54 protein-coding genes and 1 riboswitch (1 of these 55 only partly in view) are annotated in these 57,671 nt (G+C 40.3%); of the genes, 9 read left to right on the forward strand and 45 right to left on the reverse strand.

Features of this window, described 5'->3' with window-relative positions; genetic code table 11:
• Positions 1 to 17 precede the first annotated feature (17 nt).
• Entirely contained in the window at positions 18 to 995 is a 978-nt protein-coding gene (locus tag IRY55_RS09820) for a diaminopimelate dehydrogenase (protein ID WP_194563146.1), read from the reverse strand.
• A 141-nt stretch (positions 996 to 1,136) separates the two neighbouring features.
• Here IRY55_RS09820 and IRY55_RS09825 point away from each other — a divergent pair, with 141 nt between their 5' ends.
• The 3 genes from IRY55_RS09825 to IRY55_RS09835 all read left to right on the forward strand — a co-directional run bounded on the left by IRY55_RS09825 (position 1,137) and on the right by IRY55_RS09835 (position 3,596).
• The gene (locus IRY55_RS09825; RefSeq protein WP_194563147.1) at positions 1,137 to 2,294 is read left to right on the forward strand and encodes an MFS transporter; all 1,158 of its coding nucleotides are present in this window, start codon (positions 1,137 to 1,139) and stop codon (positions 2,292 to 2,294) included.
• A 30-nt stretch (positions 2,295 to 2,324) separates the two neighbouring features.
• Positions 2,325 to 2,368, forward strand: a riboswitch (PreQ1 riboswitch).
• 77 nt (positions 2,369 to 2,445) lie between these two features.
• On the forward strand, positions 2,446 to 2,943 hold the full coding sequence (gene queF / locus IRY55_RS09830; protein WP_194563148.1) for a preQ(1) synthase: 498 nt from the start codon (positions 2,446 to 2,448) through the stop codon (positions 2,941 to 2,943).
• Between the two features lie 8 nt (positions 2,944 to 2,951).
• On the forward strand, positions 2,952 to 3,596 hold the full coding sequence (locus tag IRY55_RS09835) for a queuosine precursor transporter (RefSeq protein ID WP_194563149.1): 645 nt from the start codon (positions 2,952 to 2,954) through the stop codon (positions 3,594 to 3,596).
• A gap of 59 nt (positions 3,597 to 3,655) precedes the next feature.
• On the opposite strand, the gene IRY55_RS09840 is transcribed toward IRY55_RS09835, so the two are convergent.
• The 3 genes from IRY55_RS09840 to pssA form a co-directional block, all read right to left on the reverse strand.
• Entirely contained in the window at positions 3,656 to 3,871 is a 216-nt protein-coding gene (locus IRY55_RS09840; protein WP_194563150.1) for a hypothetical protein, read from the reverse strand.
• Positions 3,868 to 5,655, reverse strand: coding sequence for a DNA helicase RecQ (recQ, locus tag IRY55_RS09845; protein WP_194563151.1), 1,788 nt, complete (start codon positions 5,653 to 5,655; stop codon positions 3,868 to 3,870). Before recQ ends, IRY55_RS09840 begins: the two co-directional genes overlap by 4 nt.
• Positions 5,656 to 5,740: 85 nt before the next feature.
• On the reverse strand, positions 5,741 to 6,274 hold the full coding sequence (gene pssA / locus IRY55_RS09850) for a CDP-diacylglycerol--serine O-phosphatidyltransferase (protein ID WP_194563152.1): 534 nt from the start codon (positions 6,272 to 6,274) through the stop codon (positions 5,741 to 5,743).
• Positions 6,275 to 6,308: 34 nt separating this feature from the next.
• On the opposite strand from pssA, the gene IRY55_RS09855 reads away from it, so the two are divergent.
• The 4 genes from IRY55_RS09855 (at position 6,309) to IRY55_RS09870 (ending at position 9,097) form a co-directional block, all read left to right on the forward strand.
• Positions 6,309 to 7,085, forward strand: a complete 777-nt coding sequence (locus IRY55_RS09855; RefSeq protein WP_194563153.1) for a phosphatidylserine decarboxylase — start codon at positions 6,309 to 6,311, stop codon at positions 7,083 to 7,085.
• Between the two features lie 18 nt (positions 7,086 to 7,103).
• The gene (locus IRY55_RS09860) at positions 7,104 to 7,616 is read left to right on the forward strand and encodes a DedA family protein (protein ID WP_194563154.1); all 513 of its coding nucleotides are present in this window, start codon (positions 7,104 to 7,106) and stop codon (positions 7,614 to 7,616) included.
• Positions 7,609 to 8,370 carry a TatD family hydrolase gene (locus IRY55_RS09865; protein WP_194563155.1) on the forward strand — a complete coding sequence of 254 codons (762 nt, stop codon included), beginning with the start codon at positions 7,609 to 7,611 and terminating at the stop codon, positions 8,368 to 8,370. Before IRY55_RS09860 ends, IRY55_RS09865 begins: the two co-directional genes overlap by 8 nt.
• Before the next feature lie 94 nt (positions 8,371 to 8,464).
• The gene (locus IRY55_RS09870) at positions 8,465 to 9,097 is read left to right on the forward strand and encodes a membrane lipoprotein lipid attachment site-containing protein (RefSeq protein ID WP_194563156.1); all 633 of its coding nucleotides are present in this window, start codon (positions 8,465 to 8,467) and stop codon (positions 9,095 to 9,097) included.
• Between the two features lie 33 nt (positions 9,098 to 9,130).
• Here the strand turns inward: IRY55_RS09870 and IRY55_RS09875 are convergent, their stop codons facing one another.
• The 8 genes from IRY55_RS09875 to IRY55_RS09910 all read right to left on the reverse strand — a co-directional run bounded on the left by IRY55_RS09875 (position 9,131) and on the right by IRY55_RS09910 (position 18,340).
• Positions 9,131 to 9,832, reverse strand: coding sequence for an ABC transporter ATP-binding protein (locus IRY55_RS09875; RefSeq protein WP_194563157.1), 702 nt, complete (start codon positions 9,830 to 9,832; stop codon positions 9,131 to 9,133).
• The gene (locus IRY55_RS09880) at positions 9,829 to 10,653 is read right to left on the reverse strand and encodes an ABC transporter permease (protein ID WP_194563158.1); all 825 of its coding nucleotides are present in this window, start codon (positions 10,651 to 10,653) and stop codon (positions 9,829 to 9,831) included. The genes IRY55_RS09875 and IRY55_RS09880 overlap by 4 nt, the downstream gene beginning before the upstream one ends.
• Positions 10,650 to 11,120, reverse strand: a complete 471-nt coding sequence (locus tag IRY55_RS09885) for a nitrous oxide reductase accessory protein NosL (protein ID WP_194563159.1) — start codon at positions 11,118 to 11,120, stop codon at positions 10,650 to 10,652. The genes IRY55_RS09880 and IRY55_RS09885 overlap by 4 nt, the downstream gene beginning before the upstream one ends.
• Positions 11,120 to 12,316 (reverse strand): right-handed parallel beta-helix repeat-containing protein, encoded by a 1,197-nt coding sequence (locus tag IRY55_RS09890; RefSeq protein WP_194563160.1) that lies wholly within the window; start codon positions 12,314 to 12,316, stop codon positions 11,120 to 11,122. The genes IRY55_RS09885 and IRY55_RS09890 overlap by 1 nt, the downstream gene beginning before the upstream one ends.
• Positions 12,317 to 12,485: 169 nt before the next feature.
• Positions 12,486 to 14,213, reverse strand: a complete 1,728-nt coding sequence (gene cydC, locus IRY55_RS09895) for a thiol reductant ABC exporter subunit CydC (RefSeq protein ID WP_194563161.1) — start codon at positions 14,211 to 14,213, stop codon at positions 12,486 to 12,488.
• Positions 14,210 to 15,925 carry a thiol reductant ABC exporter subunit CydD gene (cydD, locus tag IRY55_RS09900; protein WP_194563162.1) on the reverse strand — a complete coding sequence of 572 codons (1,716 nt, stop codon included), beginning with the start codon at positions 15,923 to 15,925 and terminating at the stop codon, positions 14,210 to 14,212. The genes cydC and cydD overlap by 4 nt, the downstream gene beginning before the upstream one ends.
• Positions 15,925 to 16,950: a cytochrome d ubiquinol oxidase subunit II gene (gene cydB / locus IRY55_RS09905; protein WP_194563163.1), complete on the reverse strand. Its 1,026-nt coding sequence runs from the start codon at positions 16,948 to 16,950 to the stop codon at positions 15,925 to 15,927. The genes cydD and cydB overlap by 1 nt, the downstream gene beginning before the upstream one ends.
• Positions 16,937 to 18,340: a cytochrome ubiquinol oxidase subunit I gene (locus IRY55_RS09910; RefSeq protein ID WP_194563285.1), complete on the reverse strand. Its 1,404-nt coding sequence runs from the start codon at positions 18,338 to 18,340 to the stop codon at positions 16,937 to 16,939. The genes cydB and IRY55_RS09910 overlap by 14 nt, the downstream gene beginning before the upstream one ends.
• Positions 18,341 to 18,742: 402 nt before the next feature.
• Here IRY55_RS09910 and IRY55_RS09915 point away from each other — a divergent pair, with 402 nt between their 5' ends.
• Positions 18,743 to 20,230 (forward strand): catalase, encoded by a 1,488-nt coding sequence (locus IRY55_RS09915; protein WP_194563164.1) that lies wholly within the window; start codon positions 18,743 to 18,745, stop codon positions 20,228 to 20,230.
• A 48-nt stretch (positions 20,231 to 20,278) separates the two neighbouring features.
• Here the strand turns inward: IRY55_RS09915 and IRY55_RS09920 are convergent, their stop codons facing one another.
• From IRY55_RS09920 to trhO, 3 genes are all read right to left on the reverse strand, one after another.
• The gene (locus IRY55_RS09920; protein WP_194563165.1) at positions 20,279 to 21,586 is read right to left on the reverse strand and encodes a globin-coupled sensor protein; all 1,308 of its coding nucleotides are present in this window, start codon (positions 21,584 to 21,586) and stop codon (positions 20,279 to 20,281) included.
• A gap of 1 nt (position 21,587) precedes the next feature.
• Positions 21,588 to 22,418 carry a DUF368 domain-containing protein gene (locus IRY55_RS09925; protein ID WP_194563166.1) on the reverse strand — a complete coding sequence of 277 codons (831 nt, stop codon included), beginning with the start codon at positions 22,416 to 22,418 and terminating at the stop codon, positions 21,588 to 21,590.
• A gap of 144 nt (positions 22,419 to 22,562) precedes the next feature.
• Positions 22,563 to 23,531 (reverse strand): oxygen-dependent tRNA uridine(34) hydroxylase TrhO, encoded by a 969-nt coding sequence (trhO, locus tag IRY55_RS09930; protein ID WP_194563167.1) that lies wholly within the window; start codon positions 23,529 to 23,531, stop codon positions 22,563 to 22,565.
• Between the two features lie 254 nt (positions 23,532 to 23,785).
• Between trhO and IRY55_RS09935 the strand changes: the two genes are divergently transcribed.
• A complete protein-coding gene (locus IRY55_RS09935) occupies positions 23,786 to 25,228 on the forward strand; it encodes a polysaccharide deacetylase family protein (RefSeq protein ID WP_194563168.1) in 1,443 nt (480 codons plus the stop codon).
• 63 nt (positions 25,229 to 25,291) lie between these two features.
• Here IRY55_RS09935 and IRY55_RS09940 read toward each other — a convergent pair whose 3' ends face one another.
• From IRY55_RS09940 to IRY55_RS10085, 30 genes are all read right to left on the reverse strand, one after another.
• The gene (locus tag IRY55_RS09940; RefSeq protein WP_194563169.1) at positions 25,292 to 26,284 is read right to left on the reverse strand and encodes an NAD(P)/FAD-dependent oxidoreductase; all 993 of its coding nucleotides are present in this window, start codon (positions 26,282 to 26,284) and stop codon (positions 25,292 to 25,294) included.
• Between the two features lie 82 nt (positions 26,285 to 26,366).
• Positions 26,367 to 26,642, reverse strand: a complete 276-nt coding sequence (locus tag IRY55_RS09945; protein ID WP_194563170.1) for a DUF6509 family protein — start codon at positions 26,640 to 26,642, stop codon at positions 26,367 to 26,369.
• A 30-nt stretch (positions 26,643 to 26,672) separates the two neighbouring features.
• Positions 26,673 to 29,207: a cation-translocating P-type ATPase gene (locus tag IRY55_RS09950; RefSeq protein WP_235961121.1), complete on the reverse strand. Its 2,535-nt coding sequence runs from the start codon at positions 29,205 to 29,207 to the stop codon at positions 26,673 to 26,675.
• 109 nt (positions 29,208 to 29,316) lie between these two features.
• Positions 29,317 to 30,297 carry a zinc-binding dehydrogenase gene (locus IRY55_RS09955; protein WP_194563172.1) on the reverse strand — a complete coding sequence of 327 codons (981 nt, stop codon included), beginning with the start codon at positions 30,295 to 30,297 and terminating at the stop codon, positions 29,317 to 29,319.
• 87 nt (positions 30,298 to 30,384) lie between these two features.
• Positions 30,385 to 30,867 carry a helix-turn-helix domain-containing protein gene (locus IRY55_RS09960; protein WP_194563173.1) on the reverse strand — a complete coding sequence of 161 codons (483 nt, stop codon included), beginning with the start codon at positions 30,865 to 30,867 and terminating at the stop codon, positions 30,385 to 30,387.
• Positions 30,868 to 30,883: 16 nt separating this feature from the next.
• Positions 30,884 to 31,378: a dUTP diphosphatase gene (locus IRY55_RS09965; RefSeq protein WP_194563174.1), complete on the reverse strand. Its 495-nt coding sequence runs from the start codon at positions 31,376 to 31,378 to the stop codon at positions 30,884 to 30,886.
• Positions 31,379 to 31,654 (reverse strand): DUF1294 domain-containing protein, encoded by a 276-nt coding sequence (locus IRY55_RS09970; protein WP_194563175.1) that lies wholly within the window; start codon positions 31,652 to 31,654, stop codon positions 31,379 to 31,381.
• 57 nt (positions 31,655 to 31,711) lie between these two features.
• Positions 31,712 to 32,071 (reverse strand): 50S ribosomal protein L20, encoded by a 360-nt coding sequence (gene rplT / locus IRY55_RS09975; RefSeq protein ID WP_194563176.1) that lies wholly within the window; start codon positions 32,069 to 32,071, stop codon positions 31,712 to 31,714.
• A gap of 59 nt (positions 32,072 to 32,130) precedes the next feature.
• A complete protein-coding gene (rpmI, locus tag IRY55_RS09980; RefSeq protein ID WP_194563177.1) occupies positions 32,131 to 32,328 on the reverse strand; it encodes a 50S ribosomal protein L35 in 198 nt (65 codons plus the stop codon).
• A gap of 33 nt (positions 32,329 to 32,361) precedes the next feature.
• Positions 32,362 to 32,868 (reverse strand): translation initiation factor IF-3, encoded by a 507-nt coding sequence (gene infC / locus IRY55_RS09985; RefSeq protein ID WP_194563178.1) that lies wholly within the window; start codon positions 32,866 to 32,868, stop codon positions 32,362 to 32,364.
• Positions 32,869 to 33,189: 321 nt separating this feature from the next.
• Entirely contained in the window at positions 33,190 to 35,154 is a 1,965-nt protein-coding gene (gene thrS / locus IRY55_RS09990) for a threonine--tRNA ligase (RefSeq protein ID WP_194563179.1), read from the reverse strand.
• A 327-nt stretch (positions 35,155 to 35,481) separates the two neighbouring features.
• Positions 35,482 to 36,432 carry a primosomal protein DnaI gene (gene dnaI / locus IRY55_RS09995; protein WP_194563180.1) on the reverse strand — a complete coding sequence of 317 codons (951 nt, stop codon included), beginning with the start codon at positions 36,430 to 36,432 and terminating at the stop codon, positions 35,482 to 35,484.
• Positions 36,419 to 37,804, reverse strand: a complete 1,386-nt coding sequence (locus IRY55_RS13595; RefSeq protein ID WP_194563181.1) for a replication initiation and membrane attachment family protein — start codon at positions 37,802 to 37,804, stop codon at positions 36,419 to 36,421. Before IRY55_RS13595 ends, dnaI begins: the two co-directional genes overlap by 14 nt.
• Positions 37,805 to 37,811: 7 nt before the next feature.
• Positions 37,812 to 38,270 carry a transcriptional regulator NrdR gene (gene nrdR / locus IRY55_RS10005; RefSeq protein ID WP_194563182.1) on the reverse strand — a complete coding sequence of 153 codons (459 nt, stop codon included), beginning with the start codon at positions 38,268 to 38,270 and terminating at the stop codon, positions 37,812 to 37,814.
• A gap of 169 nt (positions 38,271 to 38,439) precedes the next feature.
• Entirely contained in the window at positions 38,440 to 39,462 is a 1,023-nt protein-coding gene (locus IRY55_RS10010; RefSeq protein ID WP_194563183.1) for a glyceraldehyde-3-phosphate dehydrogenase, read from the reverse strand.
• Between the two features lie 144 nt (positions 39,463 to 39,606).
• On the reverse strand, positions 39,607 to 40,206 hold the full coding sequence (gene coaE / locus IRY55_RS10015) for a dephospho-CoA kinase (protein ID WP_194563184.1): 600 nt from the start codon (positions 40,204 to 40,206) through the stop codon (positions 39,607 to 39,609).
• Positions 40,207 to 40,214: 8 nt separating this feature from the next.
• A complete protein-coding gene (gene mutM / locus IRY55_RS10020; protein WP_194563185.1) occupies positions 40,215 to 41,087 on the reverse strand; it encodes a bifunctional DNA-formamidopyrimidine glycosylase/DNA-(apurinic or apyrimidinic site) lyase in 873 nt (290 codons plus the stop codon).
• Positions 41,088 to 41,090: 3 nt separating this feature from the next.
• Entirely contained in the window at positions 41,091 to 43,727 is a 2,637-nt protein-coding gene (gene polA / locus IRY55_RS10025) for a DNA polymerase I (RefSeq protein WP_194563186.1), read from the reverse strand.
• Between the two features lie 88 nt (positions 43,728 to 43,815).
• Positions 43,816 to 45,252, reverse strand: coding sequence for a two-component system histidine kinase PnpS (gene pnpS, locus IRY55_RS10030; RefSeq protein ID WP_194563187.1), 1,437 nt, complete (start codon positions 45,250 to 45,252; stop codon positions 43,816 to 43,818).
• Positions 45,252 to 45,956 carry a response regulator transcription factor gene (locus tag IRY55_RS10035; RefSeq protein ID WP_194563188.1) on the reverse strand — a complete coding sequence of 235 codons (705 nt, stop codon included), beginning with the start codon at positions 45,954 to 45,956 and terminating at the stop codon, positions 45,252 to 45,254. Before IRY55_RS10035 ends, pnpS begins: the two co-directional genes overlap by 1 nt.
• 230 nt (positions 45,957 to 46,186) lie before the next feature.
• On the reverse strand, positions 46,187 to 47,125 hold the full coding sequence (mdh, locus tag IRY55_RS10040) for a malate dehydrogenase (RefSeq protein WP_194563189.1): 939 nt from the start codon (positions 47,123 to 47,125) through the stop codon (positions 46,187 to 46,189).
• A gap of 166 nt (positions 47,126 to 47,291) precedes the next feature.
• Complete coding sequence (gene icd, locus IRY55_RS10045) at positions 47,292 to 48,560, reverse strand: NADP-dependent isocitrate dehydrogenase (RefSeq protein ID WP_194563190.1); 1,269 nt, start codon at positions 48,558 to 48,560, stop codon at positions 47,292 to 47,294.
• Between the two features lie 66 nt (positions 48,561 to 48,626).
• Positions 48,627 to 49,742, reverse strand: a complete 1,116-nt coding sequence (gene citZ / locus IRY55_RS10050) for a citrate synthase (RefSeq protein WP_194563191.1) — start codon at positions 49,740 to 49,742, stop codon at positions 48,627 to 48,629.
• A 255-nt stretch (positions 49,743 to 49,997) separates the two neighbouring features.
• Positions 49,998 to 50,402, reverse strand: coding sequence for an FxsA family protein (locus tag IRY55_RS10055; protein ID WP_194563192.1), 405 nt, complete (start codon positions 50,400 to 50,402; stop codon positions 49,998 to 50,000).
• Between the two features lie 67 nt (positions 50,403 to 50,469).
• A complete protein-coding gene (gene pyk / locus IRY55_RS10060; protein ID WP_194563193.1) occupies positions 50,470 to 52,230 on the reverse strand; it encodes a pyruvate kinase in 1,761 nt (586 codons plus the stop codon).
• 76 nt (positions 52,231 to 52,306) lie between these two features.
• A complete protein-coding gene (gene pfkA / locus IRY55_RS10065; protein WP_194563194.1) occupies positions 52,307 to 53,266 on the reverse strand; it encodes a 6-phosphofructokinase in 960 nt (319 codons plus the stop codon).
• A gap of 18 nt (positions 53,267 to 53,284) precedes the next feature.
• On the reverse strand, positions 53,285 to 54,235 hold the full coding sequence (locus tag IRY55_RS10070; protein ID WP_194563195.1) for an acetyl-CoA carboxylase carboxyltransferase subunit alpha: 951 nt from the start codon (positions 54,233 to 54,235) through the stop codon (positions 53,285 to 53,287).
• Positions 54,232 to 55,089, reverse strand: a complete 858-nt coding sequence (gene accD / locus IRY55_RS10075) for an acetyl-CoA carboxylase, carboxyltransferase subunit beta (RefSeq protein WP_194563286.1) — start codon at positions 55,087 to 55,089, stop codon at positions 54,232 to 54,234. Before accD ends, IRY55_RS10070 begins: the two co-directional genes overlap by 4 nt.
• 4 nt (positions 55,090 to 55,093) lie before the next feature.
• Positions 55,094 to 55,744, reverse strand: coding sequence for a FadR/GntR family transcriptional regulator (locus tag IRY55_RS10080; RefSeq protein ID WP_194563196.1), 651 nt, complete (start codon positions 55,742 to 55,744; stop codon positions 55,094 to 55,096).
• A 127-nt stretch (positions 55,745 to 55,871) separates the two neighbouring features.
• A protein-coding gene (locus IRY55_RS10085; protein ID WP_194563197.1) for a DNA polymerase III subunit alpha crosses the window boundary here: on the reverse strand, positions 55,872 to 57,671 show its 3' portion. It continues 1,176 nt past the right edge of the window; 1,800 of the gene's 2,976 nt are visible here — the last part of the coding sequence; its start codon lies beyond the right edge, outside the window; it ends in the stop codon at positions 55,872 to 55,874.

Below are 57,671 nucleotides of genomic sequence, written 5' to 3' on the forward strand. Positions count from 1 at the left end.
TTCGAGAAACGAAACAATTACAAGTATTGTTTACGTAATTGCTCATTCGTTTTCGGGTGAATGTATTTCGGTGCGATGTCAAATGGCGTTTGTGCTCCGACAACTCCCTCTTTTGCGAGACGTGCTGCTGCGCGCGCATAAGCGACGAGCACACTCGATGTAAATTCTGGATTGGAATCTAATTTTAAAGAAAATTCCATCGTCTGATTCGTTCCTTCTCCTGTTTGTCCACTGCGAATGACAAAACCACCATGTGGCATCGCTTGATGATCACGTGCGAGCTCTTCTTCTGTAATGAAATGAACAGTCGTGTCATACGGTTCGAAGTAGTTCGGCATCGTAACGATTGCTTGCTCTACTTCTTTTGCATCTGCTCCTTCTTCTAACACGACATAACATTCACGTACGTGCTTTTCTTTCGTCTCCAGTTCTTCTTTCGAGCCAGAACGTGCTTTTTCCATCGCGACTTCTGATGGAATCGTATATTGAACGCCGCCTTTTACACCGTCTACACGACGAACAGCGTCCGAATGTCCTTGACTCAATCCTTTCCCCCAAAAAGTGTCTGTTTTCCCGTCTGGAATAATCGCTTCCATCATGATGCGGTTCAAGGAGAATAAACCTGGGTCCCATCCTGTTGAAATGATCGCGACTTGTTTTCCTTTTTGAGCTGCTTCATCTACTTTTGCGAAATGGTCAGGAATGTTCGCATGTGTATCAAAACTATCGACAACGGCGAAATGCTCCGCAAGTTCCGGTGTTTGTTGCGGTAAATCATCTTTCGAGCCTCCACATAAGACGAGGACATCGATTTTTTCTTTAAAATCTAAAATTGTATTTAATGCATATACGTTCGTTTCCGCATATACTGTTTCTACCGTCTCCGGTGCGCGTCGTGAAAATACACCGACAAGTTCTAAATCTTCAGTCTTTTGAATCGCGTATTCGACACCGCGTCCTAAATTTCCATATCCGACAATACCTACTTGAATCATTTTCCATCTCTCCTTTGTGACCATTTGTTTTATTTTAACGTTCTTTTTTATTTTTTGCTAACTTTTCATTTTTGTCCATGTTGAATTCATGTTAGAGTTGTACAATGAAAAGAGGATGGACTTTTTGTGAAGGAGTGCCTTATGCGAATTTTTATTTATTTCATTGTGTTTTTCTCATTTTTTGATTTATTTACCCAATTGCCGATCATGACGCCGATGGGACAAGCGTTAGGCGCAACAGGATTTGTCCTCGGACTCGTCGTCGGAATTTACTCGTTTTCTAACTTGTTTGGAAATGTGATCAGTGGATTTTTAACCGACAAATACGGACCGTTTTACGTTCTCGTCGCCGGTTTATTAAGTTCTGCCGTCGCGCTTTTCTTATATACGACAGTCGACTATACGATCACATTAATTAGCGTTCGTTTGTTACACGGTTTTACAGAAGGTTTAATCGTTCCTGCAGCATTTACTTTTATTGCTAATCGCAGCGAAGAAAATAAACGGGGGCGAAACGTTGCAATCTCTGGTGCCTTTGTCGGTCTTGCTGCGATTATCGGACCCGCATTCGGAGGCATTGTCTCAAGTATTAAAAGCCCCGCTTACGTAATGGGAATTAACGGAGCGATTATGCTTTTATTAGGGGGCATCGCCTTTATTTTGCTCCGCAAAGAAATTGTGAAGAAAAAAGAAAAGCCGGTCATTCACGAAGGTGAAGTGAAAGCACTTTTCCAAAACCCTTTCGTACTTCGATCTTTTGCAGGTGCGTTTTTCCTCATGTTTTCTCAAGGTGTACTCGCACTATTACTACCTTTAAAAGTGAACCAACCGGGAGATTCAACAAATATGAGCGCCTTTTTGTTTAGCACGTTCGGATTCGTCGCTGTTTTGATTTTTTTATTACCGACAAATCGCATTTTTGATCGTGTGCGCCCAATTATTACATTTACAATTGGATTATCTCTTATGGCTGTCAGCATGCTTCTTCTCGGCTTATTTGAAGAAACGTGGATTTTATATAGCACGATGGCGATTTACGGTACGGGATTTGCCCTTTTATTCCCATCGATTAATTCCTTACTTATCGACAGCACAGGGGAACAGGTTCGGGGAAAAGCGTATGGATATTTTTACGGATTTTTCTCAATTGGCGTATTCGTCGGCTCTAGCATCATTGGAGCATTAAATGTTTCCATCAACACTGGATTCATCATTACGAGTATTATTTTATTCATCGTTTCCGGTTATGTCGGTTCCAAAATGAAACGAGGATTTGACAACTCGTCATTCTTATATTAAAGTAATGACCTGAATAACATATCCCTATTAGTAGGAGAGGTTCATAGCGACCCTCTATAAAAAACTATGGAATACGCATTTTCACGCGCTACTTCTATAGTAGCGCGTTTTTTGTGTTTTCCTTCAGGGACAATTTGAGGAGGAATGCAACATGGCAGGAAGAACAGATTGCCAAATGCCGGATGTCACTTTACTCGGAAGTGAAAATACGGACTATTTATTTGAATATTCACCGGGTGTATTAGAAGCGATTGATAATTTGCATACGGAGCGAGATTACTTCGTGAAGTTTAATTGTCCAGAGTTCACATCGCTCTGTCCGAAGACGAATCAACCGGATTTTGCGACATTGTATTTAAGTTTTATTCCGGATAAAAAATTAGTCGAAAGTAAGTCATTGAAGCTTTATTTATTTAGTTTCCGTAATCATGGAGATTTCCACGAAGACGTCATTAACATTATCGTCAATGATTTAATTGAATTGTTAGACCCACGCTACATTGAATTGTGGGGGAAGTTTACACCACGTGGCGGCTTATCGATCGATCCGTATGTAAACTACGGAAAACCAGGTACAAAATATGAAAAAATGGCGGAACAACGATTGCTCTATCACGATTTACACCCTGAGCCAATCGACAACCGATAAATCAAGTGATGTTACAATATTTAACTGGAATTTTCGTCGGATTGTTACTATTATCTAATGTCATCGCCGTCAAATTAATTGCGATTGGCGATTGGGTCGTCTTACCAGCAGCGGTCATCATTTACGTCTTTACGTATCCAATTTTAGATGTCATTACAGAAACATACGGAAAGAAATATGCACGTCGCACCGTATTTGCTGGGCTCATCGCTCAAGTGTTCGCGCTCGGATTCATTTGGATTGCAATACGTTTTCCGGCCGCTTCTTTTTATGAAAATCAACAAGCATTTGAGCTTATTTTTGCTGGAAGCTTTCGTGTCACATTAGCGAGTTTAATCGCTTATGCAGTCAGCGAAAATATCGATGTCATCATTTTTGACCGCTTGAAAAAACGCCACGGTACTAAAAAGCTATGGTTGCGCAACAACGCGTCAACGATGGTAAGTCAATTTGCGGATACGGCCATTTTTATTTTAATTGCATTTACAGGAACGATGCCGATACAAGCATTACTCGCGATGATCGTATCACAATACATTTTTAAATTTATCGTCGCTATTTTAGATACACCGATCGTGTACGGACTCGTGTACGTCGTACGCAATATTCGTAAAAAAGAAGACGAACGAGACATCGCGATGTACAACGCTTAAATATTAAAATAAAACACCCGAAATAGGAGTGTACGACTCCATTTTCGGGTGTTTTTTATTTACATACCGCCAAGTTCTCTCCGTACTTGAACGGCAAATACAATTTCTTCGCGTTCTTTTTTATCGGTCGAAGCGTCATGCATGCGCAACAAAGCGCTCGTTTCATAAGAAGCGTACTTTTCAATGATGCGCAGTTCCGCTTCATCTCGTTCACGAATACGTCGATCGACAGAATCATCCCACTTTTTCTTCATCCTCTTCCACCAACTCGTCAACGAACTCTCTCCTTTTTCTCTTCTTCGATATAGTGACAAATGCATTGTAAAAATTCTGCACCGTATTTTTCAAGTTTCACTTGCCCGACCCCACTTACTTGAAGTAATTCATCCTCCGTTTTCGGGCGTAAATGGACCATTTCTTTTAATGTTTTGTCTGAAAAAACAACAAATGGAGGTACCTCTTCACGATCTGCAATAGCACGGCGCAATACGCGTAACTGTTCAAACAATTCATCTGTTTCGACAATTTGTTCGACACGTTTCGTCTCTTTTTTCAAAATTTGTTGTTCGCCTGTCAGCACAGTCCGTCCTATTTCCGTCACGTATAAAATGGGAAATTGACCGTTTTCAACGCCGATACAACCTTCCGCAATTAAAAATTCAATGAAAGCCGTCACTTCTTTAATCGAATGACCTTTTAATAAACCGTATGTCGACAGTTTTTCAAATTGAAATTCGAGCACTTTTCGATTGCGTGAACCGGTTAATACTTGCGCGACGAGCGTCTTTCCGAAACGTTGCCCCATCCGTACAATACAACTCAATACTTTTTGAGCTTCTACCGTGACATCAATCCGTTCACGCGTATCCGTACAATTGTAACAACGTCCACACAAGTCGGCTTCTTTCTCTCCGAAGTACGTTAAAATATACGACTGGAAACATTGCTCCGTATGACAGTAGTCAATCATTTGTTGTAATTTCTCAAGCTCCATCGGCATTCGTTCAGTATCAGTACCTTGTTCGATAATGAATCGTTGCGTCATGACATCTTGAGAAGAAAATAATAATAAACATTCGCTCGGAAGACCGTCGCGCCCTGCACGACCCGCTTCTTGATAGTAACTTTCCATACTTGCTGGCATTTGATAATGAATGACGTAGCGAATATTCGATTTATCAATTCCCATACCGAATGCATTCGTTGCGACCATCACTGATACTTCATCATTTAAAAATTGCTCTTGTGCTCGCTCACGCGCTTCATCCGTCATACCCCCGTGATATTTCGCTACATCGATGTGCGCACGTTCTAACATCGCGGTTAAAGCGTCCGCTGCTTTTCGAGTCGCCGTATAAATAATGCCTGCTTCCGTTACGTTTTTTTGAACGTAACTTTTCACATACGTATCGCGCGCTACTCCTTTGACGACACCGAATGTTAAATTGTCTCGCGCAAACCCTGTCAATGTCAATTGATCTTCAGGCACGTCGAGCGCACGACTAATATCCGCTCGCACTTCAGGTGTCGCAGTAGCCGTTAACGCAAGCACAGGTGGTCGCGTTTCAAAATGATTGAAAATCGTATGGATATTGCGATAACTCGGACGGAAATCGTGACCCCATTCCGATATACAATGCGCTTCATCAATCGCTATGAAGGATATCGTCATGCGTTCTAACACGCGTAAAAAAGATGTTGACTGCAATCGTTCTGGCGCAATATACAATAAATCGTACTCTCCACGCTCCGCTAAATATAAAATATCTCGATATTCTTCATCAGCCAGTGTGCTATTTATGTATGCTGCTTTCACATCTAATTGATGGAGCGCGTCCACTTGATCTTTCATCAATGAAATTAAAGGGGAGATAACGAGCGTCGTTCCCTCTAATACGAGAGCAGGTACTTGATAACAGAGAGATTTCCCGCCTCCTGTAGGCATGACACAAATATGTGACGCTCCTTCTAAAATCGCTTCAATCACTTTACGTTGTCCTTCTCGAAAAGTGGCGAAACCAAATACTTCTTGCAACACTTGTTGGGCTCTTTCACTCATCTTTAAAAACTCCTTCCACAACAAAAAAGAAGACGCCCAAACGTCTCCTTTCAGTATACGCAATGTACGCTCCTTTGTGCAAAGCTTACATTTTTGCAATGCGGAATGAACTAATCATCGCAAGCCCCATCACAAGCAATAAAATAATATAAAATTGTACGGGCATATAAGGTATAATGAAATAGCTTGTCGCAACGAACACACCTGCGACTGTAATCGGTAAGCCATAAAAAGCACCATCAAATGTTTGCACATTGTAACGTGCAAGACGGATTGCTCCTGCTAAAATATAGAAGATAACCATTCCAATGCCAAGCCATAATGTATCGCCTAATACTGATTGGTAAATTAAAAAGGCAGGTGCTACACCAAAAGAAATAAGATCACTTAAAGAGTCAAGCTCTTTCCCAAAATCGGACTCTGTATGAAAGCGTCTTGCAGCTGCCCCGTCAAAACGGTCACACATCGCTGCAATAATAATAAAAATGACTGCAATTGATGGATGTCCCTTAAATAAGAAAATAAGAGATAAAATACCGAAACTCAAATTAATTAATGTTAAAATATTTGCAAGTTGTTCTTTTAATTTACAATAATAATGGTGACGGATCGAAAACATACGATTCCCCCCTTTCTTAATGGAGATGATATTTATGAAACAAAAATTATTTCAATCATTTGTTCGACTAACAGGTAACGAAAAGATATCTCATTTTTTGCAAGGATTCACATCCTCACCCCTCAGCAAACCGCTCATTCGTCCTTTCCAAAAAATATACAGTATTACAGACGCCGAAATGGTACGACCGGTTGCATCATATGAGACATTAAATGAATTCTTTACACGTTCAATCGATATGAATTTACGGCCAATCGATCAACATTCCAATGCAATTGTTTCCCCTGTCGATGCCGATTTAACTGCTGCGGGTCCTTTACATGAAGGTACGCAATTTACGATTAAAGGAAAAACATATTCGATCGATGAGGTATTCGGTTCAAAAAAAATCGCATCTTCTTATGAAAATGGATACTATTATATTTTTTATTTATCGCCTCAACACTATCACCATTTTCATCATCCTATTGATGGTACGATTAGAAATCGTTATGCATTAGGCTCTACTTCTTATCCTGTCAACCAATTAGGTCTTACTTACGGAGAAGAACCTTTCCATACCAACTATCGTCTTATTACTGAGTTGGATACAAACTATGGGAATATAGCAATTGTGAAGGTTGGCGCTTTGAATGTCAATAGTGTACAGCTTTATTGTGCAAATGAACATGTAGAAAAAGGAAAAGATTTTGGCCACTTCTCCTTCGGTTCAACCGTCGTCTTATTCCTTTCACATCAACCATCATTCGAATCGACCGTTGATGTCGGAAGTGCAGTACATGTCGGTGAAAAAGTAGGACAATGGCTTTAACTAAATGAGGAATGCATCTTGGAAAATTTAGAACTATTCATATTACACTTCGGTTATTTCGCAGTTTTCACTTTTTTAGCCCTCGGCATTTTTGGGCTGCCGATGCCTGATGAAGTCGTCGTCACCTCTGTCGGCTTCTTCACATCAAATGGTACACTCCACTACTCCATCGCCTTACCGATTACAATTCTCGGTGTTTTCATCGGAACGTTGCTCACCTTTTATATCGGGAAATGGATTGGGAAACCACTTTTAAGAAAAGGCGGGCGTTGGATTGGCATTAAAGATCAATCGATTCGAACGACGGAAGGTTGGATTAAAAAACACGGTCCCATCACCGTCCTTTTCGGTTTCTTCATCCCTGGTATGCGTCACATCATTTGTTACATTTCAGGAATGGGTGGGATGAAAACGAAAACCTATCTCCTTTACGTTTTAATTGGAGCTTCGGTTTCAACGATTATTTATTTAACGATTGGATACTATATCGGAATACCTTTCTTACATCCCGGAGGTGAAGTGATTGATTGATAGTCATATCCATTTTGATCAATTATCTACTAATATGGTGAAACAATTACTGCAACAGCAGCTCACTTCCCATTTCATCGCTGTTTCAACAGATTGGGAAAGTGCACGTCGAACGTTAAATCTTTCAAAACAACACACTCAAATTATTCCAGCAGTCGGTTGGCACCCTGAACAACTGCTTCCGACACTGAATGAATGTGCCGACTTTTTACAATGGAGCGAGCAAAACATCACCCATTTTCAAGCGATTGGAGAAGTCGGCTTACCTTATTACACACGTCTCGAAAACCCTCTTCTCCCGATCGAACCTTACATGGAATGGTTTGAACAATGGATCATCCTTGCAAAACGCTACGATTTACCACTTAACTTACATATCGTACACGATGATGTGCCACACGCTCTCGATCTACTCGAAAAACATTCCATCGTAAAAGCCCATTTCCATTGGTATAAAGGTCCAAATAACGCAACAGAACGACTTTTGCAAAATGGATATTACATTTCCATCACACCTGACATTATGTATAAAGAACGCACACAACATTTAGTAAAGAAAGTACCCCTTGAGCAAATGATGATTGAATCAGATGCTCCATATCCTTTAGAAGGACCGTTCGCACAACGAGATAATGATGGTACTTTTTTACACTCAACTGTGAAGAAAATGAGCGAATCACTTCATATACCCGAGGGTGTATTAAAGAAAAAGTTGACACAAACGACGAAAAAACTATACTCACTCACTTTTTAATCTTTTTTCACTTTCTTGAAAAATATCACATAATGTTCACAACCTCTCTCTATACTTAGCGATAGTTTCGAAAACAAAAGGGAGGCAATATACAATGAAAAAATGGTTATTTTTACTCGTTGCCATGTTTGCTTTAGCAGCGTGTTCAAATGAAGGGGAAGAAAAGCCGAAAGAAGATGCACAAACTGAAGTTGAAAATGGAGAACAAGCAAAAGAACATGCTAATCATGTTCACGCTGAACCAGATGAACATACAGAATGTGCTTATTGTAATATGAAAGTATATATGGAAAATGAAGAGATGGGTGAATTCTCAGCTCAAGCGACAACAGCAGACGGAGAAGTATTATTCTTTGACGATGCAGGTTGTCTTGTGAATTTTGAAAACGATAACGAAGATGTAAAGTTAACAGAACGTCTCGTGCGTGATTTCGATACGAAAGAATGGGTTGCTTTAGAAGATGCACATATCGCACATGCGGATATCGCAACACCGATGAAATACGGTAACGCATTTTTCAATAACGAAGAAGGTTTCAATAAATTTTTAGAATCAGCAACAGACGCTAAAAAATCATCCGTCGATGAAATTAAAGAAGTTGCTTTCGCTCGTGCTGCTAAGAAAAAAGAAATGGGTGGCGGACATGACCATGGCGATCACGGAGACCACGATATGGACCACGGTGACCATGACATGGAAGATGAAGACGAACATAAAAACCATTAATCGATACAAAAAGAGAGAAGATGACAAACTTTGTCAACTTCTCTCTTTTTTATACTGTTCAAATAAATAATCATCTAATGAAGAATACCGTTCAAGTAAAGGAGCGACCGACTTATCGATAAATAGCTGTCCTTCTCGTAAAAAGACGAGGCGGTCGGCCATTTTTTCAACGATTGGAAGTAAATGCGTCGTAAATAAAATCGTTCGGCCTTTCGCATGCTCTTCCATAATCACTTTTTGCATTTCGGCTACCCAATACGGATCTAATCCGTTCGTCGGCTCATCTAAAATTAAAATAGGAGCGTCACTTAATAAACTTTGAGCAAAAGCGAGACGCTGATGCATCCCTTTCGAAAATGTTTTCACTTTTTGAGCTTTCACTTCTTGTAAACCGACGATATCGAGCACTTCCTCTACACGCGATACCGGAGCTCCTTGCATATTTGCCATCATCGTTATATTTTCTTCTGCCGTCAGTTCTGCCGGAAAGATTAAATCATCTGGCATGTACGTAAACTGTCGTTTGTATGCTGCTTCTTCTACTGCATAACCATTTAAATGAATCGTTCCTGTTGTCGGCGTATGAATCGTCGTCAATGCTTTTAATAACGTACTTTTCCCCGCACCATTACCTCCACATAATGCGACACACTCTCCTGCTGAAATCGTTAACGATAATGGAGATAACGCTTCTTTTTTTCCATACGTTTTGGAAACTTGTTCAATCGTAATCATAAATGATTTCCTTTCTTCACGAGACGAATCGAATCGAGTAATGGCACAAGAATCCATGCTAGACTTGCGATGACAAATGCTATGATGCCAAATAGAGATGTTGCCCAAATTGTAAAATCATACATCGATGGACCAAAAAACGTACCACTTTCTAACGCTAAAATAGAACCAACTCTTACAATTTCAACAGGATTAAAAAAGACAGAAACTGTTAATACCATCACAATTTGAGTCGACGGCAGTAAAAAAGTAAGAGCGATAATGAGAAATTCATAAAATAAAACGAAAAATGCCCAGCTGAATAAACTGACACCGATTGCATGCAATCGACTTTTCATCCGATAACCGACCCATAAACTGAACGATAAAAATAAAGTGATTAACAATAGTGCGATTAAATAAAAGGCGACGGCTAACCCTAGCCGCACGGGCATTAAAAATGACAAGACGACCAAAGCGATCCCGTACCCGAGCGTCAACATGACCGCAAGTGGCAAAAATAGTCCGAGCCATTTGCCAATGACGAGCGCTGTCGGCGAAATCGGATACGTGCGATAAAGAAGTAACTGTCCGTCTTCCTTCTCTCCCGCTACGAGCATACTCCCAATTAAAATTGTCATGAGTGGCAAAATAAATAAAGAAACGTTTAATAAAGAAGCCATCTGTCTTGTAAATCCATCATATTGTGCCGTGCTCGTCGCATTCGTCATAAAAATTGAAATGAATGCGAGAGAGACGAATAATAGAAATAAAAGGAGGAGCCAACGACTGCGAAACGCCCGTTTCATTTCATAACGAGCGATCATCCAACTTGCGCTCAATGATTATGACCTCCACTATGCGCTTCTGTAAAATGCGTGATCACTTCATCGAATGTGAGACGTTCTCCATCCCCATTCTTTTCCATGTAAGCGAGCAATTGCGCTTCTTCTTCAAATGAGACAACCCCGTACATCATCGGTGTCCAATAGTCTTCATTTAAAATGTATAAAGCATCTTCGGCTGCAATCCACTCGTCTTTTTCATTATCTTTCACATACATTTGGAGCGGCTCTTCTTCTGTTTCGTTTAAGAAGTCTACCATACAGCCAATATCATCGAATTTTTCAACCGTACCGTCTGGCATAATTGCTTCTGTCGCGAATGGTATTGCTGTGATGCTCATATTACAAATATCACATACATCGATATCCGGATTAATATCAACAGGCTCTGTCGATACTTCTCCGGAACACGCTCCTAATACGAATAACAAACTAAAAAAAAGTAAGCCTACACATTTTTTCATCATTGCTCTCCCTTTCTTCTAACGAGCGGTTGTTCATCTGTCACTACTTTTCCGCGATTAAACATACGCTCCACTGTATTCCATAAATTAAATGCGGGACTTTCAAAGTAAAATTGCAAATGCGGATGTTTTACCATCCAATCGGTTGTCGTTGAATTTGTTTCATAGGGTAATTGTCCGACCCCATTTCCTGTCAGATCAAATCCTTTATAATCGTCCCAATAATTGCGTTCTAACTGAACCGCTTCTCCACTCAATTTCGTCTGAACGATATTGGCAAGCCAGTCATTTTCAGTAATTTGAATCGATTCGTTTTTTCCTTTCGAACTGAGACCGACGTAATTTCCTGCAATCGTATTATCGACGACCTCAATATCACGCGAGCTTTGAATATCGATTCCATTATGATTGTTCGAAATCGTATTATGTTCAATACGCATCGATTCCATATCATAAATTAAAATACCATAACCACGGTACGTTAATTGATGTGTCAGCTCATTATTTATTAACTGAATATGATTGGAATTCATCGCCATCACACCATTGACATTTTCAGTGAGCGTATTGTGATGTGCTTCTGCATTTGATGAAAACATGAAATGAATACCGTAGCGAGAATGTTTCACTACATTATGTTCGATTTTCGTATCAAATGCTTCGTCGACATAAATACCATCTTGTACAGCATTGATATTATTATTTATCACGATCGCTTGCTTCGTATTTAATAAATGAATACCATTCCCACGCTTTGAATAATGAACGGGAAAACTCATCATTTTATTATGACTTAACGTATGACCAAAACCACCTCGAATAAAAATACCACGTTGCACATCTTCCAATCGAACGCGGTCAATCAATACTTCGTTTGCTTGTTGAATTAATATTCCAGCATCTTCTAATTGCTGACCAGATTGCCGAATCGTAACATTTTTAATCTGCACTCGATCCGACTCAATCGTCAGCACATTCCCTTCGAAATTACCTTGAATGATAACATCTCCTTCTCCTTCAATCGTTAAAGGATGGGTGATTACAGCAGGCCCATAATATGTCCCTTCTTGTAGTGTAATCGTATCATAAGGCGAAGTAGCGTCAATAATTGTTTGAAGTAGTGTTTCCTTAGCTGAAACAGAATCTTCATAAAATAGGATAATAAAAAATATAATATAGACTAAAATTTTCTTCATAACTCACTTCCCCTTCCCACCTTTTTATCACTCATTGATGAAGTTTTTGTGAATATTTTATGGACATAGAAAACTGTTATCAATGGTACGTTACTATACAATGAGTGAGAAATCAAAATGTTTTATAACAAAAAAGACTCACTCTACATTTGAGAGTAAGTCTTCTTATTTATAAAGCACGATCTAATTCATAAAGACGACGGTAGCGAGCGTTCGTTTCATACAATTGCTCATGACTACCAATCATATCGATTTTTCCTTCGTCCATAAAAATAATCGTATCCATCTGTTCGATTGCAGTTAAATGGTGGGTAATGTAAATGACCGTTTGTTGCTGTAAGTTTTCCAACATCGTATGAACGAGGTCGCGTTCCGTTTCAGGGTCGAGTCCGACAGTCGGTTCGTCGAGTACGACGATCGGGTCATTTTTCAACAAAATTCGCGATAATGCGATACGTTGACGTTCTCCTCCTGAAAAACGTTGGCCACTCTCTTCCATTTGCGTATGCAAGCCATTTTCTAATGTCGCTAAATAAGCGCGCAATCCGACATGTTCGACGACGTGTTCAATCTCTTCCTCGGTCGCATCCGCTCGCCCGAGACGAATATTATTTAGCACTGACGTCGCAAACAAATACGGTTTTTGATTCAAGACGCTCGCCACTTCAAAAATATCGTCTCCGAATTGATGCGCTTCGTATTGATCGATACGAACATGCCCTTCAGTCGGAATGAACTGGCCGAGTAAGAGCTGTAATAAAGTCGACTTTCCTGCTCCACTCTTCCCTAAAATCGCCACTTTTTCACCATGACGAATCGTTAAATCAATCTGTTCTACCGCAGGACCTTCACTCCCAGGATAGCGAAATGTCACGTTTTCAAACGAAATGACAGGTTGTTTAATCGCTGCGATATCGATTTGAGCCGGTATCGGTTCATTCATCGTTTCTTCAATCTTTTCAATTCGTTGTAAAGACTGTTCATACACGGGAATGCGTTCAACAGCGTGAGATATTGGAATGATTGCTTCCATAATCGGCATGATCGCTAATGTAAATGCCGCGATATAGGTCGGTGCGATTAACCCATCGGCCGCTGCGTTTCCTGCCCAAAAACCGACAATGATGACGAGTACACCTGTGAATATTTGCAATTGCATCGTGCGCGTCTGATTCCATTCATCTAATTTTCGCTCCGCATCTACACTACTTGCTGCATCTGTTAAAAATCCATCAACAAATTGCTTTTTACGACCGCTAATGATCCAATCAGAAATTCCAAACAAAGCATCTGTCAATGTGTCATACAATTGCCCATGCAATGTTTTCGCACGCGTTTGATGTTTTTTAAATAAGTAAAGCGAGATAAGTGGATAAACGAATGCGACAACACTCATCGCAACAAGCATAAAGAACGCAAATAATGGATCAACCGTTAATAAAGAACCGATTGCAAAGACGAGCATCATCAATCCAATTAATGTAGGGAAAATCGTTCGAATGTACACATCTTGTAAATGCTCAATATCGTCCGCTAATGTTCCAAGTAAATCGCCGGTCTTGAAACGTTCTCGAATGAATAGCGCTTGCGATTCTAAAGCGCGATACAGTTTCACACGCATATCGGCAAGTATTTTCAACACCGCGTTATGGCCGAGTAGTCGTTCGACGTAACGAAAGACAGAACGTGAAATCCCGAATGTTCGCACCATGACGATTGGAATATAAACGAGTAAAATTGTCTCTGGACGTTCGCTCGTTCTCGAAATTAAATATCCCGAAGTAAAGGTTAAAAGAGCGGCTGACAACAAGGCGAGAAAACCGAAAAAGACCGTCCAACCCATCGCTGCCTTATACTTTCGAACGTACGGTAAAATGTACTGTTGTGTATAATTCATGCCGCTCCTCCTTTCTGAGATGCTAGGAGCATCTCGCGAAACTTACCTTCTGTTTGTGACAATTGTTCATACGTGCCAAATTGAACGAGTTCTCCATGGTCTAATACGAGAATGCGATCCATATTTTTCATCCAGTGCATGCGATGCGTTGCAAAAAAGACGAGATGATTTTCGAGTAAGGGAACGATGATTTCTTTAATATCGTGTTCCGTCTCAATATCTAAATGCGCGGTCGGTTCGTCGAACAACATGATATCACTTTGGCGTAAAAGGGTACGGGCCAATGCGATTCTTTGTTCTTCTCCTCCACTTAACGCGCGTCCCCCTTGACCGATTTTCTCTTCAAATTGATTTGGGAAACTTTGAATCAATTCATATAAACCAACTGTTTTTGCAGCTTGTACAACTTGTTCAAACGGTGCATCTGGTTCATAAAATCGTAAATTATTTAAAACAGAAGTACTAAATATTGTCGGATGTTGCGGAATGTAAGCGAGTCGTTCGTGCCACTCCGCATTATTCAATGTTGAAAAAGATTGATTATTTATTTGAACTTGACCTTCTTCGAATGTCGTAAACCCTGCAAGTAATCGGATCAATGTCGATTTTCCAGAACCTGAAAGGCCGACAATCCCTATTTTATCTTGATGTCCGACGGTAAAGTGGAGGTCGTTCAATAACAGTTGTCCTTCATCTCCATATTTCGAGACCCCTCGAAATGCAAATGTACCTTCTTCCTCAATGCGCATCGGTTCGGTACTTTTTTCTGGCGCTTTCATCGCGAGTACTTTCCGAATTTCTTCTCCCGCATCTTTTCCATCCGTCGTCGCATGGAAATCGTTTCCGAGTTCACGGACAGGCAAAAAATAGTCTGGAGCTAAAATGAGGACGAGCAAAGCAGGCTCTAATAGAATCGTTCCGTTAATTAATTTCATCCCTAGTTCTACTGCAATTAAGGCGACAGATAAACTCGAGAAGAAATCGAGTGCGAATGAAGACATGAAAGCATACTTTAATGCTCGATTTGTCGCAATTCGATATTTATTACTAACGGTTTCAATCGCTCTTTCATGGGAGCGACTTCGTCCAAGAAACTTCAATGTAACAAGTCCACGCAATGAATCGACAAAATGGCGAGATAATAAACGATACGAGTCCATTTGTTCATCCACTTTTTTCTGAGATACGAGTCCGATTAAAATTAAAAAGACAATTAAAATCGGCATGACGATAATTAATGTGACGCCACTTAAAACATCTTGAGTTAATATAAAAACGACTAAAATCATTGGAATAAGTGCCATCGATAAAAAACGTGGAATGAATAGCTCCACATATTTCCGATATTTTGGAATTCCTTCCAATGCGAGCGTAATGAGATTTCCTGAGCCGTGTGTTCCGATAATGTCCGGACCAATTTCAAATGTTTTTTCAATCAGTCGACCACGTTCATACTCGCTCACGCGAATTGCGAAACGATATGAAATCCGCTCTTTTGCCCATTGCAACAGTTGGCGAAAAAGATGTGCAACGAAAAATAGCACAAATGACTCCATGTAAACGCTGAATGGTTCACCGTGGAACATTTGTGTAATCGCTTTTGCCAAATATATTGCTTGGGTAATAATTGCGACCGCTTGGGCTACAGTGAGTAGCCCAACGATCGCCATTATTTTTTTACTTCCTTCATATTGAAGCAAGTGTTTGTCCATTAATGTTCCGCCTGTTCCACTTTTTTACGAGTGATGCGTTGACGGAAAATATAGTACGTCCACGCTGTATAAGCAAGCACGATCGGAACCATCGTTGCCGCAACATATGTCATTAACTTCAATGAATAATCTCCTGAAGCTGCATCATGAATACTTAAATTGTAAATCGGATCAATAGAGCTAACGAGCACGTTCGGGTATAATCCGACAAAATAACTCGCTGTTATTAAAATAAATGTTAAACCTGTCATAATGAACGCCCAGCCTTCACGTTGTTTCATCATGAATGGGAAGGCAAGCAATAATGTGACAATTGCTGCAATGATAACGTACGTGAATGGTGCGTTACCACCCGCCATAATCCCACTGTCTGATGTTAAGAACATCGCTGCATAGGCAATTAAAACGACGAGTGTTGCGATGAAGATTTTTTTCGCTTGCCCGAATGCACGTGCACGAATATCGTCTTCTGTTTTCAAGCCGATAAAGAATAACCCATGCAAGTACGAAAGCAAGACGAATAAAATTCCGCCAATGACAGACGTCACGTTCACGATATCCCCGAAGAAGTTCGCATTAACATGCATCCCTTCACCGAGCGGTAATCCTTGAACTAAACTTGTAAAGAATACTCCGAATAGAAACGGTGGTAAAATACTGCCTGTAAATAGAGCCCAGTCCCATGTGTAACGCCATTTTTGTGTGTCCCCTTTTTCACGGAACTCAAACGATACACCACGGACAATGAGTGCGAGTAATAAAAGCACAAATGCCATATAGTACCCACTAAAGACCGATGCATACCAATGAGGGAATGCAGCAAACATCGCTCCCCCTGCTGTAATTAACCATACTTCGTTCGCATCCCATACAGGACCGATCGTACGAATTAATACGCGTCGTTCCGTTTCATCTTTCGCTAAAAATCGAGTACTCATACCAACACCAAAGTCAAATCCTTCTAAAAAGAAGAACCCGATAAACAAAACACCTACTAATATGAACCATAACTCACTTAATGCCATGTTCCGCGCCTCCTGTCTCAAATGGATCTGTCGCTGAAACGTCTACTTCTTTCGGCTTCTCTGGTCCACGTTTAATCACTTTCACGAATAAGACGACCATCACAATTCCTAAAATTGTGTAAATTGTTGAGAACGCGATGAGAGAGAATAAAATCTGCCCTGCCGAAACGTTCGGTGATACGGCTGTTGCTGTTTCCATTAAACCATTGACAACCCATGGTTGACGTCCAATTTCAGACATGATCCAACCGAATGAGTTTGAAATGTAAGGGATAAAGATTGACAAGACGAGCAGTTTTAAGAACCATGTTTTCTGTGCTAATGTTTCACGGAAGTTATACCATAATCCTAATGCTGCCACTAAAATTAACACACCGCCTGTTCCCGCCATAATACGGAAACTCCAGAAAACAGTTTTAACAGGTGGAATGTAATTGCCTTCCCCGTGCTGTTGAACCATTTTATCCTGTAATGTGTTCATTCCTTCTACTTTACCTGTAAATTTATTGTACGCTAAATAGCTAAGTAAGTATGGAATATCGATACGATTCGTACTTTCTTTATTTTCAGTATCGATACTTGCGTACAATGTCCACGCTGCTGGGTCTCCACTATCTTCCCAGAGTCCTTCTGCCGCTGCCATTTTCATCGGCTGTGCATGCATTAAATATTGCGCTTGTGAGTGACCTGTAAAAGCAATCGCAAGTGCTGCGATCATTCCGATGACTAATGAAACATTCATTGAGTGACGTGCGAGCTCTTGGTGACGACCTTTCATCATATACCATGCACTGACACCTGCAATGAAGAATGCACCTGTCGCGAAACTTGCAAAAATCGTATGCGGGAATGCAACCCATAACTTTTCATTCAATAATACAGCTGCAATATCATTCATCTCTGCCCGGCCATTTTGCAATACGTAACCGACTGGGTTTTGCATAAACGAGTTCGCTGCTAAAATCCAAAATGCTGAAAGAGCTGTACCGATTGAAACCATCCAAATGGAGAATAAATGAACGCGTTTTGATACTTTGTTCCAACCGAAAATCCAAATTCCGATAAATGTTGACTCTAAGAAGAACGCAAGTAACGCTTCAATTGCTAAAGGCGCTCCAAAGATGTCCCCTACGAAACGTGAATATTCGGACCAGTTCATCCCGAATTGGAATTCTTGAATAATCCCTGTAACAACTCCGACTGCGAAGTTAATTAGGAAGAATATCATCCAGAACTTCGTCATCTTTAAATAAATGTCTTTCTTTTTCACAACATACATCGTTTGCATGATCGCAATAATAAATGCGAGTCCGATTGATAGCGGAACGAAGATGAAGTGGAATAGTGTCGTCGACGCAAATTGTAACCTTGCTAACATCACTTCTTCCATCATTGTAAAACACTCCTCTCGGTGATTTTAAAATTTTTCCGATTTCGATGTTGCTGTTCACCATACTCCTATTGTATAAGATTATTGTTTTTCTTTCGTGAACAAACTGTTGCCATATTGTTACAAACTAACGAACGAAAGCCCTTTCATATGCATTCTTGTAATAATTCAGACACAGTTCAATAGTCTGCCATACTTTACCCTTATATTTGAAGTTTAATCTTCTTTACGTAAAGGTATTTAGAACGTAGAGACTACATTATTTATAAAACTTTCTCATTCCTTATATTAGAATTTATATCTTTTTATAATGATTCTAAACAAAACACTTGTGAAATGAAAAAGAAGTTGTTATGATGTAATCGAATGGTGTGAACCAAATCATATTGGGAGGTATTTTAAATGAGAAATAAAGAAAGAAATTCTCAACAACAATTAACAACAGCAGCAGGAGCTCCAGTAGTTGATAACGAAAATTCAATGACAGCAGGCCCGCGTGGACCTGTACTTTTACAAGATGTGTGGTTAATTGAAAAATTAGCTCATTTCCATCGTGAAGTGATTCCTGAGCGTCGTATGCATGCTAAAGGTGGCGGTGCATACGGTACATTCCGTGTAACAAATGATATTACGGAATATACGAAAGCGTCTATCTTCTCTGAAATCGGGAAAGAAACACCGATGTTCGCTCGTTTTTCTACAGTAGCTGGTGAACGTGGTGCCGCAGATGCTGAACGTGACATTCGCGGATTTGCAATGAAATTTTATACAGAAGAAGGAAATTGGGATTTAGTCGGGAATAATACACCAGTATTCTTCTTCCGTGATGCAATGCATTTCCCTGACTTAAACCACGCGATTAAACGTGATCCACGTACAGGTTTACGTAGCGCGACGAATAACTGGGATTTTTGGACGAGCCTACCAGAAGCACTCCACCAAATTACGATTACGATGAGTGATCGTGGTATTCCGAAGTCATTCCGTCATATGCACGGTTTCGGTAGTCATACGTATAGTTTTATCAATGCACAAGGTGTACGTCACTGGGTGAAATTCCACTTCCATACACAACAAGGTATCGAAAACTTATCAGACGCAGAAGCAGCTGAAAAAGTAGGTCATGACCGCGAAACGCATATCCGTGACTTATACGACTCAATTGAAGAAGGTAATTTCCCAAAATGGAAAATGTACATTCAAGTGATGACAGAAGAACAAGCACGCAATCATCCTTACAATCCATTCGATTTAACAAAGGTGTGGTATAAAGGAGATTTCCCATTAATCGAAGTTGGCGAATTCGAATTAAACCGAAATCCAGCAAATAACTTCGCTGAAGTAGAGCAAGCAGCATTCACTCCAGCAGCAGTTGTACCGGGAATTAGCTTCTCTCCAGACAAAATGTTACAAGCTCGTCTCTTCTCTTATGGTGATGCGCAACGATATCGTCTCGGTGTGAACCATCACCAAATTCCTGTCAACGCACCACAATGTCCATTCCATAGCTATCACCGCGATGGTGCGATGCGAACAGATGGCAACTTAGGTGCAACGAAAACATATCAGCCGAATAGTTATGGTGAATGGCAAGATCAACCATCTTACAAGGACCCAGCACTTCGCTTAGATGGCGATGCGGACATTTACGATTTCCGTGAAGATGATGATGATTATTACACACAACCTGGTAAATTATTTAATTTAATGAACGATGAACAAAAAGAGGCGCTCTTCGGCAATACCGCTCGCAATATGGGCGATGCCCCAGACTTCATTAAATATCGCCACATCCGTAACTGTCACCATGCAGATCCTGCTTACGGTGAAGGTGTTGCAAAAGCGATGCATTTAACAGTAGAAGACGCGTTTAAAGAAGAACGCAAATAATATAAAAACGCAAAACGACCGCCATCGTTTTGCGTTTTTTCATACTTTTTACATATGTTCCACGGATTGAATTAAACTGTCTGATGATTTAGCCAACATATTAACAGCACTCGTCAATTCATTTAAAATATTTGAGATTGTCGCAATTTCTTCATTGGACTGTTCACTTTGCTGTTTAATCCCTGTCATCGAATGAACAATTTCACCGAAGACTCCCGATACTTGCATCGAATTGTTCGCACTTGTATGAATCAAGCGATACATCGCATCGATGGAACGCTTCATCTCTTCGGTACGACTGTCCATATCTTGAATAAGGCCAGTAACATTTCCGATTGCTTTTTTCGTTTCTTCTGATAAATTACGCACTTCGCTCGCAACAACCGCAAAACCCGCACCGTGGTCGCCTGCGCGCGCTGCTTCAATTGCCGCATTCAATGCTAATAAATTCGTTTGATCTGCAATCGAAGTGACAAGACTAACGATTGAGCGAATTTGATCTGAAGCTTCTCTCAATTCATCCATCTTCTTCGTTAATTCATCCATTTGATTCGTCGTCGCATTCATTTCTTGCGTTTGTTGCGTCATTAATTGATTACCGCTTACTGAGCTTTCTTCCGTCTCTACAACGAGTTCGAAGTTTTTCTCTGTAAAGCTTTTAATCGTTGTCGCTTGATGCGCTAATTGCTCAATGGCTGAACTCGTTTCTTGACTGATCGCTGCCAATTCTTCAACTGTACCAAGAACTGTCTGTTTAATCATTTCTTTTTCTTCTAAATCTTTTTCGCGTAATTTTAAAATTTCTTCATCATACGCTTCCGTCACCAATTGCTGTTCAAAATTTAACACTTTATTGAACGCAATAATGACATCTGTCTTTACTCGCGCTGGCATTTCTAATTGATGGACAAAATTGACGAATTCTTCGAATAAACTAGAAAATGAGCCGATGTACCATTTCGTTTCTAATTGAATATGGACATGAGCTTTCGCAATTCGAATACGTTGTTGAAAATAGGCTTCATCAATTTTCCCTTTAAATATTTCACCTAAATGGGCATGAAGTGTACCTTTTAATCGTTCAACAGTGCTATGTTCTTGGATGAGCGCGCTCAACTCAGGAATCTTTTCTAAGCCACTGTAAAAAGCTTCTGCCGTCACTTGCAATAGTTCATCTGAATAAGGCTTCAAAAGTTGCAACACTGCTAAATCTCGCTCTGTTAAACGAGCGAGTTGTAATTGTTTCTGTAAAGTTGGGTCCGGTAGACGAATCCACACATTTCGGAGTTCATTTTGAATTAATTCATCTGTCGTTCTTATATCATTTTCTTGTTTCTTTCTGAAAATAAAGCTCAAATTATAGCGCCTCCTTCTGTTCTTCCATTTCTCCTACTTCATTGAATATATTCGCGACAATCAAACCTGTCACAAATGCCACAATACTCATGACAAGAGGGGTCCCACTTTCAGGGAGTCCTGGATAAATAACAAAAACAGATCCGACAATCAATCCTAAAATAACAGAAAATGTTAGGACACGATGGTGATGTAAAATATAAGTAATCGCTTTACTGCTGACAATAAATCCTAAAGCGACACCTAGGCCGACCACGATAATAATCGGAATATTGAATGTCGATAAGGCATTCGTTGCCGTATGATAAGCTCCAAGCAATAATAAAATAAAAGAACCGCTAATTCCAGGCAATAACATAGCCATGCTCGCTAACCAGCCAGCAAAAAATAAAAATACAGCTTTTCCGACTGTCAGCTTCGTAATGACCGACGTATCCGGAACGATAAATGCTGTAAAAGCAAGTAAAATTGCCACAATCGTTAATACGATGAAATGGCCAAAAGTGAAATCCGTCTTCACTTTCGCTTGTTTTGCAATAAAAGGAATGACTCCAATAATCAGTCCTAAAAAGAAATACATCGTCGGCGTTTCATATTTCGTCAATAAAAAATCAATGACGCGACTGAATCCTAAAAGCGCAATTCCTATACCGATCCCTAAAGGAACGAGAAATGGTAACTGTTGCTTCCACTCTTTACTAAAAAATTTGCTTAGAGATTCTAAAAAGCGATCATAGATTCCTAAAATAAAAGCGATCGTCCCACCACTCACACCTGGAATTAAATCACTAATTCCCATAAGTAGTCCACGATATATATTTTTCCATTCCATCATGCAATCCTCCAAATAATCAATCTTGTTTATTATACCATTGATTTCATCAATGGTATGAGCTTTTCACAATTTAGTAATCGTTCTATCACAAATTAGACGAAAAAAAACTGTTTGAGTTCCATTCCTCAAACAGTTTTAACATTAACTTGCAACGACCGCACGATGCTCTTCTAATTGCTTCAAACGCTCAGCTACTTGTTCTTCTGTCATTTCATGTTCTTCTACATAGCGATTGCGAGGGTGTGTCATACAATCATCCGTACAACCACGCATATGAAGATGTTCATTTTCTTCTGAACATAAAATTTGCTCATTACACTCTGGATTCGCACAGTTAACATAACGTTCACATGGTGTACCATCAAAATGGTCTTTTCCTACGACTGTAGGATTTACACGGTTAACTGGTACGACGAGACGCTCATCGAAGACGTAACATTGTCCATCCCATAATCGCCCTTGCACTTCAGGGTCTTTACCGTATGTAACAATGCCACCATGTAAATGGTTCACATTATCGAAGCCTTCACGAAGCATCCACCCAGTAAATTTCTCACAGCGAATACCACCTGTACAGTAGGCGAGAACTTGTTTACCTTCAAAGATTTCACGGTTCTCTTTAATCCACTGTGGCAATTCACGGAATGTACGAATATCTGGACGTACCGCTCCGCGGAAATGACCAACATCATATTCATAGTCATTACGCGCATCAATGACAACTGTATTCTCTTCTTGCATTTTTGCATAAAATTCTGTCGGTTCAAGATAACGACCTGTAATTTCATTTGGATTAATATCGTCTTCTAAACTTAAGTTAACGATTTGTTCACGTGGACGCACGTGCATTTTCTTAAATGCATGCCCATCTTCATAATCCATCTTGAAAACAGTATCTGCAAAACGCGGATCTTTACGAAGTTCTTCCATATAAGCATCCGTCTGCTCAATCGTTCCTGAACATGTTCCGTTAATACCTTCTTTTCCTACTAAAATGCGGCCTTTCAGACCAATTTTTTTACAAAATGCTAAATGCTCCTCAGCAAATGCTACTGGGTCTTCTACTTGTGTGTATTTATAAAAAAGCAAAACGCGATATTGCTTATCCATCGATACAACCTACTTTCTATTTTTATAATGACTTTCGTTTAATTAGTTTCTCTTTTCGATTATACTAATGAAGGACATTGTATCATAATTCGAATTATGAAAAAAGGTTGAAGCGCTAGTTTGTTTTATTTTTCCATAGTCGGGTAAAGATTGCGCAAGGGAAAGTTTTTTCTTTTTGTGCAAACTATTTTAGTCGTTCTGACGTCTAAATAGCTGTAAATCATTTAAACTTTAGAAGCAAGGAGACGTTCAACATGTATCGATCACAAAGAAAAAAATCAAAGGGTAAGTTATTCGGCTTACTCGCACTCATTCTCATCCTCGTAGCAGGTGGTGGGTATGGTACCTACTATGCGTACGCCAATGAAATGGGACCATTTGCGGAAAAAAATGTAGATGCCAGCCAATTGGAAACCGAAACAACGACAGAAACGATGGAAGACTTAGACGGTTTAACTGTTGAAAAGAAAACTGAGACATTTAAAAGCGATCGCTATCCGTTTAAAGTGACTTACATCGAAACTCCTTTTGATGATGTGAACAAAACGACACAACAATTTATTAATGAACAAAAGCAAGCATATGTTGATCGCGTAGTCGAGACGCGATTGCAAGACAAAGAAGCAAAGGGTCAATTTGCTATGGATGTAGAAGTTGTCCAAGGGACAGACGGTCACGTCGCTTTCGTATTCCTTGAAGATACAAAGATTGAAAGCACAAAAACTCCTTATGAATTGCAACAGTTAAAAGCATTCCGTGCACTACAAAATGACGAATATGCTGGTTTATTCCCTATGGAATCACTTTTCGTTCAAAACGATGAACACTTAGTTACTCTTCAAGAAACTGTAGCAAATGCTCTACAAAATGACGAAATGTATCAAGATCATTTACGTGATGATTTTGATGAGAAGATGAAAGCGATGACGTGGAAAGATTTCGATAACTTCGCATTTACAGGCGATAATATCATTTTCTATTTCGATGAAGACCACTTTACAAAGTCTAATGAAGCAGGCGCAAATGCTGTTTCCATTCGTCTCCGTGATTTAAATGAAATGTTGACAGAAGACTATCAATCAACACAGCTCGATCCTTCTAAAAAATATGTCGCGATGACGTTTGATGACGGTCCAGATAAAAAAGTGACACCGATGGTTCTCGATATTTTAGACAAGTATAAAGCACCTGCAACATTTTATATGCTTGGAAATCGTGTGGAAATGGCACCAGATCTTGCAAAAGAAGTATTAGAACGTGGGCATGAACTCGGGAATCACTCTTATAGTCACCCACTGCTTCCTAATTTAGCAACGGATAAAGTGAAATATGAAGTGCAGCATACAAATGAATTAATCCAACAAGCAACAGGTGAAGGTCCGAAAACATTCCGTCCACCCTATGGAGGTGTGAACGATAAAGTTCGTGCACAACTCGGTGGTTTACCTGTTATCTTATGGGAAGTCGATACTTTAGACTGGCAACACCGTAATCCTGATAAATTATTAGCGATTACGAAAGCACAAGTCCATGATCGTGCGGTTATTTTAATGCATGATATTCACCAACCGACTGCGGACGGCTTAGATGCTGTCATGAAGTACTTACAAGATGAAGGGTACGAATTCATTACTGTGACACAAATGCTTGAATTAAAAGAACTTGATGAACAACTAAAAGCAGAAAAAGCTGCTTAAACTAAAAAAAGAGACGTATGAAATCAAATGGATTTCATACGTCTCTTTTATGCATTCTTTATTTTATTCATCTTGTTTAAAAACACTTGTACTATGTTTCGGTTGAACGCGTGCTTTCGGATCGACCATCGTTTTAATATGACTGATCGCAATCGGTGCTTCACCGAATCCGACAGCGATTAATTTTACTTTTCCGTCATAAGAAGCGACATCGCCTGCTGCGAAAATACCTTCAACATTCGTCGCCATGTGACGATCGACAATTATACTGTTTCGATCCATTTCTAGACCCCAGTCTTTCAACGGCCCGAGAGAAGATATATTTCCATAGTTCACAACGACATGGTCGAGGTCCATATGTTCTTCTTCTCCTTCTTTATTAGCGAGAACGACAGTATCTACTTTACCTTCGAGACCTTTAATTGCCTTCACTTGACGAGATGTTTTCACTTCGACCGTAGACTCCATTAATTGATTCACACTCGTCTCGTGTGCTGTGAAGCGCTCACGGCGGTGAACGAGTGTCACTTTCTCTGCTACTTCTTCTAACATAAGGGCCCAGTCTACTGCAGAGTCTCCCCCACCACAAACGAGAACGTTTTTGCCAGCGAATACTTGCAAATCTTTAATGCCGTAATGCAATGTCTCACCTTCAAAGTGAACTTCTTCTTCGATTCCGATCTTACGTGGTTGGAATGCTCCGATTCCAGCTGTAATTAAAATTGTACGCGTTAAATATTCGCCGCGATTCGTCTTTAATACGAAATGGTCCTCTTTTTTCTCATAAGACTCGACTGCTTCTTCTAAATAAATATTCGGCTTCGCAAATTGTGCTTGTTCTACTAGGTTTGCGACTAAGTCTTTCGCCAAAATTTTCGGGAAGCCCCCGACATCATAAATATATTTATCTGGATATAACTCGATTAATTGTCCTCCAAGTTGGGGTAAACTATCAATTAAATTGACACTCATCTCGCGCATTCCTGCATAAAATGTCGCGAATAAGCCTGTCGGTCCTGCTCCGATAATCGTGACGTCTACAATTTCCTTACTCATTATATCTACACTCCTATGTCTATTATCATTGAGAAACATTCTTAACACTTCCATTATGAAGCATTTTTAGCTATTTCGCACTTTATTTGTTTTGAGCATAATGCTCATAAAGAGCTTGTAATTCATCTTCATCAAGTTCATATTGTAAAATTGCTCCGTCTGCTGTCTCGTAAATAAAGTGAGCTAAAATAGCTTGCTCGTCCACATGAATGAGTAAACGAACGCCGATTCCATCTGCACGGTATAATTCATCTTCCTCATCTTCAAAACGCACGACGAAATGAACTTCCTCTCGAACTCCAGCTAAAATTCCCGTAGGGTCTTCGATGCGTTCGATTTCTTTTAATTGAATTTCCACAATCGTTCCTCCTCATTCTTTATCCATCATTCATTGTACACGATTTTTAGCACGACGTCGTTTCAATTTTAGCATTTCATTAAAGAAAATTGGAATGATACTCAGGCCAAAAACGGTGAGCCATTCTGCCATTGTTAAAGCATGAAGATGAAAGACATTAGCGAGTGGTCCGACTGTAACGAGTATTACTTGTAACATCAATCCGAATCCGAAAGCATACAATAAATAACGATTACTCCACAGCTGCTTTGAAAAAATCGTATCCGTCATTGAGCGAACGTTAAATGCATGGAATAACTGCGCAAAGCTCAATGTTAAAAATGCCATCGTCTGAGCTACCATCAATCCGTGAGCAGATAAGTTTTGGCCGTGCATCCATTGTCCGTCCACATAATACGCACCTAGTATAAAAGCAAATAAAGTTAATACGCCGATTAATAATCCATTCCATACGAGATGTTGAAGCGAACCGTGTAAAATGTGTTCTTCTGAACGACGAGGTTTTTGTTCCATGACATGACGATTATCATTATCCACTCCTAAAGCGAGTGCTGGAAAAGTATCCGTAATAAGATTGACCCATAAAATATGAACCGGACGTAATAACGTCGGCCACCCAAGTAAAATCCCAAAAAAGAGCGCGATAATTTCGCCTAAATTACAAGATAATAAAAAGAGTACGGTTTTTTTAATATTATTAAAAATCGTACGCCCTTCTTTAACTGCTTGCACAATCGAGGAAAAATTATCATCGGTTAACACGATATCCGATGCGCCTTTTGCAACATCGGTTCCAGTAATCCCCATCGCCACTCCGACATCTGCTGCTTTTAAACTAGGTGCATCATTCACACCATCTCCAGTCATCGATACGACGAGGTTGTGCGCTTGTAATGCTTGAACAATTTTCACTTTATGCGTCGGGGAAACTCGTGCAAATATGCATACATTCCGAACTTGACGAGCAAACGTATCAGAATCTACTGCATCAATTTCCGTTCCTGTCCAAACTTCATCCATCGAATGCGCTAAGCCAAGCTGGCGCCCAATAGCAAAAGCGGTATGAGGATCATCTCCTGTAATCATCACCGTTCGAATCCCTGCTTTTTTAGTTTCCGCTAGTGCTGCTTTCACTTCTTCACGAGGAGGATCCATCATCGCAGCAAAACCGACAAAGATGAGCTCATCTTCTCTATACAAATCTCCTTCTCGTTTCATTGCCGCACCTAATACGCGTAAAGCATCACTCGCCATTTCATTTGCTTGATTTTGAATAAGATGACGTTTTTCAAATGTTAAAGGAACCGCTTCTCCTTTCTCCCATAGAAAAGCACATTTCTCTAATACGCGATCTAACGCTCCTTTCGTATAAGCAATAGTGCGACCGTCCTTCTCATGAATCGTCGTCATCATTTTACGTGTAGAGTCAAATGGAATCTCATCGACTAATGGATAACGGTTGTATAAACTTGAGTCATATTTATATGCATATGTGACGAGTCCGACTTCTGTCGGTTCCCCTATCCAATCTCCTGCTGAACGTTCAACATGATGACAATGCGCAAACACTTCCGCTAATATATCGAGGGCTGAATGATGTGCATTCGGTTTTTCGATATGCCCTTCTGCCATGACATGAAGAACTGTCATCTTATTTTGTGTTAATGTCCCTGTTTTATCAGAACATATGACATCGACACTACCGAGTGCTTCTACAGCTGGAAGCTTACGAATAATAACGTGACGCTTCACCATTTTTCGCATCCCTAAAGCGAGCACAATCGTAACAACTGCTGGAAGTCCTTCCGGGATTGCAGCAACAGCTAAACTAATCGCAAGCATAAACATTTCGCGAATGTCCCGCCCTTGGAAAAAACCGATAGAAAAAATAATAATACTAATTAAAACGGTCGCGATACCGAGATATTTTCCTAATGTATTTAAACTTTTTTGTAAAGGTGTTAAATCATCAGCTGTTGCATTTAACATCGAGGCAATTTTTCCGATTTCCGTATCCATACCTGTTGCTTTTACAATTCCTAATGCTGTTCCATTCGTCACAATCGTAGACATTGCAGCGATTTCGTTTACTTCTTTTAACTGGGGAACCGATTCTCCCGTCAATGCAGATTCATCAATCATTAAATCTTTCGCTTGAATAATTTCTAAATCAGCAGGCACAAGACGGCCAGCTTCTAGCAATACGACATCTCCTACCACAACGGCAGTTGCTTCTACTTCTTGTACAATGCCATCACGCCGCACAAATGCTTTCGGTACCGTCATATTTTTCAAAGCTTCTAATGCGTCATCTGCTTTATATTCTTGAACTAAACTGATTGTAATATTTAAAACGACTACGATTAAAATAATAAATGCGTCGGTCGTTTCTCCTATCATGTAAGAAACGATGGCACCAATAAGTAAAATAAGCATCAGTACATCGAGCAACTGTTTTCCTATCTTTTTCAGTAACGATTCTTTTTTCGCTTCGACTAATTTATTTTCACCGTATCTTTGCAATAATTGCGTCGCTTCTTCTGTTGTGAGTCCTTGTCGTTTCATTTTTTCACTCCTTCTCGTCTTTCGGTGCATGTTTAACGCTTATTCTCGAATTTCTAAGCTTTATGTAAAACGTGAAACATCTCTTAAAGAAATGTTTCACGTTTGCGACTTAATTCATTGTAAGAACGACTTTTCCAAATTGTTCACTGTGCTCCAAACGTTCCATAGCAGCGGATGCCTCTTGCAATGGATATACGCAGTCAAGCACAGGCTTCAATTCGTATTGCTTCATTAAATGTAAAAACTGTTGCAATTCTTCACGACAAGCCATCGTGGATCCGATGATTCGTTGTTGATTATAGAAAAATGTGCGCAAGTCTAATTCAACAGTATCCTCTGTCGTAGCACCAAATACGACGAGGCGCCCTCCACGTTCAAGCACTTCCAACGAACGATTAAAAGTTGCGCGACCAACACTGTCAATTACGAGAGTGATAGTTTCATTCTTTAATGCTGTCCCCCAGTCCTCTGCCGTATCTAAAACGAGATCCGCTCCTAATGTTTTCAATTGCTTGCGCTTTTCAGCATCGCGTGAAGAGGTCACGACACGCGCTCCGAGAGCTTTTGCAATTTGAATCATATACGTCGCAACGCCACTACTCCCCCCGGGAATAAAGACGGTATCTTCTTCAGTCACTTGCCCTTTTGTAACGAGTGCGCGATATCCTGTCATACCAGCTAAGGCGAGCGAAGCGTTTTCTTCCCAAGTGAGATGGGATAAAGTAGGCTCGACTTGTTCTTCTGATATCGTAATAGTTTCAGCGAATGTTCCGTCATCTGGCATTCCTAAAATATCATAATCCGCTGGAGCTGCTTCACTTTGAGTATACCAACGAAGTGAAGGGTTAATAATGACTTCATCTCCGACTTGCCATCTTGTAACATTTGGCCCCACTTCTTCAATCGTTCCTGCTCCATCTGAACCTAATATAAGAGCCGTTGACGCTCCTTGACGACGATTTTTAATATAGAGGTCACGACGGTTTAAAGAAGCTGCATGTAAACGAACACGCACCTCATGTGAGCCACATCGGCGAACAGGTCGTTCTGTTAATACATAATCGTTTCCTTCATGAACATATGCTTTCATCTTCCATTCCTCCTTTTCTTCATCATACCGAATATTCGAGAAATTGTGTAATTAAAAAAGACTGCTTCGAAAAAGCAGTCTGTTTTATTATTTGACATAAGAATATTTAATTTTGGCTAATTCATATAGCTCGTGAACATCTTTCTTTGGCAATTGGAGGACGAGCTTCATCAGTTCAAACTCCATAAGTTTACGCCCTTTCGTACCGCGATAGACATCTTTATTTTCATTAAAGTGAGCAATTTGTTCAGCATATTCAAATGGTAAAGATGAAGCCCCATCGTGCATCATTTCACGCATCTGTTCGAAACGGACGAGCATGCGAAATTCATCGCTCGTCTCTTCCCGTCTCTCTTCTTTTCCGATGATTAATTCATCTGTTGAAACGTTAAAACGATCAGAGATTTTGGCAATCCACGCAGCGCTTGGTGCATTTTTTCCTTGTTCCCAGTCCTTAATTCGACTCGCAGAAGTTCCGATTGCTTCTCCAAAGGCAGACATCGATAAATTGCGTTGTTCTCGTAACGCATTTAGCCGTTTTCCAAATTCTTCACGACTCCATTCTTGCATCTAAAAAGCCTCCTCTTTAATAACCTCGCTTTTGACGTTCATAATTCTCTTCATTTTTTGCAATATATGCTTCAATGATTGAATCGTTCGAAAATTGTAAATGAAAAGCGAGTGCATCATACCATTGCCAAATAATTCGATAGTGGTGTTCTGTTGGATTATTTAAAAATGTTACAATCGCTTCGTAAGTTGACATAAATACTTCTGTAACATTCTTCTCCTTCATTGTATCATCACTTTGCGGCCATGTCTTAATATTTGTTAAGCCACGTTCAATGCCTAGCGATAAAATAAAGTGAATGGAATCAACATACTCCTCGATAATAATTGCTCGTTCAGAAGGTCCCTTCGTACTCCAAAATTTAAAACAGCGCGTTTCATTCGCGAGTTCTCCTAATTCAACGAGCAAAGCCAACCCTTTTTCACGAAAAACGTCTGTTTGCTCTTTACGATTTCTTTGAATATATGCATCTAGCTCTGTTTGCATTTGAAATAATTTTGCCAGTTTCATTTATATCATTCCTCCTTGAATAAGTAAGGTTGTCCATATCACGCCATGTAACAATGTCATAAGTGGTGCTCCATACATGAAAGAAAAACGTGTTGTTTTATGACGGTATTTTCGAGCGCCATAAGCAATACCCAATCCTCCACCTAATAGGCCGATTGTTAACAGACGCTTTTCCGATACACGGTATTGTCCTAAAATTGCTCGTCTCTTATCCACACGCATTGCAATCGTTCCAATTATCGTTAATAGCACATAATAGACCATCCAAATAAGCATCTGTTCCTCCACACAAAAAAACTGTCATTATATAAGTATAATGACAGTTCTCATCAATTATTTTGCGATTGCTTGTTTCGCTGTATCAGCAAGTTGTGCGAATGCTTGAGCATCGTTCACTGCTAAATCAGCAAGCATTTTGCGGTTAACTTCAACACCCGCTACTTTTAAACCGTGCATTAAGCTTGAGTATGAAATATCGTTCATACGTGCTGCCGCATTAATACGTGTAATCCATAATTTACGGAAGTTACGTTTTTTCTGACGACGGTCACGGTACGCATAGTTGAATGAACGCATGACCTGTTCATTGGCAGTGCGGTATAATGTATGTTTTGAACCGTAGTATCCTTTTGCTAATTTTAAAACTCGGTTTCGACGTTGACGTGAAACTGTTCCAGCTTTTACGCGTGGCATAATAATGACCTCCTACTATTTCCTATAAAGTGTTTGTAAATGTTTGATGCGAACGATGATTACATGTAAGTGATCATTTCGCGAATGCGTTTGTAGTCACCAGAAGAAACGAGTGACGCCTTACGTAAGTGGCGTTTTTGTTTCGTTGATTTGTTAGCGAATAAGTGACTTGTGTATGCGCGGCCACGTTTTACTTTTCCTGAAGCTGTCTTCTTGAAGCGTTTCGCTGATCCGCGGTGTGTTTTCATTTTAGGCATGGTGATTCCTCCTACTAAAATTTCTTTTGTTTCTTATTTCTTTTCATTGACTGGGCCAAGCATGAGGAACATGCTGCGACCTTCCATCTTAGGTTTTACTTCTACTGTCGAAATATCTTTACATTCCTCAGCGAAGCGCTCAAGCACTTCTTGACCGAGTTCTTTATGCGTAATAGCACGACCACGGAATCGAATTGAAGCTTTCACTTTGTCGCCAGCTTCTAAAAACTTACGTCCGTTGCGAAGTTTCGTCTGGAAATCATGTTCGTCGATTGACGGGCTGAGGCGTACCTCTTTCACGTTAATGACTTTTTGATTTCGACGTAATTCTCGTTCTTTCTTTTGTTGTTCGAACTTGAACTTTCCATAGTCCATGACACGAGCTACTGGGGGTTTCGCTTGAGGAGCGACGAGAACGAGATCTAAGTTTGCATTTGCTGCAATGTCGAGTGCTTCGTTTTTCGATTTAATCCCGAGCTGTTCCCCGTTGTGATCGATTAAACGAACTTCTCTTGCGCGAATGCCTTCATTGACATACATGTCTTTGCTAATCGTAATCCACCTCCGAATATTGTCTCGCGAATACATGGTTTGGGTCGTTAAAGCAAATAAAAAAAGTAGACAAACTTTATTTGTCTACCCGCGTATATGCATGCATAGTGAACTATGCGAACATTTATGTGTCAAACCAGCCGACAGAATAGACATCAGACAGGTGAGAAGCGGGTAGCTCCTACTTATACCACAAACTGTATTCAGTTAATTTCTTAACCTTTATAACTATACCACCGTTCTTTCACACTGTCAAACATTATTTAAAAGAAATGCTTCCACTCTTTCGAAATGGAAGCATTCTTTCTATTATTTATCTAACTCTAAGTCGTGACGCTCTGATGCATGCATCACTTCGCGAATGATATTTGCGACGAATTGAGAGACAGACATCGTTTCAGATTGTTTCTCTCCGTATTTACGTACGTTGACGTCACCTGTTTGCATTTCACGATCTCCAAGCACGAGTGTGTACGGGATTTTTTGGACTTGTGCTTCACGGATTTTATATCCCATTTTTTCTTCACGATCATCAATTTCAACGCGGATACCACGTTTGACGAGTTCATCGCGAACAAATTCTGCATATTTATAATGCACATCATTTGAAACGGGGATAATCTCCACTTGTACTGGAGCGAGCCACGTTGGGAATGCCCCTTTATATTCTTCAATTAAATAAGCGACGAAACGTTCCATCGTTGAAACGACCCCTCGGTGAATGACGACTGGACGATGTTGTTTTCCGTCTTCTCCAACATATGTTAAATCAAAGCGCTCTGGTTGTAAAAAGTCGAGCTGTACAGTTGAAAGTGTTTCTTCCATACCGATTGCCGTACGTACTTGCACATCTAATTTCGGACCGTAGAACGCCGCTTCCCCTTCTGCTTCTACATAGTCGAGATCTAATTCATCCATCGCTTCTTTCAATAACTTTTGCGCGCGTTCCCACATCGCATCGTCATCGAAATATTTCTCTGTATCTTCTGGATCACGGTATGATAAGCGGAATGAATAGTCTGTAATGTTGAAGTCTTCGTATACCGCTAAAATTAATTCTACAACACGTTTAAACTCTGCTTTAATTTGGTCTGGACGAACGAAAATGTGCGCGTCATTCAATGTCATCCCACGAACACGCTGTAGTCCTGATAATGCTCCAGACATTTCATAACGGTGCATCGTACCGAGTTCTGCGATACGCACTGGTAAATTACGGTATGAGTGAATGCCATTTTTATAAACCATCATATGGTGTGGACAGTTCATCGGACGCAGGACGAGTGTTTCATTATCCATTTCCATCGGTGGGAACATTCCGTCTTGATAATGACCCCAGTGACCTGATGTCTCATATAAATCTTTCGATCCGAGTACTGGTGTATAAACGTGTTGGTAGCCGAGTTTTTCCTCGATATCGACGATGTAACGCTCGATTGTGCGACGGATTGTCGCACCTTTCGGTAACCATAACGGTAAACCTTGTCCTACTTTTTGCGAGTTCATAAATAAATTGAGTTCACGACCAATTTTACGGTGGTCGCGTTCACGCGCTTCTTCCAACATTTTAAGATGTTTTTTCAATTCATCTTTTTTGAAGAATGCTGTTCCATACACACGTTGTAACATTTTATTATCAGAATTTCCACGCCAATATGCTCCAGCTAAGCTCAGCAATTTAAACTCTTTCAATTTGCCTGTTGAAGGTACGTGGACACCGCGACATAAATCGAAGAAATCTCCTTGTTCGTATACAGTGACTGTTTCATCTTCTGGAATCGCTTCTAATAATTCGATTTTATAAGGGTCATTGATGTCTTCAAACATTTTACGTGCTTCATCACGTGTGACTTCATGACGAACAACTTCAATATTTTCTGAAATGATGCGACGCATTTCTTTCTCAATTTCTGGAAGATCATCTGCTGTCAACGGTTCTACCGGATCCATGTCATAGTAAAATCCGTTTTCAATCACTGGACCGACACCGAATTTCGTTTCTGGGAATAGACGATGTACCGCATGCGCTAAAAGGTGCGCTGTACTATGGCGTAAAATTTCTAACGCTTCATCTGAGTTCGGTGTAATAATTTCAATCGTTCCGTCTTCTTCAATTGGACATGTGAAATCGATTAATTCACCATTTAACTTACCTGCTAATGCATTTTTCTTTAATCCTGGGCTAATTGAACCGGCTACGTCTGCTGTCGTCGTACCGCGTTCAAATTCCTTTACTGCTCCATCTGGAAATGTTAATTGAATCATGTTTGCCATTGTTCGCACTCCTACTCTTTTTCTATTTTTGAACACAAAAAAACCTCGCCCTATGAAAGGGACGAGGTTGTATTCGTGGTTCCACCCTTCTTCCTTCCTTTTGACAATGCTAAAAAGCACTTCAAAAAGACGAAGCTTGAGACAAATAACGGCTTGTTACCGGCAATCGATTAAACTCGATGCTGCTTGGAGGTGGTCAATGATTTGTTCAATCCGAAGCTCTCACCGAATGCTTCAGTCTCTGAACATTGAGGTCAAATCAAAGGTGTCCTCGTCAATGCATTTATATTTTGAATGCCCATATTATACAAATAATCTATTTATTTGTCAACTTTGATTGCGCATGTTTTTCCCTTTTAATTCAATCGGTTCACTCACTTCGCGAATTCGTTCCATAATTCGCCCTGCTTTTACTTCTTCTTTCTCGCCTCTCTGCGTATAGGTTAAATGATAAGCAAGTTCGTTCATATTAAAATTCGATGTAAAAAATGTCGGAAGCTGTTCAGACATTCGGTATTGTAAAATTGTTCCGAGTATATCGTCTCGTACCCAAGCGCTCATCGATTCCGCACCAATATCGTCCAACATTAAAACCGGTGCTTTTTTCACAAAATCAAGTTTCGGTTCTAGTGATTGATTTTGTATCGATTGTTTCATCTCGCGGAAAAATTCTGGTAAATATACGATAACTGTTTGAATGTGTCGATTTGCTAATTCATTCGCTAAAGCACCGATAATAAAAGACTTTCCGACACCGAATGGACCGTGAATATACAATCCTTTTTTCGGAAGCTTCCCTGTCGCATCATACTCATTTAAAAATTGCTTCGCTCTTTGAACGACAAATACACGACTGTCATCAAAAAACATATCGATATGGGAAAGTTGTGCTTTTAAAACATCTTTCGGCATATACATACTTGAAATCATTCTCTCTAATTCACGCTCTTGTTCATTTTTAATGCGTGATGGGCATTTTGAATATTTCAACTCAATAGCGCCATTTTTTAAAATGAGATCCGGCTGTAGTCCAGCGACAACATTGATACATCCTTCAAGTGAAGGACAACGATCACATTGATGAGAAGCTTGTGTAAATTCATAAAGCTTTGCGATATTACGATCGACAATCGGATCATCTACCGTCAATTGATGCTCGTGTAAAAATTGAATGATCGCTTTATTTTGGATGATTTCACCCTTTAATTCTGTCATTTGAGCACGCAAACGAGGTGAACGAGCTAATACCTCTTGCAAACTGCGATTAATTGGTTCCATTCGTGTCACCTTCTTTCTTCGGGATGCCGAGCTCTTCAATCAATGCTTGACGAAGGCGTTCCACTTCTTCGGACGTTTCTTCTTTCTCTTCCTCTTCTGTCGCTTTTCCAAACCACTCTGGAACCGGCTCTTCTCGAGTAGAACGCTTCGTATACATATTTGGACGTTCTGGTTTACGTTCTTTTTCTTCCTTATATTTTTGATATTGCGTATGTTCTAATTTCGATATCGCAATAGCTTCTTTCGCCGTTTTGATTCCTTTAATCGCCCATTGTTGCGCAATCGTTTCTGTTAAACTCGCCGTGATTTTTCCATTGTAATTTAAATAAATGTAATGAAGAAGAACGTTGATGACCGGAGTTGGCATACTATGTTCGTTCATGAGACGTTCTACTAATTTTAATGTCGTAGGATACGGTTGTTTTTGCGAAATATCACAAAGAAGTTGAGCGGGTGATACCGTATTAAAGTAGCGTAACATGTCATTTTTTTCATCGCCTACTTCACTCACTTCTTCGGTTGTCGGCACATCATCCGCTTTTCTTCGTAGTGCCGGCGGTTCTGTTGAACGATTTAACTTATAAAAGTCGACAGCAGTCTTGCGAATTGTCTGTTCAGTCAATTCTACTCCATATTGATTCATGGCAATCAATAGCACTTCTGCCATATCGAACGGGCTATATTGATATAAATGCGCTAAGTTTTGAATGAGTGCTTTCGGCAATCGTTCAAACTGAGCATCATCCATCAACTGTTCAGATAAATGGTCTCGTAATGCTTTAAAATCAAAAGAAGGTAAACGGTACGATGATTCTTCTTTTATTGAAGTTTCGAACTGATGATTCTCTTCGAGTGCAGGTAATGTTCTCATCGAGGTCGGTTCAAATAAGTCAGTAAAAGAACGAGTCACATTGTGTAAAGCATCCTTCTTCCATTTTGGAACAATGAATAAGTCACGCAGCCGAACATAAGTTGCTTCCCCTACCTTACTAAATAAAAAAGTAGATAGCAGCGGATCATCAAAAAATGATTTTGCTGAAACAGGTGGCATCAGTTCATAATAATAGAGTGGGATCTCATTTTGTTCTACGTATGAATTCAATAGGCCAATTGCTTCGAGCCTCATTCGCCATTCTTGAATCGTCGTAATGGACTCTCCGAAAAGATTCATATAAAAATAATGATTTTGAACTTGTTCAGATTTTCGCTCATATTCTGTTAACATCATCATATATAATGAGATGGACTCGATACCAACGAGCGGTTGATAAAGCGAGTAGACGACATGACGGTCTTCTTCCGTAATCGGGTGGGACCGTTTGATTGTATAGTGATCAATTGGCTCTAAATCAACAAGCGTCACTTTTTTCACCTACATTTCAATCCTCTTTATTGCGTAATTTTAATAATTCTTCAATGAAGACATTTGTATCTTTATAATGGCGGTAAACAGACGCAAAACGTACATACGCCACTTCGTCGAGATCTGCTAAACGTTCCATGACCATCTCACCTAATTCACTTGAAGGAATTTCTACAATTCCCTCATTGCGCAATTCTTTTTCAATCGTGTAAACGATATTCTTCAACTCATCAATAGGTACCGAGCGCTTCTCACAAGCGCGAATGAGACCGCGCAAAATTTTATCTTCATTAAATTCTTCCGCTGTCCCATCTTTTTTCCGAACGATGAGCGGAATTTGTTCAATTTTTTCAAATGTTGTAAAACGAAAATGACACGCTTCACATTCACGTCGACGACGAATAGCTCTATTTTCTTCTGCGGGGCGAGAGTCGATTACTTTCGTTCCGTAATGATGACACGCTGGGCATTCCATAATTGTTCCTCCACTCAGTTATAATTATCTTCATTATAACAGATGTTCATACATCTTGTACTTGAAGAAGCGAGACAATTCAAAAAGGATGAAAGATTTCTCTTCCATCCTTTTTATAGAGAGTCAACCATTTAGTGTCTAGCCATCTAGTTGTCTCTCTTGTATTTAATTAAACATTTGCTGTTGCTTTTAATTGTTGTCCTACTTTTTCCGCGAGTTGTACAACGCGTGCTGAGTAGCCCCATTCATTATCGTACCATGCGAGAACTTTTACTTTACGATCTTGCATGACAATTGTCGATAATGCATCAACTGTTGCTGATGCTGTTGAAGTATTGAAGTCAACAGATACGAGTGGTTCTTCCGTGAAGTATAAAATACCTTTCATTGGACCGTTTGCCGCATCTTCGAATGCTTTATTCACTTCTTCCACTGTTACGTCACGTTTCACATCGACCACTAAGTCAACGAGTGAGACGTTCGGAGTCGGTACACGTAAAGCCATTCCGTGAATGCGTCCTTCTAATTCAGGTAAGACGAGTGATAAAGCTTTTGCTGCACCTGTTGAAGTTGGAATGATCGATTGTGCACATGCACGCGCACGACGTAAGTCTTTATGCGGGTTGTCTAAGTTTTTCTGGTCATTCGTATATGCGTGAACTGTTGTCATTAAACCGTTCTCGATTCCGAATGTATCATTTAATACTTTCGCTACTGGTGCGAGACAGTTTGTCGTACAGCTTGCGTTTGAAATGATATCATGTTTTTCAACATTTAATTGCTCGTCATTTACGCCGAGTACGATTGTAATGTCTTCATTTTTAGCTGGCGCTGAAATAATGACTTTTTTAGCACCTGCTTTTAAATGTTTCGCTGAACCTTCATAGTCATTAAATACACCTGTCGCTTCAATTACGATATCAACACCGAGATCTTTCCACGGTAAATTTTCTGGGTTTCGGTCTGCGACGAGTTCGACGCGATGTCCATCAATGATGATCGCATTATCTGCTGCTTGTACTTCTCCGTCATACGTTCCGTGCACTGTATCGTATTTAATCAAGTGCGCTAACGTTTCTGCTGGGTAAAGTGCGTTAATTGCTACGACTTTTAAGTTGTCATTTTTCATCATTTGGCGAAAAGCCATTCGTCCGATACGTCCGAATCCATTAATTGCTACCGAAGTTGTCATGTATGAAATCCTCCTGCATGTATGTTATACTGTTTCTGTTTTTCTGTAAATTAGTATAACACATTCACATATAAAAAGTTAGTTTTTCATTAAAATTGTTTTATTTGTACTTCACAATTGTGTAACAATCAATCAGAAACATCTTCAATCCAATGTTTCCTTCCATCTTTCAATCATTTTCATAACTTGTTCTTCCGTATGTTTTAATGTGCTACTATTATCAATCACATCATCTGCACGCTTCACTTTGTCTTGCACAGCAATTTGAGATTGAATACGTGCTTTCGCTTCTTCTTCCGTCAAATGATTGCGTTCCATTAAACGTTTTAATTGCGTGCCTTCATCAACCGTGACGACGACCACGCGATCCACTGTTTCAGTTAAGCCATTTTCAAATAATAGCGGAATATCCATAATGATGATGCGTTCTCTATTTTCAATGTGATACGCTTTTTGGCTTTCCATCTCTTCTCGAATCGCTGGATGCATGATCGCATTCAACGTATCGCGCGCTTCTTTATCATTAAAGATGATGTTACCTAGCGCTGGACGATTTAATGTGCCATCTTCTAACAATACTTCTTCTCCAAATGCCTCTACAATTTTTTGTAAAGCAGGTCGCCCTTTTTCTACGACAACTCGCGCGACTTCATCTGCATCTACAACTGGGATTCCTCGTTCTTTCAACATATTTGCGACGGTGCTTTTCCCCGTCGCAATGCTTCCTGTTAATCCGATAATCATTTGTTCACCTACTTTTGACATTGCGGACAGTATGTCGATGTCCGATTTTGAATTTGTATTTGCTTCGTTGCGCTTCCGCACTCGGGACATACTTTTTTATTGTACATTTGATGGACATTTTGCATCGTTCCCGATTCGCCGTTTACATTACGGTAATCTGAAATCGAACTGCCCCCTCTCTCGATACTTTCGTTCAAAATCGCTACAATCTCTTGAAACAATGCACGCTTACGCTGTTCTGAAATGCGACGACATGCGCGTTTCGGATGAATCTTTTGTTTGAACAATGCTTCTGTTGCATAAATGTTGCCGCATCCCGAAATGACAGTCCCATCCATAATTGCTTGTTTAATTGGCTTCTCTAGCCATTTCGGTTCTGAAACACGTGCGATAAAATAATCTTCTGCTCCTTCATCAAACGGTTCTGGTGCCATTTGAAGGAGTGGCGGATAGTCCGCTTCTTCTTTTAATAAGCGAAGTTCGCCGAAACGACGGATATCACTATAGATGAGAAGTCTCCCATCATCAAGCGCGAAAACCGCATGAATGTGACGACGAAACTTCTCTTCTGTCACATCATCTAATGAATTACCGACGAACCAAGCACCCGTCATACCGAGATGACTCGCTAGTAAATACGTTTCACCATTTTTAGTTAATGTCATATAAATATATTTGCTGCGACGTGTGATCGATTCGATTTGCATTCCTTCCATTTCGCGAATGAATGTCGGCACGTCCAATGTTTTCACAATCGCTTCTTTTCCTTCTAACTTCGAGGCGATGACGACATCTGATATTTCAACCCGTTCGATTCGTTCATGATTTAATTCCTTCACTAAATCACGCACGACGAGTTCTACTTCTGGCAGTTCTGGCATCGATTACACCTCATACCATGACGCGCCACTCGCGCTATCTACTTTTAACGGTACGCGCAATTGAATCGTTTGTTCCATCACTTCCGGAACAATTTTTTCAAGGATCGCAATTTCTTCTGCTGGTGCTTCGAAAATTAATTCGTCATGCACTTGCAATAACATTTTCGCTTGCAGTCCTTCTTCTTTTAAACGCGCATTCATATCGATCATCGCACGTTTAATAATGTCAGCTGCACTTCCTTGAATCGGCGTGTTCATCGCTGTCCGTTCTGCAAAGCTTCGAACGTTAAAGCTCGAACTATTTAAATCAGGTAAATAGCGACGGCGATTCATCAATGTTTCCGCATATCCACGTTTTCTAGCAATTTCGATACTTTTATCCATATAGCGTTTAACTCCTTCAAACGTATGCAAATACGTGTCGATGAATTTTTTCGCTTCTGGGCGTGAAATATTTAAGTTTTGAGATAAGCCGTAATCGCTAATGCCGTAAATGATTCCGAAGTTGACGGCTTTCGCTGCACGGCGCATATTCGAATCTACTTCTTCGCGTGACACGTGGAAAACATTCATCGCTGTTTCTGTATGAATATCCGCTCCTCTTTGGAAAGCGTCTATTAACTTTTCATCTTCTGAAATATGAGCAAGTACACGCAATTCAATTTGTGAGTAGTCCGCTGCGAACAATTTCCATCCTTCATGAGAAGGAACGAACGCTTCACGAATTTTGCGCCCTTCTTCTAGGCGAATTGGAATGTTTTGCAAGTTCGGGTTAATCGAACTTAAACGTCCCGTCGTCGTTAGTGCTTGTTGGAAGCGCGTATGAATTTTACCATCTGTATGAATCTCTTTTTGCAAACCTTCTACATAAGTTGAATTCAATTTGCCGAGCTGACGGTAAAGCAAAATGAGCGCAATAATTTCATGCTCATGTTCAAGTTTTTCTAAAACATCCGCCGCTGTAGAATATCCTGTTTTCGTCTTTTTAATCGGAGTGAGACCAATTTTCTCAAATAAAATGACACCGAGTTGTTTTGGAGAATTAATATTGAACGTTTCTCCTGCTAACGTGTAAATATCAGATTCTAACATTGCAAGTCGCTCACTTAAATCTTTTCCTAACGTTTGTAAAACCGTTTCGTCCACTGCAATACCTTCTGTTTCCATTTCGCTTAAAATAGAAGCTAATGGGAGTTCTAAGTCGTGGAATAACTCATACTGTTCGCTCTCTTTTAACTGCTCTTCTACAATCGGTACACTATCCCAAACCGCCTTCGCTTTCGTTGCAGCGTGATACGTATAAACGTCAAATTCAGGCACTTGACGTTTTGCTCCTTTACCATAGACGTCTTCATCTCGACGAACTTCATACGGTAAAGTTAACTCTTCTGCTAATTGCGCAATTTCCTTTTGAGCATTGGATGCATCCGCGATGTAAGAAGCGAGCAACAAATCGTATTGCACACCACGTAATGCAATACCATAACGATGAAGGACACTTTGAATCGCTTTCGTATCCGATGCATATTTAATGATTGTTTCGTCTTCTAACCATACTTTTAAAGACTCATATTCAGCAATTTGTCGTTCATCGAATGTGTACACACCTTCGCTACCTTCTTTTCCTGCCATTGCCATCGTCATGACGAGTACGGGGTCTGTTAAATAATTATCTCCGTCCAATTCAATATGAAGGCTCGCTTTTTCCGGCCAAACGATTCCTTCTTCGCGGTCGAAAGTGACATAAGAAATTTCGACTTGCATTTCAGAAGGGGCATCTCCTTTTAATTGATCGAGCAAACGTTTCGATTCTAACATTTCATATTGCTCGCGTAATTTCTCAAGGTCCGGTCCTGCGTAGTTCATCATATCGGCAGGCACATCGATTGGAGCATTCACTTCAATCGTCGCAAGTTGTTTACTCATGAACGCTTGGTCGCGATACGTCGTCAGATTTTCATTGAGCTTTTTTGCCGTAATATCATCGAGATGTTCGTATACACCTTCAACCGTTTCATACTGCTTTAACAATTTTAACGCTGTCTTTTCTCCGACTCCTGGGACGCCTGGAATATTGTCTGAACTGTCGCCCATTAACCCTTTCATATCGATAATTTGTGGTGGTGTAATCCCATACTTCTCCATCACATGTTCCGGGGTATACTTCTCCATATCGGTAATCCCTTTACGGGTAATGAACACTGTCGTTTTATCTGTGACGAGCTGCGTTAAATCTTTATCGCCTGAAATGATGATCACGTCATGTGAATCATTGTAAAGATTCGCAAGCGTCCCGATAATATCATCCGCTTCATACGCTTCTAATTCATATTGCGCGATGCCGTGGGCTGTTAATATATCTCGAATGATTGGAAACTGTTCACGCAATTCATTCGGTGTTTTTTGACGCCCTCCTTTATACTCTTTGAAAGTTTCATGACGGAATGTCACCTTGCCTTTATCCCAAGCGACGAGGATTTGTTCAGGGTGATGTTCTTCTAAAATATTTTGCAACATCATTGTAAAACCATACGCTGCATTCGTATGAACTCCTTGACTATTCGTTAATAGAGGTAAAGCAAAAAATGCACGGTATGCTAAACTGTTCCCGTCTAATAGTAGTAATTTCGGTTTCGTCATGTATTCGTCTCCTTTTTTATTCATTGTATCTCTAGTGTACCACGAACATCAATTCGGATTCACGCATGAAAAAACAGTTTAGCACACGCTAAACTGTTTTCAACTCTTTTCGATTCGATTGGCGTGGTGGCAAATAAATTGTGAATGTTGTTCCTTGGTCCACTTCGCTCTCCACTTCGATTCGCCCTTTATGCGCTTCAACTAAATGCTTGACGATGGCTAAGCCAAGCCCCGTCCCTCCAGAGTCTCTAGCACGGGCTTTATCGACACGGTAAAAACGTTCAAATAGTCGATTTTTCTCTTCAGGTGCAATACCGATTCCTTCATCTTGAATCGATACAAATACTTCTTCGTCCACTGTACCATACGAAACATGAATACATGTTTCTGGTTTAGAATACGAAATAGCGTTCGTTAATAAATTGACAAATATTTGAATGAGACGCCGATCATCTGCCTCCACGACAGCTTGATCATTTCCCTCCACTTCCAAATCAATTCGCTTGTCGAGACGTTGATTTTCTGTAATCGCAATCGCATCTCTCACAACATCCCCAATTTGGACATACTTCATTTGAAGTTGGAATTCTGTCCGCTCAATTCGAGATAACTCTAATAAATCATCAATTAATAACTGGAGGCGATCACTCTCTTTTTGAATAATTTCCAAAAATTGAATCGTTACTTCTCGGCTCTCAATCGCTCCGTCTAAAATCGTCTCTGTAAATCCTTTGATCGATGTAACAGGTGTTCGCAATTCATGGGAAACGTTAGCAACGAAATCTTTTCGGATTTCTTCTAAACGTACAAGTTCTGTAATATTATGAAAAACGATAATAATGCCTAGCCAATTACCGTGCATCCCAATAACAGGTGCACCATACACACTTAAATGAAGACGTTCTTCCCCACGGCGAACGGTCATTTGTTGATCGAATGTCGCTTCTGTTAAAAATACTTCTTCTATAACTTCTTCAACTTCATCTGGTAGACCGATGCTGTAAAATTGCTTACCAAGTATATCGCGACGCTTATAACCAAATTGTTTTTCAAAAACACCATTTACCATATTCAAATTTCCTTCTCGACCGAACATGAGTAGTCCGCTTCCGATGCTTTCGACAAGGGTCTTCGTTCGTTCTTGATCCATTTCTCTCAAAATTTGAAGCTCTTGAAGATTGCTAGCAATTTGATTCATCGCAATACTCAGTCGATCATCTGTAACGTCCGTCATCGGCACGCGCGCTAAATAATTTCCCGATGTTAATTGCTCAGCTGTTCGTGTTACAGTTTCGACTGATTTTGTATACGCATAAATGACACGGACTAAAATGAGTCCTGTCGTAAAAAATAATAAAGTGGTGACAATGACGATAAAACTCCAATACTTCTGTTGAATCGCCACGTCTACTTGTTGTTCAAACAAATAAAAAAATTGACTAAAGACGATTGCGGCGAGCGTCATCATAACGAACAAGACCGTCATGACGGCAACGACAAGTTTTGAGTAAATCGTCTGTCTCATTATTTTTGCTCCTCGAATTTATATCCAATCCCTCTCACAGTTTTAATATATTTCGGTTTTTTCGTATTTTCTTCAATTTTTTCGCGTAAATGACTAACATGGACATCGACAATGCGTGTATCTCCGGCAAAATCATAATTCCAAACAGCACTCAATAACTGATCGCGAGTAAGGACACGGTTTTTATTTTGCATAAAGTAGACGAGTAATTCAAATTCTTTCGGTGTAAACTCTAATTCTTCGCCATCTTTTAACACTTCATAACGTTCTGGATAGACGATGAGAGAACCTTCTTTCAATTGTTCTTGCTGTTCTTCTTGTCCTGACTGTTTGGAACGACGTAATACTGCTTTTACACGTGCCAACACTTCTCTCGGACTGAAAGGTTTCGTCATATAATCATCGGCACCAATTTCTAAGCCGAGTACTTTATCCGGTTCTTCTCCACGCGCTGTTAGCATAATAATGGGCACATGATTTTCCTCATGACGCAATTGGCGACAAACATCGATACCATCCAACTTCGGTAACATTAAATCGAGCAATACGAGATCTGGGCGCTCTGCCCGGATTTTCTCGAGTGCTTCCTCTCCATCTGCGGCTGTTAATGTTTCATAATTGGATTGTTTTAAATTATATTCAAGCAATGTACGAATCGGTTGTTCGTCATCGACAATTAAAATCTTTTTATCTTCGTTTCTCATAAAAGGCTTCGCTACTTTCTATTTCATATTTTTAAGTCTTCCTTGAAGTTTTGTGAATATTTCATTTAAATTGTATCAATAATATGAATGAAAATCGACAACAGACCTATCTTTCAAACGTTAAGATTGTGTAAATTCCGTTATTTCCCTTTCTCCTTAAAGTGGTTACAATTTTTTTCAAAATAAAAATCTACCGCAATGAAAGCATTACGGTAGATTTCTTTTATTTTCTAAGAAAGAATATTCATTACTGCACGAACAGCGTCTGCTGATTTATTTAAAGCTGCTTGCTCATCTTCTGTGAGGTCGAGTTCAATAATTTTTTCAATTCCATCTGCGCCAAGTACTGTTGGCACTCCGAGGTAAAGGTCATGTAAGCCATATTCCCCTTCTAAATACGCGATAGATGGAAGTACACGTTTCTGATCTTTTAAAATAGCCTCTGCCATTTCAACGAGTGCCGCTGATGGTGCGTAATAAGCAGAACCATTACCAAGTAAGTTGACAATTTCCGCGCCACCTTTACGAGTACGTTCGATAATTTCTTCCATACGGTCTGCCGGAATTAAATCAGCGAGAGGTACACCGCCTGCTGAAGAATAACGAATGAGCGGAACCATTTCATCTCCATGTCCACCAAGTACGAACCCTTGAACGTCTTTCACAGATAAGTTCAATTCTTGCGCAACAAATGTGCGGAAACGTGCTGTATCAAGAACACCTGATTGACCGATGACACGTTCTTTCGGGAATCCCGATTTTTTAAATACTGTATACGTCATCGCATCGACTGGGTTTGTTAATACGAGAATAATAGCATTTGGTGCGTATTTGACGATTTGCTCTGTAACAGATTCCATTACTTTTTGGTTCGTTTGCACGAGATCATCCCGGCTCATCCCAGGTTTACGTGCGATTCCTGCTGTAATGATGACGATATCAGAGTCTTTCGTATCTTCATAATTGCTCGTTCCGATAATATTTGCATCGAATCCTTGTACAGGACTTGCCTCTAACATGTCGAGTGCTTTCCCTTTTGCCGGGTTTTCCATCTCTGGAATGTCGACGATGACGACATCAGCAAGCTCTTTTTGCGCAAGCAAAAATGCTGTCGTTGCCCCCGTGAAACCTGAACCGATTACGGATACTTTTTTACGTTGCATTGTCATAACAAAACGCTCCTTTATGTGTAGTCATTTTTTATAAAAAAGCGGTGAACAATTACCGCTTTTATACACGAATAGGTTGTAGCTAATTTGTTCTTATATTAAGTATAAGGAATAAATCATTTTATGTATAGGAAAGAGGAGTACAAAGACTCCTCTTTCTTAAAAATTATAAGTTTTTGATGAGTTCATCAGCGAACTCTGAAGTTTTCACTTCTGTTGCACCGTCCATGAGACGTGCGAAGTCGTAAGTAACAACTTTAGATGAGATTGTTTTCTCGATTGAGTTCGTAATCATTTCGCCAGCTTCTGTCCAACCTAAGTGGTCGAGCATCATAACTGCTGAAAGGATAACTGATGATGGGTTAACTTTGTCAAGGCCAGCGTATTTTGGAGCAGTTCCGTGTGTCGCTTCGAAAATTGCATGTCCTGTAACGTAGTTAATGTTCGCACCAGGTGCGATACCGATTCCACCTACTTGTGCCGCAAGAGCATCTGAGATGTAGTCTCCGTTTAAGTTCATTGTAGCAACTACGTCGAACTCACGTGGACGTGTTAAAATTTGTTGTAAGAAGATGTCAGCAATTGAGTCTTTAACGATCATTTTGCCTGCAGCTTCAGCATCTGCTTGTGCTTTGTTTGCAGCGTCAACGCCTTCTTTATCTTTAATTTCATCGTATTGGTTCCATGTGAATACTTTGTCGCCGAACTCTTGCTCTGCAACTTCGTAGCCCCACTTCTTGAATGCACCTTCAGTGAACTTCATAATGTTACCTTTGTGCACGATTGTAACGTTTTTACGGTTGTTGTCGAGTGCGAATTGAATCGCTGAACGTACTAAACGTTTCGTTCCATCTTCAGAGATTGGTTTAATACCGATACCTGAAGTTTCTGGGAAACGGATGTTTTTAACGCCCATTTCGTTTTGTAAAAACTCAACAATTTTCTTAACTTCGTCTGTACCTTCTTCGTACTCGATACCAGCGTAGATGTCTTCTGTGTTTTCACGGAAGATGACCATATCACAATCTTCTGGACGCTTAACTGGTGAAGGAACACCTTCGAACCAACGTACAGGACGTAAACAAGCGAAGAGATCTAGTTCTTGACGTAATGCAACGTTCAATGAACGGAATCCTCCACCGATTGGCGTTGTAAGTGGTCCTTTAATTGCGATTAAGTATTCTTCGATTGTATCGAGTGTTTCTTGTGGTAACCATTCACCTGTTTCGTTGAATGCTTTCTCTCCCGCAAGAACTTCTTTCCATTCGATTTTCTTTTCGCCATTGTATGCTTTCTCAACAGCTGCATCGATCACACGTACAGATGCGTTCCAGATATCTGGGCCTGTACCGTCACCGATGATGAATGGGATTACTGGATTATTTGGTACGTTAAGTACACCGTTTTCCATAGTTACTTTTTGTGCGTTTGACATTGATAAAGTCCTCCTCAATATATATTTACAGAGACAATTGTCTCTATCGTTAACACGTTTTGAATATTATCGTTCTTCTACTGGAACATACTTGCGTAAGTCCGGTCCGACATATTCAGCACGTGGACGAATCAAACGGTTGTTTTCATACTGCTCTAAAATATGAGCTGTCCAACCCGCCATACGTGACACCGCGAAAATCGGTGTGAATAAGTCATGGTCGATTCCTAATGAATGATATACAGTTGCTGAGTAGAAGTCAACGTTTGGTAAGATACCTTTCGCTTTTGTGAAGTAATCGTCAATCTTCACTGACATCTCGTAATACTCAGGCATACCTTTTAATTCCGTCAATTGACGTGACATTTCTTTTAAGTGCTTCGCACGTGGGTCACCATTGCGGTATACGCGGTGTCCGAAGCCCATAATTTTTTCTTTATTTTCGATTTTAGACTGGATGTATGGTTCTACATTGTCTACTGAACCGATTTCTTCAAGCATAATCATTACTTGCTCGTTCGCTCCACCATGAAGTGGTCCTTTTAATGCTCCGATTGCTGCTGTTACACCAGAATAAATATCTGAAAGTGTCGCAACGCAAACGCGAGCTGTAAATGTAGATGCGTTTAATTCATGGTCAGCGTGTAAAACGAGTGCTTTGTTCATCGCCTCAATTGCGATTGCTTCTGGTTCTTCACCATCTAGCATGTAAAGGAAGTTCTCTGCATAGCTGAGTTCTTTCTTCGGTGCAACTGGCTCTAAACCTTTACGGATGCGTGAGAATGCTGTTACTACTGCTGCTACTTTCGCTTGTAATCGAAGTGCTTTGCGGTAATTCGCTGCTTCTTCCATCACTTCTGCTTCTTCATCGAAAAGTCCGAGCATTGATACCGCTGTGCGAAGTCCCGCCATCGGATGAACTTGGTCGATTGGGTAAAGTTTGAAATGATCAATAATTCCTTGTGGAAGCGTCATGTTTTCAGCGAGCTGTTCTTTAATTTCTGCTAATTCTTCCGCATTTGGTAAACGTTTGTGCCAAAGTAAATATACTACTTCTTCAAAGCTAGCTTTCTCAGCGAGTTCATCGATATCATATCCTACATACGTAAGTGTTGAATCGATGATCGAGCTCACTTGAGATTGTGCTGCAACGATACCTTCTAACCCTTTTGTTGCTGTCATAAATATTCGCTCCTTCTGTACCTCTAACTAACATCTCGAATGATGGGATGTGGAGTGTTCGAATTTTGTTAGATTAGATTATGTTTAATTTTTTCTACGTTTTTAAACAGTTCCATATCTTATTATAATCAACTTTTCACCTTTTGTGAATGGAAACGCTTTACCTTTTTTAATAAACTTGTCTTTCCTCTTCCTTTTCTTTTTGTCTACTTTGTGACTAATGTGATGTTTTCAAGACATTTAGACGTTTTTATTTTACTTAATACGCTTTCCATTCACGATAATAATTTCATCATTTTGTATTTTCTTTGCTAATTTTCGTACAAAAAGCGGTCGTATTTGCTTACGAACGATTGGGAAAAGTAATAAAAAACCAAAGATATCTGTAATAAATCCTGGTAAAACGAGTAAAATTCCTGCGACCCCAATTAACACACTATCTATTAAAGCAAGACCTGGAGCATCCATCGTTTGCATGCGGTATTGGAATTGTTGCCAAGCTTTAATTCCTTCTCGTTTCGCCAAATAAGCTCCGAGCACTCCCGTCGTTACAATTAATAGCAAGGTAGGCCATAGACCGAACCACTTACCAGAATAAAGCAAAGCGACAATTTCAATGAAAGGGATTCCTACAAATAGTAGAATCAAGTATTTTAGCATGTTCTCATTCCTCCTGTTCATTGAAAAAGAAGGTCGTCCTTAGACTGACCTTCTCTTCATGAATCTATTATAAGACGCGAGCATGCCCGCTGTAAATACATCCTGTTTCAGCATGTAGCGTGATTGGGCTACCATCTAAGATTTTCTCTGTAGCACCTTCCACTCCTACAATTACCGGAATACCGAGTGATAGTCCTACAACAGCACCGTGGCTCGTTAAGCCGCCTTCTTCTGTTACAAGACCCGCACATTGTTCAATGAGATGAATCATATCTTTATCCGAAGATTTCGTGACGATAATCGCGTCTTTCACATCGACACCCTTCAAATCTTCCGCTGTTTCAGCGACCACTGCACGGCCGTAAACATTCGCTTTACCGATTCCTTGTCCACTTGCGACGAGATCTCCAATAATGTGAATTTTCATTAAGTTTGTCGTGCCTGCTTGACCTACTGGAACACCGGCTGTGATAATAACGACATCTCCGTGATCAATATAGTTATTTTCTAAACTTGCATCGACCGCTTCTTGTAAAATATCATCGATTGTTGTCGCACGTTTACCCGTAAGTGGGTAAACTCCCCAAGCTAATGTTAATTTTGTCGCAATACGCTCTGACGATGTCACAGCGACAATAGGACAACCCGGACGATATTTCGCAATCATACGTGCAGTCTGGCCACTTTCTGTCGGTGCTAAAACGGCGCGTACTTTTAAGTTGAGTGCCGTATATGCTGCTGCTTGACCGATTGATTCAGTCATATTGCCATGTTGTTCACGGCGACGCGCCGAGACGACTGTTTTATAATCGATTGCATTCTCAGTTGTTACGGCGATACTATGCATCGTTTTTACTGACTCTACAGGATATGCCCCGGCAGCCGTTTCACCTGAAAGCATAATTGCATCGCTTCCATCAAAGATTGCGTTCGCTACGTCGCTTGCTTCAGCGCGTGTCGGACGTGGATTCCACTGCATAGAATCGAGCATTTGAGTCGCTGTAATAACAGGTTTACCCGCTTGATTACATTTGCGAATGAGCTCCTTTTGAACGAGCGGCACTTCTTCCGCTAAAATTTCAACGCCGAGATCTCCACGCGCTACCATGACACCATCTGAAATACTTAAAATTTCATCGATGTTTTCGACTCCTTCTGCGTTTTCAATCTTCGGAATGATGTGGAGGGAACTGCCACCGTTCGCTTCTAATAATTCACGAATAATCATGACATCTGCTGGTCGACGAACAAATGACGCTGCAATAAAATCGACATCTTGTTCAATCCCAAATAATATGTCTTCACGATCTTTATCTGTAATTCCTGGAAGTCGAACCGCTACTCCTGGAACATTAACTCCTTTGTTATCTTTCAAATGACCTGAGTTGACAACAACTGTACGAATAATTCGTTTATCGTAATCTTTCCCCGTCACTTCTAATTGAATGAGTCCATCGTCGAGCAAGACGAGTGCACCTACTTCAAGATCGTCGATTAATTTATCATATGTTACCGAGAATAAATTCGGCGTGCCGAGCACTTCTGACATAGAAATTGCCACTTCTGCTCCTGATTTTAATTCAACTGACCCATTTTCCATTTTGTGCGTACGAATTTCAGGACCTTTCGTATCGAGTAAGATTCCGACTACTTTCCCTGTACGTTTAGACGCTTCACGAATCGCTTGGATTCGGGCACGGTGTTCATCTTGCGTTCCGTGCGAAAAGTTCAAACGTGCGACGTTCATTCCTGATAGCAATAATTGGTCTAAAATTTCCGGTGCTTCGCTCGCCGGACCAATCGTACATACAATTTTCGTTTTTCTCATGATTTAACCGCCTCTTATTCGTTATTCAATTCATATTTCGCTTCTCTAGTATATATGAAATTAGACACTTTGTCTTTTAAATAGACAGCTCTTTAGACAATTTTAACATTTCCATATCTAAACAGTCCTTCGTATTGAAAACGTCCTGAAGAGGGTAAGCGACGATTTTGTGATTGCGCATGCCGATTGCTACAGTCTTTTGACCTGCTTGTAATTCTTCGACAGCGCGCGCTCCATAACGACTTGCAATGACACGATCGCGTGCGGAAGGAGATCCGCCTCTTTGCATATGACCGAGCACTGAAACACGTGTTTCAACATCCGCCTCGTCCTTCAGTAGTTGAGAAAGTTTAGCACCAGACATAACACCTTCCGCTACGACGATAACACTATGCTGTTTACCGCGTTCTGAGCTTTGATGCAAACGCGAAACGATTTCATTCACTTCTAAAGGCTCCTCGGGAATGATAATGGACTCCGCTCCTCCACCAAGACCCGCCCAAAGCGCTAAATCTCCAGCATCTCGTCCCATCACTTCTACAATGAAAATACGCTCATGGGAGCTTGCCGTATCACGAATTTTATCAATCGCTTCGACGACCGTGTTCAACGCCGTATCGAAACCAATTGTAAATTCAGTCCCTGTAATGTCGTTGTCAATCGTCGCTGGTACACAAGCTACAGCAATTCCATAAGCAGATAACTCTAGAGCTCCTCGAAAAGAACCGTCTCCACCGATGACGACAAGCCCTTCAATTCCTTCAGCCTTCAGATTATCCGCTGCCTTTTGACGCCCTGTTTCCGTCATGAATTCAGGACTGCGCGCAGAGCGTAAAATCGTTCCTCCACGTTGAATGATATCACCGACTGAACCAAGTTCGAACAGTTCAAATTCTCCTTTGATCAATCCGTCGTATCCTTGATAAATCCCGACAACTTCCATTCCTTCATACAATGCCTTACGTACGACTGCACGCAAGGCAGCATTCATCCCTGGTGCATCGCCACCGCTCGTCAATACTCCAATCTTTTTCATTGCACATGATCCCTCACTTTACTCCGTAAATTGACCGATCGCACGAAACTTGTCATAACGACTTTGAATCAATGCGTCCTCATCTAAAGAGTTTAACATGTTTAGTGACTTTTGTATGACTTTGCGCATATTTTCAGCTTGTTGCTGAACATTACGATGCGCACCACCTAATACTTCTGGAATGATTTCATCGACGACTCCAAGTTCTTTTAAATGAGGGGCCGTAATTTTCATCGCTTCTGCTGCTTGCTTAGCGAGACTTGCATCTTTCCATAAAATCGATGCTGCTCCTTCTGGAGAAATGACCGAGTACGTGGAATGCTCAAGCATATGCAAATGGTTCGCAACACCTAATGCTAGTGCTCCACCGCTTCCGCCTTCTCCAATCACAATGGAAATCACTGGAACTTTCAATCCTGCCATTTCAACTAAATTACGCGCAATCGCTTCACTTTGGCCACGTTCTTCTGCCGCTTTCCCTGGATATGCCCCTTTTGTATCGATAAAACAAATGATGGGTCGTTTAAATTTTTCTGCTTGTTTCATTAAACGAAGCGCTTTTCGATATCCTTCTGGATGTGGCATACCAAAGTTGCGACGGACGTTTTCTTTCGTGTCCTTACCTCTTTGATGCCCAATTACTGTCACGGGTAAACCTTCAAATGATGCGATTCCTCCCACAATCGCTGCATCGTCTCCGTACAAACGATCACCATGTAACTCCATAAATGAATCAAATAGTTGCGCAATATAATCGAGAGAGGTCGGACGCTCTCCATGTCTTGCTACTTGGACTTTTTGCCACGAGTCCATATGTCCGTAAATTTCAGTTTCCAACTTTTTAAGTCGTGCTTTTAAATGATTAATTTCTTCTGATAAATCGACAGCATTCGCTTCTGTAAATTGTTCTAGTTCATCTATTTTTTCACGCAACTTAATGACTGGTTGTTCGAATGGTAAAGTTTTCATACATCTGTACCCCCTGTATGTAAATCAACGATTAGAGCAAGTCTCTCCCGCAAATCATGCCGATGAATTACAGCATCTAATTGTCCGCAGTCCAATAGAAATTCAGCTGTTTGGAAATTTTCCGGAAGTTTTTCACGGACAGTTTGTTCGATTACACGACGCCCAGCAAAACCGATTAATGCTTGTGGTTCTGCTAAGTTAATATCCCCTACAGAAGCGAAACTTGCCGAGACACCACCTGTCGTTGGATAAGTCATGATCGACACATATAATAACCCTTTTGACGAATGACGCTGTAATGCTACGCTTGTCTTCGCCATCTGCATTAAAGATAAAATTCCTTCCTGCATACGAGCTCCACCACTTGCTGCAAATATGAATACAGGTATTTCTTCTTTCGTTCCTAATTCAATGAGTCGTGTTAATTTTTCGCCAACTACAGAACCCATTGAACCCATACGGAAATGCGAATCCATAATCGCTACAGCGATGCGACGGCCTTCTAATTGAGCAATCCCTGTCAATACCGCCTCATTCAATCCTGTTGCTTCTTGGTCAACTTTTACTTTTTCCATATATCCAGGAAATCCGAGTGGATTCTCTGTTTTTAAATGGTCATCGACTGAAATAAAACTTCCTTCATCGAATAAATAATCCATTCGCTCATATGCTGTCATCGTATAATGATAATCACATTTTGAGCATACTTTCCCGTTTTTTAATAATTCTGTCGTCATTTCGATTGCTTTACATTTCGGGCACTTCGTCATAATCCCTTCTGGCACATCTTCTTTTGCCTGTTTTGAAGGAATCGTTACAGCTTGCTTTTTCTTTTTAAATAAATCGCGAATCATCTCGTTATTCCCTACTTTCTCGTTCAATAATATCCACCCATTTTTCATAATGAGTTAAGGCTTGTTGTTCATTTTGCAAACCGAGGTTAATTAACAACTGAGCTAATGGTTCTGCTTCTTCTTCTGTTGACAATGCGTCATAATGAATTTGGTCATATTGCTTCACTAAAAACCAAATTTTCAAAGATAAACGATTTTCTGAAGCGACGAGCATCTCTCGCATCACATCTTCTCGCCATACTGCTCCCTCATGTAAAACTTGCGCATACAAACTTTCCCAAACAGGGAGCTTTGCTGCTGCTTCATTACGACAAATCTCGCTGATTGCTGCTCTCTCATGCATACGTCTCGTTTTTCGCACATCATCGACGGATTGTTGACGTTGCAAAATAAACGTTGACAACACTTCAACAAGTTGATGGCGTTTAAAATCAGCTAAAAACGTTCCTTCTCCTCGGCGCGTCTCAATTAGTCCGAGCAACTCCATACTACGCAAAGCTTCACGAATAGTTGGACGACCGACTTCTAACCTTTCGGATAATGAACGTTCCGACGGTAATTTTTCGCCAATTTTAATTTGCTCTTCTTCAATGATGGAGCGAATTTCTTCCACAATAGCCAAAAAGCGTTTCGGCGCTTGTTGATCTTTCGTCATGAACGCTCTCCTTCTCTCTTTTTAGTGGTCATACCACTTCTACAAATAAGCATACATAATTTCATACTATTCGTAAAGGTTTTTCAAAAAAGAGCGTAAAAAAACGATGAGCAATTCGCACTCATCGTTATAATTGACCAATATACTGTATATTATTTACGATTATTTCTTTTTCACCACGACGAAATTGCGTTTTTCCCTCTACCGTTAAAATATTTCTCTCTTGCAATTGCTCAGCGAATTGTTTGTACGACTTTGGAAAAAAGATAGCGGTAATCGTTGCCGTTTCATCTTCTATCGTCACAAAAGCCATCGCCTCACCATTTTTCGTTCGAGTCGTTCGTATGAGGCGGACGAATGCAAGAACATGTACATGATTCATCTGTTCGTGAATTTCTGCAAGTGGAATCGTGTTCGCTACCTTTTGACGAACTGTTTCTAATGGATGTTCAGAAATATACAATTGCAAACGAGCATATTCTTCTTCTAATAAGACGAGAGGGTCGTATGTTTCCCCCTCAATTTCTTTGATCTTTCCTGCATTTCCAAATTGAGCAATGCCTAATGCAGCAGGGATTCGATGAATATTCGTCGAACGCGACCCTTCCAATTCATCACAGGCTCCCGAGTGGATTAAGTCAAGGGCTAACGACTCTGTAAATTCTTTTTTCAAGAGACGTGCCACATCATAAATGGTCCGAATTTGTTCTTCTTTTCTTATTTCTTTCCACAATGGATAAAATGACCGAGATAACCCTTTAATTTGTTTAAAACCTAAACGGATATTCTGATTTTCAACCGTATGGTTCCAACGGCTTTTCAAGAGAGATGGGGGTAAAAATCGCACGTTGTAGCGCTTCGCTTGTCGTATCCATTGTTCGATTTCATTCGCGCTGCTGAAACTAAGCATCGCCGCAAAATAATATGTCGGCGCATTCGCTTTAAAATAAGCGAGCCAATAGGAGATATGAGCGTACGCCACCGCATGACTTTTAGGGAAGCCGTATTGAGCAAATTGCGCGATTAACTGAAAGATTCTCATCGCTTCTTCTGAAGTCATTCCATTCGTTACCGCTCCAGAAATAAATTGCTGTTCCGCTTGTCGAAGCACACTCTCATCTTTTTTACTAATGGCTCGGCGTAACAAATCGGCCTCTGCATAAGTAAAACCAGCAACGGCAACAACGATTTGCATAATTTGCTCTTGGTAAACGATAATCCCATAAGTTTCCCGTAATATGTGATCGATTTCTGGATGAATCGATGGAATCGGGCTTCCGTTATTTTTACGATCGGCAAATAAAGGAATTTGCGCCATTGGACCTGGCCGGTATAAAGCGTTTGTTACAACGATATGTTCAAAACGTTCAGGATGAATTTGTCGCAGCGCTTGCTTCATTCCACTCGATTCAAATTGGAAAATACCATCCGTATCTCCCGCTTGAAAAAGTTGAAAAGTTTTCAAATCATTTAACGGAATTTGTTGCAAAGTGAATTCTTTTTTCGTATTGAACCGAATCATTTCTAAAATGCGCTGAAGGATGGTCAAATTGCGCAAGCTGAGCAAGTCAATTTTCACTAACCCACTCCACTCTATGTCTTTCATAGTCCATTGCGTCATAAATAAATCATCACTGCTTTTTTGTAATGGAATGAGATCGACTAATCGTTCAGGCGAGATGACGATTCCAGCAGCATGCGTAGAAATAGAGCGTGGTAAATGTTCCAGCTTTAAACTGTGGTACCACAAAGTTTGTAATGTTGAGTCTTGTGCTAAATCAGGAGATTTTTGCAAAGCATTTTTCAATTGCTTTTCTTTCGTCGCACCGAGCGTTGAAGCGATGCGGTCTAACTGTTCGCGAGGAATACCGAGAACGCGTCCGACCGCGCGTACAACGGCACGCATCGATAATGTACCGTAAGTAGC

This window comes from Savagea serpentis (assembly GCF_015351395.1).
GTDB lineage: Bacteria > Bacillota > Bacilli > Bacillales_A > Planococcaceae > Savagea > Savagea serpentis.

Bases quoted from the DNA above. Each gene is read 5' to 3' on its own strand.
- IRY55_RS09835 (WP_194563149.1), top strand. From the start codon at position 2,952: ATGTTACAATATTTAACTGGAATTTTCGTCGGATTGTTACTATTATCT.
- IRY55_RS09885 (WP_194563159.1), bottom strand. From the start codon at position 11,120: ATGAAAAAATGTGTAGGCTTACTTTTTTTTAGTTTGTTATTCGTATTA.
- queF (WP_194563148.1), top strand. From the start codon at position 2,446: ATGGCAGGAAGAACAGATTGCCAAATGCCGGATGTCACTTTACTCGGA.
- IRY55_RS09870 (WP_194563156.1), top strand. From the start codon at position 8,465: ATGAAAAAATGGTTATTTTTACTCGTTGCCATGTTTGCTTTAGCAGCG.
- IRY55_RS10035 (WP_194563188.1), bottom strand. From the start codon at position 45,956: ATGAGAAACGAAGATAAAAAGATTTTAATTGTCGATGACGAACAACCG.
- recQ (WP_194563151.1), bottom strand. From the start codon at position 5,655: ATGAGTGAAAGAGCCCAACAAGTGTTGCAAGAAGTATTTGGTTTCGCC.
- nrdR (WP_194563182.1), bottom strand. From the start codon at position 38,270: ATGGAATGCCCAGCGTGTCATCATTACGGAACGAAAGTAATCGACTCT.
- pnpS (WP_194563187.1), bottom strand. From the start codon at position 45,252: ATGAGACAGACGATTTACTCAAAACTTGTCGTTGCCGTCATGACGGTC.
- pssA (WP_194563152.1), bottom strand. From the start codon at position 6,274: ATGTTTTCGATCCGTCACCATTATTATTGTAAATTAAAAGAACAACTT.
- cydC (WP_194563161.1), bottom strand. From the start codon at position 14,213: ATGAATTATACACAACAGTACATTTTACCGTACGTTCGAAAGTATAAG.
- IRY55_RS09970 (WP_194563175.1), bottom strand. From the start codon at position 31,654: ATGCTTATTTGGATGGTCTATTATGTGCTATTAACGATAATTGGAACG.
- IRY55_RS09935 (WP_194563168.1), top strand. From the start codon at position 23,786: ATGTATCGATCACAAAGAAAAAAATCAAAGGGTAAGTTATTCGGCTTA.
- IRY55_RS09960 (WP_194563173.1), bottom strand. From the start codon at position 30,867: ATGCAAGAATGGAGTCGTGAAGAATTTGGAAAACGGCTAAATGCGTTA.
- pyk (WP_194563193.1), bottom strand. From the start codon at position 52,230: ATGAGAAAAACGAAAATTGTATGTACGATTGGTCCGGCGAGCGAAGCA.
- IRY55_RS09855 (WP_194563153.1), top strand. From the start codon at position 6,309: ATGAAACAAAAATTATTTCAATCATTTGTTCGACTAACAGGTAACGAA.
- IRY55_RS09820 (WP_194563146.1), bottom strand. From the start codon at position 995: ATGATTCAAGTAGGTATTGTCGGATATGGAAATTTAGGACGCGGTGTC.
- infC (WP_194563178.1), bottom strand. From the start codon at position 32,868: ATGTATGTCAATGAAGGCATTCGCGCAAGAGAAGTTCGTTTAATCGAT.
- IRY55_RS10010 (WP_194563183.1), bottom strand. From the start codon at position 39,462: ATGACAACTTCGGTAGCAATTAATGGATTCGGACGTATCGGACGAATG.
- icd (WP_194563190.1), bottom strand. From the start codon at position 48,560: ATGTCAAACGCACAAAAAGTAACTATGGAAAACGGTGTACTTAACGTA.
- IRY55_RS09875 (WP_194563157.1), bottom strand. From the start codon at position 9,832: ATGATTACGATTGAACAAGTTTCCAAAACGTATGGAAAAAAAGAAGCG.
- IRY55_RS09965 (WP_194563174.1), bottom strand. From the start codon at position 31,378: ATGAAACTGGCAAAATTATTTCAAATGCAAACAGAGCTAGATGCATAT.
- thrS (WP_194563179.1), bottom strand. From the start codon at position 35,154: ATGGCAAACATGATTCAATTAACATTTCCAGATGGAGCAGTAAAGGAA.
- IRY55_RS09825 (WP_194563147.1), top strand. From the start codon at position 1,137: ATGCGAATTTTTATTTATTTCATTGTGTTTTTCTCATTTTTTGATTTA.
- IRY55_RS10055 (WP_194563192.1), bottom strand. From the start codon at position 50,402: ATGCTAAAATACTTGATTCTACTATTTGTAGGAATCCCTTTCATTGAA.
- IRY55_RS10070 (WP_194563195.1), bottom strand. From the start codon at position 54,235: ATGAAAACTTTACCATTCGAACAACCAGTCATTAAGTTGCGTGAAAAA.
- mutM (WP_194563185.1), bottom strand. From the start codon at position 41,087: ATGCCAGAACTGCCAGAAGTAGAACTCGTCGTGCGTGATTTAGTGAAG.
- accD (WP_194563286.1), bottom strand. From the start codon at position 55,089: ATGATTCGCGATTTATTTAAAAAGAAAAAGCAAGCTGTAACGATTCCT.
- IRY55_RS09910 (WP_194563285.1), bottom strand. From the start codon at position 18,340: ATGGAAGAAGTGATGTTAGCAAGGTTACAATTTGCGTCGACGACACTA.
- polA (WP_194563186.1), bottom strand. From the start codon at position 43,727: ATGACGAAACCGAAATTACTACTATTAGACGGGAACAGTTTAGCATAC.
- rpmI (WP_194563177.1), bottom strand. From the start codon at position 32,328: ATGCCTAAAATGAAAACACACCGCGGATCAGCGAAACGCTTCAAGAAG.
- IRY55_RS09955 (WP_194563172.1), bottom strand. From the start codon at position 30,297: ATGAAAGCATATGTTCATGAAGGAAACGATTATGTATTAACAGAACGA.
- IRY55_RS10080 (WP_194563196.1), bottom strand. From the start codon at position 55,744: ATGACGAAAGATCAACAAGCGCCGAAACGCTTTTTGGCTATTGTGGAA.
- cydB (WP_194563163.1), bottom strand. From the start codon at position 16,950: ATGGCATTAAGTGAGTTATGGTTCATATTAGTAGGTGTTTTGTTTATC.
- IRY55_RS09890 (WP_194563160.1), bottom strand. From the start codon at position 12,316: ATGAAGAAAATTTTAGTCTATATTATATTTTTTATTATCCTATTTTAT.
- IRY55_RS09915 (WP_194563164.1), top strand. From the start codon at position 18,743: ATGAGAAATAAAGAAAGAAATTCTCAACAACAATTAACAACAGCAGCA.
- trhO (WP_194563167.1), bottom strand. From the start codon at position 23,531: ATGGATAAGCAATATCGCGTTTTGCTTTTTTATAAATACACACAAGTA.
- citZ (WP_194563191.1), bottom strand. From the start codon at position 49,742: ATGACAGCAACAAAAGGGTTAGAAGGTATCGTTGCAGCACAATCTCAA.
- rplT (WP_194563176.1), bottom strand. From the start codon at position 32,071: ATGCCACGCGTAAAAGCTGGAACAGTTTCACGTCAACGTCGAAACCGA.
- pfkA (WP_194563194.1), bottom strand. From the start codon at position 53,266: ATGAAAAAGATTGGAGTATTGACGAGCGGTGGCGATGCACCAGGGATG.
- cydD (WP_194563162.1), bottom strand. From the start codon at position 15,925: ATGGACAAACACTTGCTTCAATATGAAGGAAGTAAAAAAATAATGGCG.
- IRY55_RS09940 (WP_194563169.1), bottom strand. From the start codon at position 26,284: ATGAGTAAGGAAATTGTAGACGTCACGATTATCGGAGCAGGACCGACA.
- dnaI (WP_194563180.1), bottom strand. From the start codon at position 36,432: ATGGAACCAATTAATCGCAGTTTGCAAGAGGTATTAGCTCGTTCACCT.
- IRY55_RS09925 (WP_194563166.1), bottom strand. From the start codon at position 22,418: ATGGAATGGAAAAATATATATCGTGGACTACTTATGGGAATTAGTGAT.
- coaE (WP_194563184.1), bottom strand. From the start codon at position 40,206: ATGATTATCGGATTAACAGGAAGCATTGCGACGGGGAAAAGCACCGTC.
- mdh (WP_194563189.1), bottom strand. From the start codon at position 47,125: ATGACAATGCAACGTAAAAAAGTATCCGTAATCGGTTCAGGTTTCACG.
- IRY55_RS09950 (WP_235961121.1), bottom strand. From the start codon at position 29,207: ATGAAACGACAAGGACTCACAACAGAAGAAGCGACGCAATTATTGCAA.